Annotated in this window: 50 protein-coding genes, 3 rRNA genes and 1 riboswitch (1 of these 54 cut by a window edge); of the genes, 12 read left to right on the top strand and 41 right to left on the bottom strand. The window is 47.7% G+C overall.

Features of this window, described 5'->3' with window-relative positions:
• The 10 genes from ACM1ND_RS04185 to ACM1ND_RS04140 form a co-directional block, all read right to left on the bottom strand.
• Positions 1-825, bottom strand: the 5' portion of a protein-coding gene (locus tag ACM1ND_RS04185) for a ketoacyl-ACP synthase III (protein ID WP_418027091.1). 168 nt of this gene lie to the left of the window's left edge; the window shows 825 of its 993 coding nt (coding positions 1-825); it begins with the start codon at positions 823-825; its stop codon lies beyond the left edge, outside the window.
• Positions 826-1,039: 214 nt separating this feature from the next.
• A 5S ribosomal RNA gene (gene rrf, locus ACM1ND_RS04180) occupies positions 1,040-1,156 on the bottom strand.
• A gap of 145 nt (positions 1,157-1,301) precedes the next feature.
• Positions 1,302-4,227 (bottom strand): 23S ribosomal RNA (locus tag ACM1ND_RS04175).
• A gap of 353 nt (positions 4,228-4,580) precedes the next feature.
• Positions 4,581-6,136: ribosomal RNA gene (locus ACM1ND_RS04170) — 16S ribosomal RNA — on the bottom strand.
• Together the 16S, 23S and 5S rRNA genes form the textbook arrangement of a ribosomal RNA operon.
• A gap of 448 nt (positions 6,137-6,584) precedes the next feature.
• Complete coding sequence (locus tag ACM1ND_RS04165; protein WP_023987039.1) at positions 6,585-7,955, bottom strand: NCS2 family permease; 1,371 nt, start codon at positions 7,953-7,955, stop codon at positions 6,585-6,587.
• Between the two features lie 223 nt (positions 7,956-8,178).
• Positions 8,179-8,568, bottom strand: coding sequence for a nuclear transport factor 2 family protein (locus ACM1ND_RS04160; RefSeq protein WP_023987038.1), 390 nt, complete (start codon positions 8,566-8,568; stop codon positions 8,179-8,181).
• 40 nt (positions 8,569-8,608) lie between these two features.
• A complete protein-coding gene (locus tag ACM1ND_RS04155) occupies positions 8,609-9,547 on the bottom strand; it encodes an NADP-dependent oxidoreductase (protein ID WP_053324647.1) in 939 nt (312 codons plus the stop codon).
• 21 nt (positions 9,548-9,568) lie between these two features.
• Positions 9,569-10,039, bottom strand: a complete 471-nt coding sequence (locus ACM1ND_RS04150) for a MarR family winged helix-turn-helix transcriptional regulator (protein WP_023987036.1) — start codon at positions 10,037-10,039, stop codon at positions 9,569-9,571.
• 159 nt (positions 10,040-10,198) lie between these two features.
• The gene (locus ACM1ND_RS04145; protein WP_023987035.1) at positions 10,199-10,870 is read right to left on the bottom strand and encodes an SGNH/GDSL hydrolase family protein; all 672 of its coding nucleotides are present in this window, start codon (positions 10,868-10,870) and stop codon (positions 10,199-10,201) included.
• A gap of 19 nt (positions 10,871-10,889) precedes the next feature.
• Entirely contained in the window at positions 10,890-11,735 is an 846-nt protein-coding gene (locus ACM1ND_RS04140) for a LysR family transcriptional regulator (RefSeq protein WP_053324646.1), read from the bottom strand.
• 131 nt (positions 11,736-11,866) lie between these two features.
• On the opposite strand from ACM1ND_RS04140, the gene ACM1ND_RS04135 reads away from it, so the two are divergent.
• Complete coding sequence (locus tag ACM1ND_RS04135) at positions 11,867-12,997, top strand: Gfo/Idh/MocA family protein (RefSeq protein ID WP_053324645.1); 1,131 nt, start codon at positions 11,867-11,869, stop codon at positions 12,995-12,997.
• Between the two features lie 70 nt (positions 12,998-13,067).
• Here the strand turns inward: ACM1ND_RS04135 and ACM1ND_RS04130 are convergent, their stop codons facing one another.
• A complete protein-coding gene (locus ACM1ND_RS04130) occupies positions 13,068-13,685 on the bottom strand; it encodes a Type 1 glutamine amidotransferase-like domain-containing protein (RefSeq protein ID WP_053324644.1) in 618 nt (205 codons plus the stop codon).
• A gap of 473 nt (positions 13,686-14,158) precedes the next feature.
• The gene (gene guaA, locus ACM1ND_RS04125) at positions 14,159-15,697 is read right to left on the bottom strand and encodes a glutamine-hydrolyzing GMP synthase (RefSeq protein ID WP_023987031.1); all 1,539 of its coding nucleotides are present in this window, start codon (positions 15,695-15,697) and stop codon (positions 14,159-14,161) included.
• 145 nt (positions 15,698-15,842) lie between these two features.
• On the opposite strand from guaA, the gene ACM1ND_RS04120 reads away from it, so the two are divergent.
• Complete coding sequence (locus ACM1ND_RS04120) at positions 15,843-16,499, top strand: DedA family protein (protein ID WP_053324643.1); 657 nt, start codon at positions 15,843-15,845, stop codon at positions 16,497-16,499.
• An 81-nt stretch (positions 16,500-16,580) separates the two neighbouring features.
• On the opposite strand, the gene ACM1ND_RS04115 is transcribed toward ACM1ND_RS04120, so the two are convergent.
• Positions 16,581-16,748, bottom strand: coding sequence for a hypothetical protein (locus ACM1ND_RS04115; RefSeq protein WP_418027090.1), 168 nt, complete (start codon positions 16,746-16,748; stop codon positions 16,581-16,583).
• 208 nt (positions 16,749-16,956) lie between these two features.
• Here ACM1ND_RS04115 and ACM1ND_RS04110 point away from each other — a divergent pair, with 208 nt between their 5' ends.
• Positions 16,957-17,559 (top strand): spore germination protein, encoded by a 603-nt coding sequence (locus ACM1ND_RS04110; protein WP_280781338.1) that lies wholly within the window; start codon positions 16,957-16,959, stop codon positions 17,557-17,559.
• Here ACM1ND_RS04110 and bcp read toward each other — a convergent pair.
• The 4 genes from bcp to ACM1ND_RS04090 are packed head-to-tail and all read right to left on the bottom strand — an operon-like array spanning position 17,503 to position 20,642.
• The gene (gene bcp / locus ACM1ND_RS04105; protein ID WP_053324642.1) at positions 17,503-17,979 is read right to left on the bottom strand and encodes a thioredoxin-dependent thiol peroxidase; all 477 of its coding nucleotides are present in this window, start codon (positions 17,977-17,979) and stop codon (positions 17,503-17,505) included. The two genes, ACM1ND_RS04110 and bcp, sit on opposite strands and share 57 nt — an antisense overlap.
• A gap of 42 nt (positions 17,980-18,021) precedes the next feature.
• Entirely contained in the window at positions 18,022-18,810 is a 789-nt protein-coding gene (locus tag ACM1ND_RS04100) for an ABC transporter permease (RefSeq protein ID WP_080710685.1), read from the bottom strand.
• A 4-nt stretch (positions 18,811-18,814) separates the two neighbouring features.
• Entirely contained in the window at positions 18,815-19,609 is a 795-nt protein-coding gene (locus tag ACM1ND_RS04095) for an ABC transporter permease (RefSeq protein ID WP_418027089.1), read from the bottom strand.
• Positions 19,602-20,642 carry an ABC transporter ATP-binding protein gene (locus ACM1ND_RS04090; protein ID WP_075153730.1) on the bottom strand — a complete coding sequence of 347 codons (1,041 nt, stop codon included), beginning with the start codon at positions 20,640-20,642 and terminating at the stop codon, positions 19,602-19,604. Before ACM1ND_RS04090 ends, ACM1ND_RS04095 begins: the two co-directional genes overlap by 8 nt.
• 103 nt (positions 20,643-20,745) lie before the next feature.
• Between ACM1ND_RS04090 and ACM1ND_RS04085 the strand changes: the two genes are divergently transcribed.
• The 3 genes from ACM1ND_RS04085 (at position 20,746) to ACM1ND_RS04075 (ending at position 24,434) form a co-directional block, all read left to right on the top strand.
• Positions 20,746-21,867 (top strand): LCP family protein, encoded by a 1,122-nt coding sequence (locus tag ACM1ND_RS04085; protein ID WP_023987022.1) that lies wholly within the window; start codon positions 20,746-20,748, stop codon positions 21,865-21,867.
• Positions 21,868-21,950: 83 nt separating this feature from the next.
• A complete protein-coding gene (locus ACM1ND_RS04080; RefSeq protein ID WP_269465967.1) occupies positions 21,951-23,267 on the top strand; it encodes a glutamate-1-semialdehyde 2,1-aminomutase in 1,317 nt (438 codons plus the stop codon).
• 207 nt (positions 23,268-23,474) lie between these two features.
• On the top strand, positions 23,475-24,434 hold the full coding sequence (locus ACM1ND_RS04075; protein ID WP_071559300.1) for a DMT family transporter: 960 nt from the start codon (positions 23,475-23,477) through the stop codon (positions 24,432-24,434).
• Positions 24,435-24,528: 94 nt separating this feature from the next.
• Here the strand turns inward: ACM1ND_RS04075 and ACM1ND_RS04070 are convergent, their stop codons facing one another.
• The 14 genes from ACM1ND_RS04070 to ACM1ND_RS04005 all read right to left on the bottom strand — a co-directional run bounded on the left by ACM1ND_RS04070 (position 24,529) and on the right by ACM1ND_RS04005 (position 39,206).
• Positions 24,529-24,930 (bottom strand): sensory rhodopsin transducer, encoded by a 402-nt coding sequence (locus ACM1ND_RS04070; RefSeq protein WP_418027088.1) that lies wholly within the window; start codon positions 24,928-24,930, stop codon positions 24,529-24,531.
• A gap of 51 nt (positions 24,931-24,981) precedes the next feature.
• Entirely contained in the window at positions 24,982-26,016 is a 1,035-nt protein-coding gene (locus ACM1ND_RS04065; protein WP_068939430.1) for a glycoside hydrolase family 88 protein, read from the bottom strand.
• Between the two features lie 72 nt (positions 26,017-26,088).
• Positions 26,089-27,201 (bottom strand): rhamnogalacturonan acetylesterase, encoded by a 1,113-nt coding sequence (locus ACM1ND_RS04060; protein ID WP_418027993.1) that lies wholly within the window; start codon positions 27,199-27,201, stop codon positions 26,089-26,091.
• A gap of 112 nt (positions 27,202-27,313) precedes the next feature.
• On the bottom strand, positions 27,314-28,153 hold the full coding sequence (locus ACM1ND_RS04055) for a carbohydrate ABC transporter permease (protein WP_023987016.1): 840 nt from the start codon (positions 28,151-28,153) through the stop codon (positions 27,314-27,316).
• Between the two features lie 5 nt (positions 28,154-28,158).
• Positions 28,159-29,067, bottom strand: a complete 909-nt coding sequence (locus ACM1ND_RS04050) for a carbohydrate ABC transporter permease (protein WP_023987015.1) — start codon at positions 29,065-29,067, stop codon at positions 28,159-28,161.
• Positions 29,068-29,305: 238 nt separating this feature from the next.
• Positions 29,306-30,595 carry an ABC transporter substrate-binding protein gene (locus ACM1ND_RS04045; protein ID WP_028541002.1) on the bottom strand — a complete coding sequence of 430 codons (1,290 nt, stop codon included), beginning with the start codon at positions 30,593-30,595 and terminating at the stop codon, positions 29,306-29,308.
• Positions 30,596-30,770: 175 nt separating this feature from the next.
• A complete protein-coding gene (locus tag ACM1ND_RS04040; RefSeq protein WP_023987013.1) occupies positions 30,771-32,330 on the bottom strand; it encodes a response regulator transcription factor in 1,560 nt (519 codons plus the stop codon).
• Positions 32,308-34,038 (bottom strand): sensor histidine kinase, encoded by a 1,731-nt coding sequence (locus ACM1ND_RS04035; RefSeq protein ID WP_023987012.1) that lies wholly within the window; start codon positions 34,036-34,038, stop codon positions 32,308-32,310. The genes ACM1ND_RS04040 and ACM1ND_RS04035 overlap by 23 nt, the downstream gene beginning before the upstream one ends.
• 124 nt (positions 34,039-34,162) lie before the next feature.
• Entirely contained in the window at positions 34,163-34,405 is a 243-nt protein-coding gene (locus ACM1ND_RS04030; protein WP_076293115.1) for a hypothetical protein, read from the bottom strand.
• Between the two features lie 37 nt (positions 34,406-34,442).
• Positions 34,443-35,309: an inositol monophosphatase family protein gene (locus ACM1ND_RS04025; protein ID WP_418027991.1), complete on the bottom strand. Its 867-nt coding sequence runs from the start codon at positions 35,307-35,309 to the stop codon at positions 34,443-34,445.
• A gap of 174 nt (positions 35,310-35,483) precedes the next feature.
• A complete protein-coding gene (gene uvsE, locus ACM1ND_RS04020; protein WP_316243304.1) occupies positions 35,484-36,485 on the bottom strand; it encodes a UV DNA damage repair endonuclease UvsE in 1,002 nt (333 codons plus the stop codon).
• 138 nt (positions 36,486-36,623) lie between these two features.
• On the bottom strand, positions 36,624-36,947 hold the full coding sequence (locus ACM1ND_RS04015; protein WP_023987008.1) for a hypothetical protein: 324 nt from the start codon (positions 36,945-36,947) through the stop codon (positions 36,624-36,626).
• Positions 36,948-37,048: 101 nt separating this feature from the next.
• On the bottom strand, positions 37,049-38,137 hold the full coding sequence (locus ACM1ND_RS04010; protein WP_068939418.1) for a D-alanine--D-alanine ligase: 1,089 nt from the start codon (positions 38,135-38,137) through the stop codon (positions 37,049-37,051).
• Positions 38,138-38,210: 73 nt separating this feature from the next.
• Positions 38,211-39,206 (bottom strand): amidase domain-containing protein, encoded by a 996-nt coding sequence (locus ACM1ND_RS04005; RefSeq protein ID WP_023987006.1) that lies wholly within the window; start codon positions 39,204-39,206, stop codon positions 38,211-38,213.
• Positions 39,207-39,627: 421 nt separating this feature from the next.
• On the opposite strand from ACM1ND_RS04005, the gene acnA reads away from it, so the two are divergent.
• Positions 39,628-42,339: an aconitate hydratase AcnA gene (gene acnA / locus ACM1ND_RS04000; RefSeq protein WP_264454182.1), complete on the top strand. Its 2,712-nt coding sequence runs from the start codon at positions 39,628-39,630 to the stop codon at positions 42,337-42,339.
• 267 nt (positions 42,340-42,606) lie between these two features.
• Here the strand turns inward: acnA and ACM1ND_RS03995 are convergent, their stop codons facing one another.
• Positions 42,607-43,443, bottom strand: coding sequence for a YitT family protein (locus ACM1ND_RS03995; RefSeq protein WP_023987004.1), 837 nt, complete (start codon positions 43,441-43,443; stop codon positions 42,607-42,609).
• A gap of 506 nt (positions 43,444-43,949) precedes the next feature.
• Here ACM1ND_RS03995 and ACM1ND_RS03990 point away from each other — a divergent pair.
• Complete coding sequence (locus ACM1ND_RS03990) at positions 43,950-44,102, top strand: hypothetical protein (RefSeq protein ID WP_010348453.1); 153 nt, start codon at positions 43,950-43,952, stop codon at positions 44,100-44,102.
• A 121-nt stretch (positions 44,103-44,223) separates the two neighbouring features.
• On the opposite strand, the gene thiC is transcribed toward ACM1ND_RS03990, so the two are convergent.
• The gene (gene thiC / locus ACM1ND_RS03985; protein WP_316243302.1) at positions 44,224-46,068 is read right to left on the bottom strand and encodes a phosphomethylpyrimidine synthase ThiC; all 1,845 of its coding nucleotides are present in this window, start codon (positions 46,066-46,068) and stop codon (positions 44,224-44,226) included.
• Between the two features lie 187 nt (positions 46,069-46,255).
• A riboswitch (TPP riboswitch) is annotated at positions 46,256-46,368 on the bottom strand.
• A 155-nt stretch (positions 46,369-46,523) separates the two neighbouring features.
• Entirely contained in the window at positions 46,524-47,267 is a 744-nt protein-coding gene (locus ACM1ND_RS03980; RefSeq protein ID WP_316243301.1) for an IclR family transcriptional regulator, read from the bottom strand.
• Between the two features lie 298 nt (positions 47,268-47,565).
• On the opposite strand from ACM1ND_RS03980, the gene ACM1ND_RS03975 reads away from it, so the two are divergent.
• On the top strand, positions 47,566-48,603 hold the full coding sequence (locus ACM1ND_RS03975) for an alpha/beta hydrolase (RefSeq protein ID WP_023987001.1): 1,038 nt from the start codon (positions 47,566-47,568) through the stop codon (positions 48,601-48,603).
• 253 nt (positions 48,604-48,856) lie between these two features.
• Positions 48,857-50,236 (top strand): Fe-Mn family superoxide dismutase, encoded by a 1,380-nt coding sequence (locus ACM1ND_RS03970; RefSeq protein ID WP_418027087.1) that lies wholly within the window; start codon positions 48,857-48,859, stop codon positions 50,234-50,236.
• Positions 50,237-50,256: 20 nt separating this feature from the next.
• Here ACM1ND_RS03970 and ACM1ND_RS03965 read toward each other — a convergent pair whose 3' ends face one another.
• The 7 genes from ACM1ND_RS03965 to ACM1ND_RS03935 all read right to left on the bottom strand — a co-directional run bounded on the left by ACM1ND_RS03965 (position 50,257) and on the right by ACM1ND_RS03935 (position 55,791).
• On the bottom strand, positions 50,257-51,102 hold the full coding sequence (locus ACM1ND_RS03965; protein ID WP_341063440.1) for a lipoate--protein ligase family protein: 846 nt from the start codon (positions 51,100-51,102) through the stop codon (positions 50,257-50,259).
• A gap of 164 nt (positions 51,103-51,266) precedes the next feature.
• A complete protein-coding gene (folE, locus tag ACM1ND_RS03960; protein ID WP_013308743.1) occupies positions 51,267-51,860 on the bottom strand; it encodes a GTP cyclohydrolase I FolE in 594 nt (197 codons plus the stop codon).
• 54 nt (positions 51,861-51,914) lie between these two features.
• Positions 51,915-52,169 (bottom strand): YneF family protein, encoded by a 255-nt coding sequence (locus tag ACM1ND_RS03955; protein WP_013308742.1) that lies wholly within the window; start codon positions 52,167-52,169, stop codon positions 51,915-51,917.
• 105 nt (positions 52,170-52,274) lie between these two features.
• Positions 52,275-54,023, bottom strand: coding sequence for a tRNA epoxyqueuosine(34) reductase QueG (queG, locus tag ACM1ND_RS03950; RefSeq protein ID WP_418027086.1), 1,749 nt, complete (start codon positions 54,021-54,023; stop codon positions 52,275-52,277).
• A gap of 95 nt (positions 54,024-54,118) precedes the next feature.
• On the bottom strand, positions 54,119-54,556 hold the full coding sequence (rnhA, locus tag ACM1ND_RS03945; RefSeq protein WP_023986996.1) for a ribonuclease HI: 438 nt from the start codon (positions 54,554-54,556) through the stop codon (positions 54,119-54,121).
• Between the two features lie 93 nt (positions 54,557-54,649).
• Complete coding sequence (gene lepB, locus ACM1ND_RS03940) at positions 54,650-55,234, bottom strand: signal peptidase I (protein WP_023986995.1); 585 nt, start codon at positions 55,232-55,234, stop codon at positions 54,650-54,652.
• A gap of 131 nt (positions 55,235-55,365) precedes the next feature.
• Positions 55,366-55,791, bottom strand: coding sequence for a GNAT family N-acetyltransferase (locus tag ACM1ND_RS03935; protein WP_023986994.1), 426 nt, complete (start codon positions 55,789-55,791; stop codon positions 55,366-55,368).
• A gap of 521 nt (positions 55,792-56,312) precedes the next feature.
• Between ACM1ND_RS03935 and ACM1ND_RS03930 the strand changes: the two genes are divergently transcribed.
• Both ACM1ND_RS03930 and ACM1ND_RS03925 read left to right on the top strand, forming a co-directional pair.
• Complete coding sequence (locus ACM1ND_RS03930; protein ID WP_023986992.1) at positions 56,313-56,927, top strand: superoxide dismutase; 615 nt, start codon at positions 56,313-56,315, stop codon at positions 56,925-56,927.
• Positions 56,928-57,061: 134 nt separating this feature from the next.
• On the top strand, positions 57,062-57,553 hold the full coding sequence (locus tag ACM1ND_RS03925; protein WP_023986991.1) for a DinB family protein: 492 nt from the start codon (positions 57,062-57,064) through the stop codon (positions 57,551-57,553).
• The last annotated feature ends 118 nt before the right edge of the window (positions 57,554-57,671 follow it).

The raw sequence follows: 57,671 nt of genomic DNA, 5'->3' as shown, positions 1-57,671 counted from the left end.
GGTCAGCGTTTTTTCCAAAGGTACTGTACTTCTTTCACATATGGACTCGATCATTCTCAAATTAGCGCTATGAGGGACAAACCAGTCAAGATCCTCCCTCTTCATATTTGCCTTATCCAATAATCGTTCGATTCCCGTTGGAACAAAGCGAACAGCCCATTTATAAACCTCGCGTCCATTTTGAGCAATAAATCCATGGTCTTGCAGCTTCTCTCCATCCAAATGATCAGATAATCCCACACGGTAAAGATGTGCTCCCCCATGCCCATAAGTACCTATATCAGAAGTTAAAAATGATCCTTCATCCTCGTCATATTCAACAAGTGCAACTCCTGCACCGTCTCCAAAAAGTATACACGTCGTCCGATCCGTATAATCTGTAATTTTGGACAACGTTTCGGCTCCCACTACTAGCACCTTACGATGCAGACCACTCGTAATAAGGCCATTTGCCAAATGAAGTCCATAGGAAAAACCTGCACATGCTGCACTAATATCCATTGACCCCGTGTTCGGAATATCAAAATGAGCCTGAATACGTGAAGCCGTGCTTGGAAAGTAGTAATCAGGTGTACTAGTCGCTACAATGATCATCTCAACATCGTTTATATTTACGTCATACAGGTTAATCATACGTGTAATAGCTTGTATACATAAATCAGATACATATTGATCTTCAGCCGCAATTCGTCTTTCACGCATACCCGTTCTTTGTACAATCCACTCGTCACTAGTGTCCACAAGCTTCTCCAAATCGGCGTTTGTCAAAATGCGTTCAGGCACATAAGTGCCAAAGGCCGTAAGCTTAGCTTTTGAATTCAACAATCTGATCACTCTCCTTTGTAATCCTTATTCACATTATAACACCAGATACTAATACCTGGTACTAAATTATTTTAAAAACGTCTTCTTATTTACTAGTTAATATCCACTTATCCAGTTGAACTTATAACAAACTCACTTTAAATAAAATCCCTCTGCCTTTTAACGCAAAAAAGAGACCATGATCTTCTGAAGATCATGGTCTCTTTTGTTTGTTGCTTGGCGACGTCCTACTCTCCCAGGACCCTGCGGTCCAAGTACCATCGGCGCTGGAGGGCTTAACGGTCGTGTTCGGGATGGGTACGTGTGGAACCCCTCCGCTATCGCCACCAAACATGAATTTACATCGTAAATTCTTTTTCAGGAATCAGCATCGCCAAATGCTGTGTGTTCGCTTGTTTCATATAAGCCACTTGAGCTTATACAATACAAAACTTACACCCTGAAAACTGGATCCGAAACTCATTGCGTTTTATTTTTAGGATAAGCCCTCGACCGATTAGTATTGGTCAGCTCCATGCATTACTGCACTTCCACCCCCAACCTATCTACCTCGTCGTCTTCAAGGGGTCTTACATACTGGGAAATCTCATCTTGAGGGGGGCTTCACGCTTAGATGCTTTCAGCGCTTATCCCTTCCGTACATAGCTACCCAGCGGTGCTCCTGGCGGAACAACTGGTACACCAGCGGTACGTCCATCCCGGTCCTCTCGTACTAAGGACAGCTCCTCTCAAATTTCCTACGCCCACGACAGATAGGGACCGAACTGTCTCACGACGTTCTGAACCCAGCTCGCGTACCGCTTTAATGGGCGAACAGCCCAACCCTTGGGACCTACTTCAGCCCCAGGATGCGATGAGCCGACATCGAGGTGCCAAACCTCCCCGTCGATGTGGACTCTTGGGGGAGATAAGCCTGTTATCCCCAGGGTAGCTTTTATCCGTTGAGCGATGGCCCTTCCATGCGGTACCACCGGATCACTAAGCCCGACTTTCGTCCCTGCTCGACTTGTAGGTCTCGCAGTCAAGCTCCCTTCTGCCTTTGCACTCTTCGAATGATTTCCAACCATTCTGAGGGAACCTTGGGGCGCCTCCGTTACTCTTTAGGAGGCGACCGCCCCAGTCAAACTGCCCACCTGACACTGTCCTCGCACCGGATCACGGTACCAAGTTAGAACCTAGATACGATCAGGGTGGTATCCCAAGGATGCCTCCTCTCAAGCTGGCGCTCAAGGTTCAACGGCTCCCACCTATCCTGTACAGATCGTACCCAAATTCAATATCAAGCTGCAGTAAAGCTCCATGGGGTCTTTCCGTCTTGTCGCGGGTAACCTGCATCTTCACAGGTATTAAAATTTCACCGGATCTCTCGTTGAGACAGCGCCCAAGTCGTTACGCCATTCGTGCGGGTCAGAATTTACCTGACAAGGAATTTCGCTACCTTAGGACCGTTATAGTTACGGCCGCCGTTTACTGGGGCTTCGGTTCATAGCTTCGCCCGAAGGCTTACCACTCCCCTTAACCTTCCAGCACCGGGCAGGCGTCAGCCCGTATACTTCGCCTTGCGGCTTCGCACAGACCTGTGTTTTTGCTAAACAGTCGCTTGGGCCTTTTCACTGCGGCCCCCTCGGGCTATTCACCCTACCGAGGCACCCCTTCTCCCGAAGTTACGGGGTCATTTTGCCGAGTTCCTTAACGAGAGTTCTTCCGCGCGCCTTAGAATTCTCTTCTCGCCTACCTGTGTCGGTTTGCGGTACGGGCACCTTCTCCTGGCTAGAGGCTTTTCTTGGCAGTCTGAGATCATGACCTTCGCTACTATAATTTTCGCTCCCCATCACAGCCCAGCCTTAACGATGTGCGGATTTGCCTACACACCAGCCTCACTGCTTAGACGGACATCCATCAGTCCGCGTCACTACCCTACTGCGTCACCCCATTGCTCATAACGGATTACGGTGGTACAGGAATTTCGACCTGTTGTCCTTCGACTACGCCTATCGGCCTCGCCTTAGGTCCCGACTTACCCTGAGCGGACGAACCTTCCTCAGGAACCCTTAGGCTTTCGGCGGATCTGATTCTCACAGATCTTTTCGTTACTCATACCGGCATTCTCACTTGAATGCAGTCCAGCGCTCCTTACGGTACACCTTCAACCCGCATTCAACGCTCCCCTACCCCTGATGCAAGCATCAAGCCATAGCTTCGGTGGTGTGTTTAGCCCCGTTACATTTTCGGCGCAGAGTCACTCGACCAGTGAGCTATTACGCACTCTTTCAATGGTGGCTGCTTCTAAGCCAACATCCTGGTTGTCTGTGCAACTCCACATCCTTTCCCACTTAACACACACTTGGGGACCTTAGCTGATGGTCTGGGCTGTTTCCCTTTCGACAATGGATCTTAGCACTCACTGTCTGACTCCCGGAACTAAATCTATGGCATTCGGAGTTTGACTGAGCTTGGTAACCCTTGCGGGCCCCGCACCCAATCAGTGCTCTACCTCCACGATTCTTTTTTCCGAGGCTAGCCCTAAAGCTATTTCGGGGAGAACCAGCTATCTCCGGGTTCGATTGGAATTTCTCCGCTACCCCCACCTCATCCCCGCATTTTTCAACATGCGTGGGTTCGGGCCTCCAGTGCGTGTTACCGCACCTTCACCCTGGACAGGGGTAGATCACCCGGTTTCGGGTCTACGTCCACGTACTCATTCGCCCTATTCAGACTCGCTTTCGCTGCGGCTTCAGCTCTTCACCTTAACCTTGCACGGGAACGTAACTCGCCGGTTCATTCTACAAAAGGCACGCCATCACCCATAGATCGGGCTCTGACTTCTTGTAAGCACACGGTTTCAGGATCTATTTCACTCCCCTTCCGGGGTGCTTTTCACCTTTCCCTCACGGTACTGCTTCACTATCGGTCGCCAGGGAGTATTTAGCCTTGGCAGATGGTCCTGCCGGATTCATACGGGGTTTCACGTGCCCCGCACTACTCGGGATCCGTCTCGGAGAGAACAAGTTTTGAACTACAGGGCTTTTACCTTCTCTGGCGGGCCTTTCCAGACCTCTTCATCTAACCGGTTCCTTTGTAACTCCATGTGAGACGTCCCACAACCCCAAGGAGCAAGCTCCTTGGTTTGGGCTAATCCGCGTTCGCTCGCCGCTACTGACGGAATCACTATTGTTTTCTCTTCCTCAGGGTACTTAGATGTTTCAGTTCCCCTGGTCTGCCTCTATTCTGCCTATGTATTCAGCAGAAAGTGACTGTCGATGAAGACAGCCGGGTTTCCCCATTCGGACATCCCCGGATCAAAGCTTGCTTACAGCTCCCCGAGGCTTTATCGTTGTTCGCCACGTCCTTCGTCGGCTCCTGGCGCCTAGGCATCCTCCGTGTGCTCTTTGTAGCTTAACCTAGTATTTACATGGTAAATACGATTTGCTTTGAATTTCGGTTCAACACAAATGTGTGAATAAAATTCAAGGCTGCTACCTTTATTTCACTTGTTTACACAAGATCAGCTTAAAGGAATATTCTAAAACGCAATTTCGTTTCGGTATCCAGTTTTCAAGGTGCAATTCGCTTCATCGAAGCGAAAACCGATGAATATCTCGCTTCCACACGAATGTGTGAATGAAACATTCGTCGAAGTTTGAGAGTTTGAGCTCTCAAAACTGAGCAACGAGTGAGTAACAGGCCTAAACCTGAGTTTTGAAGCTTACGCTTCATATTTGAATGTTTCCATTGCAGGAAACGATTCTCCATAGAAAGGAGGTGATCCAGCCGCACCTTCCGATACGGCTACCTTGTTACGACTTCACCCCAATCATCTACCCCACCTTCGGCGGCTGGCTCCCTTGCGGGTTACCCCACCGACTTCGGGTGTTGTAAACTCTCGTGGTGTGACGGGCGGTGTGTACAAGACCCGGGAACGTATTCACCGCGGCATGCTGATCCGCGATTACTAGCAATTCCGACTTCATGTAGGCGAGTTGCAGCCTACAATCCGAACTGAGACCGGCTTTTCTAGGATTGGCTCCACCTCGCGATTTCGCTTCCCGTTGTACCGGCCATTGTAGTACGTGTGTAGCCCAGGTCATAAGGGGCATGATGATTTGACGTCATCCCCACCTTCCTCCGGTTTGTCACCGGCAGTCTGCTTAGAGTGCCCAGCTTGACCTGCTGGCAACTAAGCATAAGGGTTGCGCTCGTTGCGGGACTTAACCCAACATCTCACGACACGAGCTGACGACAACCATGCACCACCTGTCTCCTCTGTCCCGAAGGAAAGGCCTATCTCTAGACCGGTCAGAGGGATGTCAAGACCTGGTAAGGTTCTTCGCGTTGCTTCGAATTAAACCACATACTCCACTGCTTGTGCGGGTCCCCGTCAATTCCTTTGAGTTTCAGTCTTGCGACCGTACTCCCCAGGCGGAATGCTTAATGTGTTAACTTCGGCACCAAGGGTATCGAAACCCCTAACACCTAGCATTCATCGTTTACGGCGTGGACTACCAGGGTATCTAATCCTGTTTGCTCCCCACGCTTTCGCGCCTCAGCGTCAGTTACAGCCCAGAGAGTCGCCTTCGCCACTGGTGTTCCTCCACATATCTACGCATTTCACCGCTACACGTGGAATTCCACTCTCCTCTTCTGCACTCAAGCTCCCCAGTTTCCAGTGCGACCCGAAGTTGAGCCTCGGGATTAAACACCAGACTTAAAGAGCCGCCTGCGCGCGCTTTACGCCCAATAATTCCGGACAACGCTTGCCCCCTACGTATTACCGCGGCTGCTGGCACGTAGTTAGCCGGGGCTTTCTTCTCAGGTACCGTCACTCTTGTAGCAGTTACTCTACAAGACGTTCTTCCCTGGCAACAGAGCTTTACGATCCGAAAACCTTCATCACTCACGCGGCGTTGCTCCGTCAGGCTTTCGCCCATTGCGGAAGATTCCCTACTGCTGCCTCCCGTAGGAGTCTGGGCCGTGTCTCAGTCCCAGTGTGGCCGATCACCCTCTCAGGTCGGCTACGCATCGTCGCCTTGGTAGGCCTTTACCCCACCAACTAGCTAATGCGCCGCAGGCCCATCCACAAGTGACAGATTGCTCCGTCTTTCCTCCTTCTCCCATGCAGGAAAAGGATGTATCGGGTATTAGCTACCGTTTCCGGTAGTTATCCCTGTCTTGTGGGCAGGTTGCCTACGTGTTACTCACCCGTCCGCCGCTAGGTTGTTTAGAAGCAAGCTTCTAAACAACCCCGCTCGACTTGCATGTATTAGGCACGCCGCCAGCGTTCGTCCTGAGCCAGGATCAAACTCTCCATTAAAGACCAACCGAAGTTGGTTTATAGAAAGAGCGATAAGCTCATTTTGAAACTGACGAGATAAAATATCTCTAGTTTGATTTTGCGAACAAAATCGTTTTACTCACTCGTTGTTCAGTTTTCAAAGATCAAACATTCTTTTTCGTTGATTTAACTTGTCGCTTCATCAACTCTTATATCATATCATGTCCAAACCAACTTTGCAAGCATTTTTTTGAAATCTTTTTTTGTAACACTCGCTCGCAACATTGTATTTCTTGGCCGGAATTAGAATATACCATATGCATATCCCTATAGCAAGCATTTATTAGATAAGATTTCACAATGCTTTATTTATTATTCGTTTTCCTTCTATATAATAGCTTCTTTGTATCTATCTGCGTCTAACTACAAAAAAAGAACCTCTTCCCTTAAGCAACAGGAAAGAGATTCTGTGTTCTATATCTACTGATTATTCGGAGCCCATAAAGGCAAAGCGGATCACTACAATAATAGCAAGCACCCACATGAGCCAGTGAATTTTAACTTTATTGCTGGTAAACAGATTACTGAACACAGCCAGCACAACGTAAGACAGAATACCAGCAGAAATACCATTCGCGATTCCACCTGTGAAAGGCATTAGCACGATGGTCAAAAATGCTGGAAACGCCAACAGGAAGTTATCCCAGTCGATGTTGCGAACCTGACTCATCATTAGGACCCCAACGATAATCAGAGCTGGAGCAGTAGCGGCAGAAGGCACAACCAGAGCCAATGGTGCAATAAACAGGGCCAACAAGAACAGAACACCTGTCGTTACAGCAGTCAGTCCGGTTCGTCCGCCTTCTTCTACCCCTGCGGAGCTTTCTACGAATGCTGTAATCGTACTTGTACCCAATACTGCACCGGTACTTACGCCAACAGCATCCACCAGCATCGCTTTACCGATAATTTTCTCGCCTTTTTTCTTATCTTTCATTATACCCGCGCGTGTAGCTGTACCTACCAAGGTACCAAATGTATCAAACAACTCTACAAATGTGAAAATGAAAATGATATCAAACAGACCAATATGCAAAGCTGCTTTCAAGTCTAACTGACCTACAGCCAAATTACTGAAATCAGGAATCCAGTTGCCTGTTGTCAAGCTACTCAGATTTGTTACTCCCATCGGAATACCGATTAATGTAGTAGCTACGATTCCAATCAGCAATGCACCTTTGACCCGAACGACCATCAGTGCTGCGATAATAAGCAATCCGATTAGCGCCAGCAGTGCATCCTTTTGATGTACCAGACTTCCCAGAATCAAATTAAAAGCATGACCCGGAACCGGCTGACCAACATCTGTCCCTGGAACGATACTCACCATAACCAGATTACAAAGCTTGAAGCCGACAATCGTAATAAACAAGCCGATACCCACTGTGATGGCTGTCTTTAAATTTTCCGGAACTGCAACAAGCAGCATCTGTCTTACTCGTGTCACGGTTAAAATCAGAAAGACGATACCGGATATAAATACAGCGCCAAGTGCCGCTTGCCAAGTAATCATGCCATTGGAACTCAGGACTACAGTCATAAAATAAGCATTCAAGCCCATACCCGGCGCCATGCCGATCGGCACATTAACGAATAAACCCATCAGTATGGTAACCAAACCTGCACCTACCGCCGTCGCAAAAAAGACAGCTTCACTGGGCATACCTGCTCCAGTCGGACCTAAAAAAGTATTGTTGACCACCAGAATATAAGCCATGGTCATAAAAGTAGTAATCCCCGCAATAATCTCTGTGCGGACGTTCGTGCCATGTTCCTTTAATTTAAAGAAACGCTCCATGAGTCGTAATTCCTCCTACGCAAAGCATACTCGTATTGTTATCGTTCGTTTGAAGTAATATTCGCATTCATATGCGCTATATTATTACATTCGTTATTTTAGGCTCTCACCTACTGCTTGTCAACAGAAAAAGCGAATGTTACAAATTGAACACATATGTATTGTTCGGAAAAAAGAAAACCCGCAAGCTATTATGCAGCTGACGGGTTATGATTTAGAGGAATCAGAGATTTTTGTACTTATCAAAGGCATTCGCTGTGTCTGGTATATTTTCCAGATAAACGATCTTACCTTCCGCATCCAGCCGGGCCTTGTCCACTCCAGTAAGTGTATAAACTTCGCCTGTTGCTTTTTTACCACACACTGCCCATTTGGTTTGATAGGTATCAGGTTCTCTGGGTACAGGTTTCCAACCTTCATACATATGCTTGATTTCGAGCGATCCCTCAAAGAACATATTCAAGAAGCTTTTCCAACTGTCCATACCTTGTTTTCGATCACCATTCAATACAAACTCAATCTTCTCAGAAAAAAGGCTAATTAATCGTTCTCTACTCTTCTCGTCATCTTTTGCTAAATCATAGTAGTGAAAATATTCTTCTAAAATCTTCATCGTGTGCAATTCCTTTCGTGCTGTATATGTGTATGCGTCCTTATGAGAAGGTTATTGCAATTTTACCGACAGCGTGGTGAGTTTCGCTTAAAGCGTGTGCGTCATACAAACCTTTTTGTGAAAAAGGAAACGTAGCTCCTACTACCGATCTTACTTTCTTTTGCTCCAACAGATCGGCAATTTCCTGTAGTTGCTGTCCGTTGGGCTCCAGCCATATATTTTTGGCCGTTACGTTGTACTCCTTCACCAGCTCTTCGTCAAAATTGCTGACAATGGATATGATCCGTCCGGTATCCCTTTTCATTACCTTAAAGCTATTCTTCTGAACATCCCCACCCATCGTATCGAACACCACGTCCACATCAGATAAAACTTCCTCAAAACGAGTTGTACGATAGTCAATGATTTGGTCGGCTCCCAATGAAGCAAGCAATTCATGATTACGCTCACTGGCTGTAGTAATGACATAGGCTCCGGCCTGTTTGGCAAACTGGATAGCAAACATGCCTACGCCACCTGCACCTGCGTGGATTAATACTTTCTCCCCTTTGGTCAGTTGACCATGTGTAAAGAGCGCCTGCCAAGCAGTCAACCCCGCCAAAGGTACAGAAGCGGCTTCCTCCCAAGAAATTGTGGCAGGTTTACGTGCCAGCAGGTGATCATCCACCAAGGTATACTCGGCATAGGTACCGAACCGTGTGGTGTCCGGGCGTGCAAACACTTCATCTCCCACTTTCCAATCGGTGACCTCGCTGCCTACTTCCGAAATAGTGCCGGCTACATCCCAGCCTAAAATAATCGGGAACTCCCAATCCATCATTTGTTTTAAGTAACCTTCACGCAGCTTCCAGTCAATTGGATTGATGGAGGTAGCCGCCACTTTGACTACAACCTGATGAGCCTGTGGTGTAGGAGTAGCCACTTCTCTTTCTTTCAATTCATCCTTGCTTCCATACTGATCTATAACGATGGCTTTCATATTCATTTCCTCCTCGCACATTTACATATTCTTTACATTGCTAGACATACGCTGTAGCACATCTGTCAAAGCCACAATTTCCTCATCTGTAAACTTACATAGCAGCTTTTCCTGAAAGGCTTGTCTTTGCTCTGACAAAACTTGCAGCTCTTGAACCCCTAATTCGGTCAAACATATATAGGTCACACGCTTATCCTGCTCTTTTTTACTACGTAAAATCAGACCTTCCTCTTCCAGCCTTCTCAGATGTCGGGTTACTGCTGCACCATCCAGAACGAGCAGGTGTTGGAGTTCCAGCTGACTTAGTTCCTGACGATGATCAATATGATACAAAATTTCAACCTTGGTAAAGCTGGTTTTTAACTGTGCTTCAAAGGCGTTATTCATTTCTTTACACAAAAGATGCATGCGATAAAACAACTGGCTTTTTTCAGAGCAATGTTCGATGACAAACCCTCCTCCTAATACTTGACCTATCAATTGATATATCAAGTATTATACACCCCCTCTAAAAATAAACAAGCCCTGAGACAAGTCTATATATACAAATCCTACAATCACAAAAAAATGCTCAAGCTAAACGAATAAGCCTGAGCAATCTAGAATTTGTAGTTAGTAGGGTCATTCGATAAAACGATGAAATGGTCCAAATTACAGTGTATTCATAAATCCGATAATACGGGCCGCCATCCGCTCGTGGCCTGCCTGATTCGGGTGCAGGCCGTCAGGAACACCATTTTCCCCTGTAAAGTACATCTGTTTATGTACAGGCAATAGTGGTTGAATTCCGGCGATATTCCACAGATCGCAGCACGGGAAAGAATAAAGTGAGGCCACTTCTCTCACGGCCTGTGCATACGCGCTATAGACTTGACCAGTAATGGCATTAGGCAGATGCTCAGGAACCGTATCACTTGATCCGTGAGGCGGAGTCAAAAAGACGATCAGCTTGTCCGGGTAACGGTTAATTAGTCCTTCGGCAATATGCTTGAGCGCACCATAAAACGTACGCGTTTCTGTCGATGGCGTATCCAAGCTACCGAACGGTATTTCTCCCATCGAAAAATCGTTTCTTCCCCCCATAAAAAAGATCACGTCTGCATGAGGGTTCATTTTCTCATAACGCTCACACATCGGTTCAAAGCCGCCGCTGGCTACACTGCTGCCGGATATGCCGTGATTCTCAAAGGTTAGGAATCCCAGTGCGTCGCTCACAAGGTGGGGGTAAGGCTTTTCTCCATCACGCAATTCATATCCAAACGTAATGCTATCGCCCAGAAATACAGCATGGCTGCCTTGGTATTTGCCTTGATTGATTGTCATTCGATGTCTCTCCTATCTATTAGATCGTATTGTTGATTTCGATAAATTTATGTTCAATCGCTGTCATTTCGTGATTTGGCCGGGTTATTAAATATGTATCCATGTAGCCGAAGGTTGGGGGAGCGGGCAAATAGGATGTTACTTTAAATTGCCGCGCCAGCTTTTTGGACATGAGGGTGATTCCCATTCCCATCAAGGAAAATTGCACCATCGTATCAAACACACCGACCTCTACCACCTCGCCATGGGTCAATTGCATGTCCTGATACATCTTCCTTAAATACGTGAGGTACAGGCAACCATCCGACAATATGATAATAGACGCTCCTTGGAGTACCTGTTTGAGATCCGAGCCTTCATGTATGCCTTTCCCCACCAGCACCAGTTCTTCACGGCATAATTTTTGATAATGAATATACGGGTTGGCGGGATACCCTGTAACAAAAGCAATATCGAGTTCGCCGTCAAGGATCAATCGCTCCATTTCCGTCGTGGTTCCGGTTTTTAATGTAACCGAAGCCTGCGGATACAGCTCATATACCTTCGTGAGCGCCCTCGTTGTTTCGCCCGCCACGATGGACTGCATGGTACCGATGCGCAGCTTTTCCTCCTGCGGTCTCATTTTCATCTCCGTGTCTTGCCATAGCAACAACATTTGCTTGAACTGAGCATACAAGGTTTCTCCTGCGGGTGTCAGCTCCATACCACGGGGCTTTCGGTAAAATAACGCTGTGCCGTAATGGGCCTCCAGCTTCTTTATTTTGGCCGTCATATTCGATTGCAGGTGATTCAACTTTTGTGCTGCTTCTGTCAGGCTTCTCAGCTCTGCCACCGAAACAAATGCCTGCATATTTTCAATATCCATCCCTTCACCTCCCATCAAATAAAATGATACCTGTATCATAAACAAGCATTATTATTTATGAGTTAAGTGTATTATATTGGCCTTGGATGCTATTTTCCACCCTCATTTTAAAAATCAGGAGGTATGGCAACATGATCAAAAAGAAGATTCGTGTAGGTATCGTAGGAGGTTCGATGAATAATAAATGGGCCAGTCAAACGCATATTCCGGCTTTGCTCAAGCACTCGAACCTGGATATCACTGCCGTCGGTACCTCTCGTATGGAGAGTGCGCGACAAAGCGCAGAAGAAGTAGGTGCGGCACTAGCTTTTGATGATTCCAAAAAGCTCGCAGCTTCCGAGGATGTGGACATGGTCGTGGTGAGCGTAAAAGTTCCCCATCATTACGAGGCGGTGATGGCGGCAATTCAAGAGAGAAAGCATATTTTTTGTGAATGGCCCTTGGGGGCAAACACTGCGGAAGCTGCTGAAATGGCCAAAGCGGCGGAACTGGCAGGCATTCATCATACCGTCGGCTTGCAGGCACGGCAGGATCTTGAAGTGCAAACGATGAAAAAGCTCGTGGAGGGCGGAGAGATTGGTGAAATTATATCCTGTCATATGCAAGTAGCTACTCCCGGCAAAGGAGGACAAGTAAATCAGGACACTGCTTATCTGCTGAATAGAGCCAATGGGGCTAATCTGCTCACGATTAATGGCGGGCATTCCCTGGATGCGCTGCAATACATCGTTGGCGAACTCCGCGAGCTATCGGCCATCACATCATCCCGTTATCACGAAGCCACTATTCAGGAAACGGGTGAAGTCATTTCCAAGGATACAGCCGATCAGATTCTGATTCACGGAATATTGGAAAAAGGAGCACCGGTATCCGTTCACATTCAAGGTGGAGTGAATTCTAAGTTTGAGATAGAGATTCAAGGGAAAAAGGGTATTTTGCGTTTGTCACAGAATCCTTCGCTTGGGCATGTTCAATTCGGGAATCTAACGCTCGAAAAACTTGTGTACGATCCAAGCAGTACGCAGAGTCATGGTCCTAATGGCGCTTTTGAACAAATACGTATAACTAGAGAGCCTAATATAAGCCTAGATTTCCCAAAAGAAGGGGTAACCCTGAATGTAGCCAAGGCTCATTATGTTTTTGCCGAGGATATTTTGACACACACCCGTCTAGCTCCCGAGTTCAACCATGCCTTAAAGCTGCATCAGCTACTGGACCGCATTGAGGAATCAGCTGCAACTGGGAAAAGGATCGTATGGTAAGGTAGAATTATAAAAAAGAACCTTTAACACCACGATAGATGTGGAGTTAAAGGTTCTTGATCTTTTAAAATCATGCATTCTCGACCTTTATACTGTCATTTTCAACCAAAATAACTTCCGCGTTGCTGATTGGATATAAATTTAATTGGCTGCCAAATTCCTCAATGATGCTCTCCACCGCTTTTTTAAACGGGATGTTCGTATGGTGGGGGACTGGATAGAATTCAATTATCCCGAGCGCAATAAAGGAATCCAAAGCAGGCGCCTCCTCCACATTGTCCATAAGTCGGGCATATTCGATATTCGGTGATAAAATCATCGAACCTGCCGATTCGCCTATATATAACTTCCCTGCATTAACTTCATCAGCAATGATTTTGTCAGCCCCGGTTCTTCTCAACTCTTGAAGTAAATAAAATGTGTTGCCTCCGGTAATATAAATATAGTCATTTTCTCTAATTTTACTCTCTATTTCGTTCAATGTTGCTGTGCCGATTTCGATTTCATCCACGACTAATCCTAAATTCTCTAATGCTTTTTTCCCTGAATCCACATAAAACTTAACTTTCTCTGGAATACTTGCGGTTGGGATGAAGGTGACTTTTTTTCCTTCTAAGTTTTCACCAGCGAAATGGACTAAGCATGGTGCAACATCCTTAAATGAGGACGACAGAAATAATTTTTTCATTTCTTTATTCTCCTTAGAACAGCGTTTAATAAAACGAGATATGCAACACTTTAATCTAGGTACATTATAAAATATATTAGTAGCAAAACATGACACCATTAGAGCATGACATGAAAAAGAAGTGAACGTTTAATTTCATACTTGATTTAAGCTATTTATAGCTTGAATCTAATAAAACCATATAAAAAAGGAGACATTACCATTGAATAATATCTCCTTTTTTCAGCTTCATATTCCGTTTTGCAACAATAAATGACTTCATATCTCCGCCGCATGAGGCAATGCTGTTCGCCTTTAGCTAACCCCCGTCGATTGAGGTTGCCGTACAGTAAACTTTCCCGAGCAAAGGTTCGACCTGGCACCCGTAAAAAAGACTCCAACCGCATAGCGATATTTCGCCGATACGGAGGAGTCCTGATGTTGTATAGGTAAATCTTAAAGGATTGATGGTTACGGCGCGGGAGTCTCCGCGTTTATTCCCACTCAATCGTTGCTGGTGGTTTGGAGGTGATATCATACACGATGCGATTCACGTTATCCACTTCGTTTACGATACGTACCGAAATTTTCTCCAGCACATCCCAAGGGATACGTGCCCAGTCGGCAGTCATACCGTCGATAGAGGTTACTGCACGAATACCTACAGTGTAAGAATACGTACGAGCATCGCCCATAACGCCAACACTCTTCATATTCGGCAAAGCGGTGAAGTATTGCCAGATTTCCCGGTCCAGACCGGCTTTAGCAATCTCCTCGCGCAAAATGTAATCCGACTCACGAACAATGGTTAGCTTGTCCTCTGTCACTTCACCCAGCACGCGAATGGCAAGACCCGGACCTGGGAACGGCTGACGCCATACAATCTCAGGTGGCAGTCCGCATTCTTCGCCGACTTTACGCACTTCGTCCTTGAACAGGGCATTCAACGGCTCGATCAGCTTGAACTTCATGTTCTCCGGCAAACCACCCACATTATGATGGGATTTAATGGTCTGTGCCGTTGCTGTTCCGCTCTCTACAATATCCGTATACAGTGTACCTTGTGCCAGGAAAGTAAAATCGTCGAATTGAGAAGATTCTTCCTCGAACACATAGATAAACTCGTTACCGATGATTTTACGTTTTTGTTCCGGATCATCAACTCCTGCCAGCTTGGACAAGAAGCGCTCACGTGCGTCAATTTTGACAACTTTCATATCAAATTTACCAACGAACGTCTCCATTACACTTTCGGCTTCACCTTTGCGCAGCAATCCATGGTCAATGAACATACACGTCAGTTGGTCACCGATCGCTTTGTGAATGAGCATCGCTACAACAGAAGAATCCACGCCACCGCTTAAGGCACACAATACTTTCTTGTCGCCAACCTGTTGACGAATCTCACGAATTTGATCTTCAATGAACGATTCCATGGTCCAGTTGCCTTCACAACCACACACTTCATAAAGGAAGTTGCTGATCATCTCGTTACCTTGAACGGAATGACGTACCTCTGGATGGAATTGCACCGCATACAGATTCCGCTCCAGGTTACTCATCGCGGCAATCGGCGCACTCTCTGTTCCTGCATCTAGTGTAAATCCGGTTGGCAGATCTGTAACGTGATCCCCATGGCTCATCCATACGGTTTGACGAGAATCCAGTCCTTTAGCCAAGCGAGCATCCTGATTGAATTGCACGTCTGCTTTGCCATACTCACGCTTGCCCGCACGTTCTACCTTACCATCCAGTTGGTGAGCCATCAGTTGCATGCCATAACAAATACCAAAGATAGGAATGCCAAGATCATAAATTGCCCGATCCACCTGAGGAGCATTGTCTGTATATACGCTGGAAGGTCCGCCTGAGAAAACAATCCCTTTTGGCGCCAGCTCTCTCAGCTTCTCCGCAGGCGTATTGTATGGAAGGAGCTCGCTATATACACCGAGATCCCGAATTCTTCTTGCGATTAACTGGTTGTATTGTCCTCCAAAATCGAGAACTACAACGATTTCATTAGGCTTATTCATTACCGTGCCTCCCTCAATTGTTCGTTTCATTATACGCAACGATAAAACAAGACGTCAAGAAATCAACCGGAGTTGAGTGGGCATGAAAAGATTGTTAAAATGAATTGATTCTAAAATACTCAATCTGTTCGTAGGAGTGTAAACGATGGATGTGCTGAAGTGGATCGCGCAATTGTTCGAAGAATACGGCTACGGCGTCCTTTTTTTCGGCTTGCTGCTTGAGTTTATTGCTTTACCTTTTCCCGGGGAAACCACAATGGCTTATGCGGGATATCTCTCCTATGCCGGCACCCTGGATTTCAGTAAACTGGTGCTGCTAGCTTTCTTGGGCACAACCATCGGTATGACTATTACCTACTTTATCGGAAAGTGGGCTGGGCTCCCCTTTATTCAGAAATATGGTAAATGGGTTTTGTTATCGCCGGACAAGCTTCAGAAAACACAAAAATGGTTTCAACGATATGGATACTGGCTTATTTTCCTTGGATATTTCATTCCCGGTGTCAGGCATTTTACCGGTTATTTTGCCGGAATTATTGCTCTTTCTTTCCGTAAGTTTGTCTTGTATGCTTACAGCGGCGCTTTATTCTGGGTCATCCTCTTTCTAAGCATCGGCAAGCTGTTTGGTCCCCAATGGGATGTCATTTTCCATTTGGTAGAGCTGTATGCACTGCGAATTGCGGGAGTCGTTGGGTTCATGATCCTGCTGTATATTATTTACCGGTGGAGAAACTTCCTGTTTAGCTCGCTACGCAAATCCGAAAAATCAGTGAAAACCAGCAACAAGGATGACACGGAGTAGTCAAACTCCTGCTGCCTTACGACTACGGGTCCTTGCATAATACATCGAAATCACGATAGATATCACAACAAACCCTGCGCCTCAAGCCAAACCCAACGTACACGGCTCCATCATTTCAATCGCCACCCCTGCTCCAAACATAGACAGTCCGATGATACCTTGACTCCACGCCGTCAGCATGCCCAGCATGACCACAATGGACCCTGTAAATACAATGGGTTCTCCCGCATTAATAATGTATCCAGACAAATGCCCCCCTACCCCGCTAGCAACCAGACCCGCGCCCAAAGCGGCTTAAAACACTCCAATTCCGGCATCGTCCAGCCTGAAATCCTGCACTGCATATAATTAGTTGTTTATCTAATTTATAAAAATCACTCTATAAACCGTCAAGGCATAAATTCATATATTCAGAGCGTACTAAGCCAAGAAACTCCAATATCGGAGGATTTTACGTATGCCAAATCAGAATAAAAGTTGTCCAGTTACTCATGTGTCCTCTAACTTGAGGGATAATGTAAACCATATTGAAAGCTCCTTTGGAAACAGCGGAGATTTAATCATTAAAGAGCTTTTATGGATGCAAAAATGGCCAGCGGCTTTGTTTTATATCAATGGTCTGATTAACACTCAATTACTCCATGATTCCGTTCTGCGTTCATTAATGCGGGAAAACGAACATCATGTACCAGAGGGCGCGGAACCATTCGACTATTTAAAGGATCAAGCATTGATTGCTGGTAACTCAGGTAGTTTGGAGGAAATGGATATTACTGGTGTTTACTGTAGGCTTTTAGTCGCGTTAGTGAGATGCTGTTATCTGTATATGTATTCATTTTCTGTGGTAACGGCTTGTTCATTCCGCTTATATTATGGGGTATTTACCTTTGCCAGCAAAAGTGGAAGCATCGGCAAAACACATCTGGAAATTAACAAAAACCTTTTGAAACCCATGCGCCTGAAAGCACGATCCGGTTTCAAAAGGTTTTCTTTGGTTCTTCACTTACGCCATATCCTGAATGTATGCCAGCGCAGCATCAATATGTCCTTTTACTCTTAAACCACGCCATTCATGAACTAAAATTCCATTTTCATCAATAAGGAACGTAGACCGAACAATACCCATGTACTGCTTGCCGTACATCTGTTTTTGCTGCCATACACCATACGTCTCAGCCACGTGATGCTCTTCATCAGATAACAACTGAAAAGGGAGTCCGTACTTTGCAATAAACTTGTCATGCTGTTTGAGTGGATCAGGGCTTATCCCCAGAATCACCGTGTTCAAGTCTTCAAACTCCGCATGTTTATCCCGAAAATCACAAGCCTGGGTCGAGCAACTAGAGGTCAAATCCTTGGGATAGAAATACAACAATACCCTACTGCCTCGATAATCAGACAGCTTGACACGCTTTCCCTCACTCCCAGGCAATTCAAAATCCGGTGCCTCTTGCCCAATAACGGTAAATGTCGTGGACATCTCATCATCTCCTATCTTGTGGGGGTTCTTATGTGATCCGCCCTATGAGCCTGCGCCCCTGTAACGGCGAATCCCCCAGTTCCATGCCAGTAAGCCCAAGGTCAGAAAGACAATCCCCATCACAGGAGTTAAGAGCGCCATATGGCGCATGTCCTCTCGGTGAAGGAACAGGGAGGCTGGATATACGCCAACAAAAGCAAAAGGCAGTATCCAAGTCAGCACAACCTGAATGGCACGGTTATAGATCGTTACTGGATAACGTCCGTAGCCCTGAATATTGTACATGAGCGGGATAATTCCTGTAGGCGCATCCGAAAAGAATGAAAGAGAAGTCAATATGGTGTATATGCCCGTATAGATCGCCACGGCACTTAGGCTCAAAACGATCAGCGCTGGTACGAACCACCACTCCATAGCCAAATCCATCTGAGCCCCGCTAATCCCCATAATAATCAGGCCGATCACTGAGCCCACCAGCGCAGGCGGATCCACATTTTCAAGGAAAATCTGGAACAGATTATACGCGGGACGGGTCATTACCCGGTCGAGTTCACCTTTCACAATGTAACGCTCGCTAAAGTTCCAAAGGTTGACAAAACAACTGAATAGTCCGTATGGAACCATGAAAAATCCATAAACGAACACGACTTCATTTTCACTCCAGCCGCCCAAACTGTCTGTATGCATAAAAATAACCAGGATAAAAATAAGATTCGTGGCCTGAAACAGCAGGTCTGAAATCACTTCTACCCAAAAGTCGGCCCGATAGGTGAGCCGTGACTTCATGTAATTTTTTAAATATTCGCTAATGAGACCCAAATAGTACATCATCGGCTTACCCTCCCTGCACGAACAGACGTCTGCGCGCCAGTCGCCAAATGATGATCATCGGCACGAGCAGAACGACCAGCCAAATGATTTGGATACCCAGTACATTCCAGATGCCAACGCCTTTTACACGTCCCGTAAATACAGAGCCCGGCAAATAGGTAATCGCCTGAAACGGCATCCATTGGGCGATCGTCCCCAGCCAGCCTGGAAACAAACTGATTGGCAAAATCAACCCAGAAAACAGATCTACAACTACGCGCTTCATACGCATCATGCCCTCATTATTTTCGATAAAAAAGGCCGTTAACCCCGTAATAATATTGATCTGAGTGTTGATCATAAAGCTAAAAAACAGCATGACCAGAAAACCAACCCAGGCTACCGGATCCGTGGGAAGCTTTACCGGAAATAGCAGCATCGCAATCGCCATGCCTGGAATCATAAACAGCAGAAAACGGAACATTCCCTCGCCGAGTCCTTGCATAAATTTAACAAGTACATAGTTATAAGGTCGGATCATCTGAATTGCAATGCTTCCATCACGTATATCCGTCGAGATTTCACGATCCAGATTGTTAAAATAAAAGGCTCTCGCCATCCACGATACTGCTACATACGTCGTCATCTGAGCAGCGGTAAAACCTCCAATGCTACCCGCATCGCCATATATCGCTTTGTATGTGAAATAATATACGCCAATATTCATGCAATAAATAAGGATTCCTGAATAATAGTTCACACGATACGCAAGCATCGTGAGAAATCGGATACGAATAAAATCGGTGTATACGCTAAGCATGAACTTTGGCCTCCACTATCGGATTGCCCTGGCGTTCAGCCGAACCAGACTGATAGATACTGCGGACGATATCATCCGTGTTGGTTTCAATGATTTTGATATCCGTAATATCCGTGCGACCGACTACGCAAGCGAGAACATCCGATACATTAATATGAAGAGGAATCCATACCTTGGCAGCCAAATCGTTATCCGCCGTCCAAGCCAGTGGCATATCAGCAGTCCATGCCTGTAATTGCTCCAGTTGGGTCGGTGTGCCGAACTGAAACCGTACTTCTCGACCTGTACCCCAACGTGCCTTCAGATCCTCCAGACCACCATCATAGATGATATTCCCATCATCCAGCATAATGACGCGCGAGCACAGCGCTTCAATATCCTGCAAATCATGGGTTGTCAGCAAAATAGTCGTACCATAATCCCGGTTCATGTCCTTTAGAAACTCGCGGATTTCGGACTTTACCATAATATCGAGGCCAATGGTCGGCTCGTCCAGAAAAACAATGGACGGATTGTGCAGCAAGGCTGCTACTAACTCACAGCGCATCCGTTGCCCGAGACTAAGCTTGCGTACCGGGCGGCTTAGCAGATCCTGCAATTGCAGTCTCTCTACCAGCTCATCCAGCCTACGTTTGAAGTCCGTGGCCGGAACCTGATATACTTTCCGCAGTAGTTGAAAAGACTCGATCACACCGATGTCCCACCAAAGCTGGCTGCGCTGACCGAAAACAACACCAATGTTGCCTACAAATTTCTCGCGTTCCTCATAGGGGACATAACCGCCCACCTTGAGATGTCCCGATGTCGGCACGAGAATGCCTGTCAGCATCTTAATCGTGGTGGACTTTCCGGCGCCGTTCTCACCGATATAACCGCATATTTCTCCTTGCGGAATACGGAAGGATATATCTTTGACCGCGGCTACCTCGTTGTATTCGCGGGCGAATAAATCAAGGAAGGCACCTTTTAAGCCCTCGCGATTTTTTTGAACCTTAAATGTTTTGCGCAGATCCTGCACATCAATTGCCAGCATGTTATACCTCTCAATCAGGATTTGTAAAATCCATAGTTAAATTGATTGTGCTCCAAAAAGAAATTATAATGTAATGAACTGAAAAGCGAAAGGGAGAGCATCCATGACAAGCAGAACCAAAAGGACGATATGGTCGGTTCTAGCCGTGGTAATCGTCGCGATTGTCGGCTTTGCCGTGTACTATTTTACATCCATTTATAATCAGCTGGATAATCTGCATAAAGAGGGCGCTAACTCCCCCTTCAAAAATGTAAAGCAGGTCGATCAGGTTCGTACGCCAGAACCGCCCAAGTGGGAAGGTACCGATATGGTTAACATTTTGCTGATGGGTGTCGATGGGCGCGGTATCCAGAAAGGGGAAGTTCCCCGATCAGACAGTATGATGGTCGTATCGCTGGACCCCGTTAAGAAAAAAATCCACCTGTTCTCTATTTTGCGTGATACGTACGTGGATATTCCCGGCTATGGAAAAAATCGAATTAACACCGCCATTACTCACGGACCCAACACAGCCATGAAGACGGCTGGCGATCTGTTAGGCATCCCGGTGCAATATTATGTGTACACGGATTTCCAGGGCTTTATCAAACTGGTGGATGCCGTAGGCGGGATTGATTTTGAAGTGGAAAAGGATATGCATTATACAAGTAATGCGGATAAACATCAGTACGATATTGATTTGAAAAAGGGCATGCAGCATCTAGATGGCAACACGGCACTTCAATATGTGCGGTTCCGCCACGATGCAATGTCCGACTTCTCCCGATCAGGACGGCAACGCGCATTTTTGGAGGCAATAGCCCAGAAAATGCAGACCACGACTTCCATCGCTAACTTGCCAAATATTTTAGAGCAGGTTAACCCGTTCATTGACACGAATCTCAGTGTTAACGATATGTGGAAGCTGGCAAATGTGGGGTACCAAAGCAACTTTGCAGGCAGCGAACAGGTTCCACCGATGAAGATGCTCGGAGAAGAGAATGTGGGCGGCGCGGCAGTTCTTACTGTCCGCGATCCGGAAGAACTGAAAACGTATGTGCAGGATATATTTAATAATCCACCCGCACAAACACAGGAACAAAATAAGGATCAGAATGAAACGAAACAGCCAGACAGTGCATCGTCTACCAAGAAGGATAAAGCTTCTTTTACAGGGGGCAGTAAAACCAGTAATGAGGATGCTTCCACACAATCAACAACAAAGACAGGACAAAAAGAGCTATAATGATGTATGCAGGGGCAGCCGTGAACGCTGCCCTTTGGCGTGTGTATACCCTATTTTAATGAACGGAAAGGAAGTTTTTGATGATGAAACGGGAAAACTCCGAAGCACTATATAAAGAAGCCCTGGAGCATATTGTCGGGGGCGTTAACAGCCCTTCACGCTCCTTTAAAGCTGTGGGCGGCGGCGCTCCAGTATTCATGAAACGCGCTAAAGGTGCTCATTTCTGGGATGAGGATGATAATCGGTATATCGACTATTTGGCGGCTTATGGCCCTATTATTACTGGACATGCCCATCCCCATATTACTAAGGCTATCAGCGAAGCGGCCGCGAACGGCGTATTATACGGAACCTCAACGGTATTGGAAATCAAACTGGCCAAGATGCTGAAGGAAGCAATTCCTTCTATGGACAAGGTCCGGTTTGTGAATTCTGGCACAGAAGCGGTTATGACAACGATTCGTGTTGCACGGGCCTATACTGGGCGGAACAAGATCATCAAATTTGCCGGCTGCTACCACGGTCACTCGGATCTGGTACTTGTTGCCGCAGGCTCCGGCCCTTCCACGCTAGGCATACCTGACAGTGCAGGCATTACGACCAACATTGCGAGCGAGGTTATTACCGTACCATTCAATGATCTCGACGCGTTACGCCAAGCCTTGGAGCGTTGGAGCGACGATGTGGCGGCAGTCATGGTCGAGCCCATTGTCGGTAATTTCGGCATGGTCATGCCGCAACCCGGTTATTTGGAAGGGTTGTGCTCCATGGCGCGTGCGAACGGCTCACTCGTCATTTATGACGAGGTCATTACCGCATTCCGATTCCACTTCGGTTCCACCCAAACGTATGCAGGTTTGGACAACCATGATGCGATTCAGCCAGATTTGACCGCGCTGGGCAAAATCATGGGCGGTGGTCTGCCGATTGGTGCCTACGGCGGCAGCAAGCACATCATGGAGCAGGTTGCCCCACTCGGCCCAGCTTATCAGGCGGGTACGATGGCGGGCAACCCAGCGTCCATCTCGTCAGGCATCGCCTGCCTTGAAGTCCTTCAAGGGGAAGGCGTGTATGAAGAGATGGAACGTCTGGCTGTGAGGCTGACGGACGGTATCCAGTCCTCTGCCGAACGCTACGGCGTGCCATTGACGATCAACCGAATTCGTGGAGCGTTCTCGACGCATTTCTGTGATCATCCGATCACGAATTACGCGCAGGCGCAGGATACGGATAGCGAAGCGTTTGCATCCTTCTTCCGTCATATGCTGGATCGCGGTATTCATCTGGCACCATCCAAGTACGAAGCCTGGTTTCTCACAACAGCGCATACGGACGAAGATGTAGATGCTACGCTGGAAGCGGCGGACGATTCGTTCCGGGCGATGTCACAAGGTAAGTAAAACAAGCAGTAAGTGATAGAATATGAATAGGATAAGAGCTGGAAGTAGTCTTAGGGATGGGAATCCGACCTCTGGGACTTCGTTCCGGCTTTTTTTCATTTCACAACTGTACCCGTACAGTTGCAGATTTTATGGATTGTATCAGGTTATGCCATCCGGGTATATTGAGAGAACCACAGGTTAAGGTCATTATTACGGAGGTTTATTATGAACAGTCGTTCTAGAAATGGAGCCGCCTATCTGGCAGCTCTCAGCTATGCAGCTATACTTGGATTTTCATTTTTATTTGTAAAATTGACAGTCACAGAGGCGAGCCCGCTGGATGTGATCGCCCACCGCTTTGCGCTGTCTTTTATCGCTTTGACCATTCCCGTGTTGCTCGGTTGGATCAAGATCAACATCAAGATGCGTGACATTCTGCGCATTTTACCACTGGCGCTGCTCTCGCCATTAGTGTATTTTCCACTGCAAGCCTTCGGGCTGATGAGCACTTCTTCATCGGAAGGTGGAATTATCCAAGCAACCGTTCCCATCTTTACGCTGCTGTTAGCTTCCTATTTTATTAAAGAGCGTACAACGGTAGTCCAGAAGATTTCCTTACTGCTCTCTGTCTTTGGCGTGGTTTTTATATTTGTGATGAAAAGCGGAGCACCGCTAGCATCCAATAGCTATGGGGGTATTCTTCTGCTCGTGCTCTCTGCGATATGCCTATCCGGCTATAACGTACTGGCACGACCATTAACACAAAAGTACAACCCAATGGAATTGACCTACGTTACCTCTATTTTGGGATGTATCGTTTTTAACGTGGTGGCACTGGGATATCATGCCATAGACGGCTCCATGAGCGCCTATACCGCTCCACTGGTGAAGCCTGGTTATTGGATGGCACTGATTTATCTAGGCATTCTGTCTACCCTCGTCACCTCGCTGTTATCGAGCTTTGCCTTGAAGTGGATCGAAGCCTCCAAAATGAGTGTGATCGGCAATTTATCCACCCTCATTTCCATGATTGCCGGTGCTTACATTTTGAAGGAGCAGCTCGCCTACTATCACATTATTGGGGCTGTGATGATCATTATCGGCGTGTTGGGTACCAATTTCGGAGGACGAAAAAACTTCACGCCAATCAAAACAACTTCGGCAAAATCACAAAAAACGGGCTAAAAATAGACACTCATTTGCCTGCAAAAAAAGAAATCTCCAGGCTGCGCAATTCCAGCGGAGAGATTTCTTTTTTCATTTCTTAGTCTTCGTCGCATTAGATAGGGTACGCCATGACACTCATTAACGCCAATTCCGGCTGTGTCGTGTCCAATCTGCTATATTGTACGATTATGGGCACATCGCTAGTGACCGTAATTGCGTAAGGAATACCTACCGGAATCTGCTCGCCGGATTTCTCCAACGAGGCTGTTCGGATATGACGGGTTCGTCTTCCTTCCACCACCTCGATCAATCCCTCCAATGGCTCGCGGTCTTCAAAATAGATGTCTATACTCAGATTTGCCACACGGCTCCCACAATTCAGCACGCATATGCTCTCATGACTGAGCAGCTCTCCCCGGCTTTCCGGTGGAATATACCCATCGGGGATGACCCAGAATAGGCTGCCTCGCGGCTGATTAGCCACCTTTTTATGAGAAAGTTCAGCATTTCCCATACTATTGGCCTCCTTTATCCATAATACTTTTTGGCGCTTATGCCCCTTCTTCTAGCCATACGGATTCTCCTTGGTACGCAACAGTTGAGCCAGAAAAGCAAGCGCCAATCCCTGACCCCATCCCTGAATGCGTTTGTATGGAACGTTTCGATAGCCGTCAATATCGTTCATCACAGCAGTTCCCGCGGATACACCCGTTACTGTGCCGTCGTCCTTAATGCGGGAAAGAATACCTTCGATCGCCTTTTGGGTGTATTTGTTAAACAATCTTCCTTGCATAAGCAAGGCGGTCGCAATTCCTGCCGAGCCCGAGGTTTCCAGATAAGAGGTATCATCGTTCAGCACCGTATGCCACAGCCCTTCTGGGGATTGCAGCCGCACCAGTGCATTGAGCTGGTCACGCAGCGAGCCGTCGATGATCATATAAGATGGATGCTGCACCTCCACAAGTTTCAGCGCTTTTGCCATCGTGAGGGCTGCCCATGAATTGCCGCGCGCCCAATATATTCCTGACATCCGGCTTTGATTCGCATGATCCCATCCGTGATAATACAGATTCGTATCCGGGTCCTGCAAAAATTCTTCATGCCCGTGATATTGACGAATTCCATCCTCCCAATACTCCTTGTTGCCTAACAGATGACCGATGCGCAGCAAATAATAACCGGCCATAAACATCGTATCCACCCATGCTTGCTGCGGAAATACATCATGAAGTGAATTCACCGTATGCTGGAAAATGCCGTCGGCAAACCGCTCCGCTTTTTTGGCCAAAAATTCTGCCATCTCGATGGAAATATCAAGATATCTTTGCTCACCTGTGGCCTGATAAAGCGTCAACAAACAGTGCCCGACAGAAACGCCGTTCACCGAGAGAGACGGAAGCCCATCCTCGATATTTTCGTCAACCCATTCTTTCAGCTTGGTCAGATACTTTTCGTTCCCTGTCGCTTCATACGCTTCGCATACTCCGTAAAAGGCTACTCCGCCCGGCCAATCCCAGCTGTAGTGCATTTGAAAGGTGCGTTCTACTACCCGGTCGATCACCTGCTTAACTTGTTCTTCATCAAAAATCAATGCAGGCATTTCCACGTCTCCCCCTTTGGTATGTTTCACGTGAGTTACCTCCTTGACGCCCGTACATGAAAAGGTCGTCCTTCAACGTAAATACATGCGCAGCGGTTGCAAATCCAGTTCCTTCACAGCATCCACCACCATGTCTGCAATACGAACCGCGCCATTCTCATGAAAATGCGTGTTATCCTCTAAGCCGCCGGAAAAGTTCATGTATTCACCAGGCAGCAACCACATAAAAAGCTCTTTACTCTCTTCGGGACCCAGCTGCTCATATAACTCCTGCGTACGGGCAGACAAATCAATCAGCGGTACATTCGCTTCTTCCGCCAGCTCACGAACCGCTGTTACATAGTCACCATGTGTGTCAGATAGCGTACCATCCTCGCTAAAATAGCGACGATGTACGGGCGTGACCAGTACCGGGGTTGCCCCATGGCTTCTTGCGCCGTCGATATAGAGGCGAAGATGCTCCTTGTAGGTTGTAAAAGGCTCTGTAGCCCGCTCCGGATCAGGCTTCTGATCATTATGACCGAACTGGATGAACAGGAAATCTCCTGCCTTTATTTCGCCCAAAATGACACCCAGCCGTCCTTCGTCCACGAAGCTTTTGGAGCTTCGTCCCGATACGGCATGATTATCCACGCAGACATCATGCTTGAACAGGGCGGGCAAAGCCTGACCCCAGCCTGTATACGGATAGCCGGATGCGTCCTGATCCGTAACCGTGGAATCTCCGGCTAGGAATAGCCGGAGATTCTGTGGAGCTGGCGCAATCTCCAGCGCATTGAGCCGTGGCGCGGTGCCTGACACGGTGAGGCGTAGTTTGCCACCCCGTACAGGCACCGCAAACAGCGCTTCGGTGAACTGGCCCGGCAGCGTGTGTACTGGGGGAAGCATGTGCTTGCCTTCACCAGCCTTGAGTCGCGTGAGCGTTTCCGCCTGCGAATCGCCGACCAGTATAGTGACGAGATACAGCCCGTCTGGCACATCTGCAACAAATGCAGCGTTCAGTGGAATACAAAAGCTGCTTCGCAGCCGCGTACGTGCATCCTTGGCTGCACTCTGCCTTTTTCGACCGTACACATGCTCCGTAGTCTCAAAGCCATAGCCCTGTTCAGTTGTATATAAGCAATCCGGAGACACTCCCTTGTAGCCATCCGCAGGCTCCCCCGGACCAAAATCAAACTTCCACAATTTACTCACCTCTCAGCCATCGCCCTCAAATCCCGTCCATTCAATCGCACAAACCCGGATGCCTTCCATTTCCACTCGTAAGCTTCATAACTCACGCTATGGATTTTGGATCTTACCCCTTCAAACCACTCGTACTCATTCCTTCTACAATTTGCTTCTGGAATGCGAAGAATACAGCGATAACTGGAAGCAGGCTTAGGATAGACATCGCGAACATTCCTCCCCAGTTGGAAGCCGACTCGCTGTCGAGGAACATCTTGAGTGCAATAGATACGGTATATTTCTCTGGCGAATTCAGATACAGTACCGGACCAAGCAAATCCTCCCACTTCCAGTAGAAAGAGAAGATTGCCGCTGTAGCCAACGACGATTTAAGTAAGGGTAAAATAATTCTGAAATACAGCCGGAACTTGCCGCATCCGTCAATCGTCGCCGCCTCATCCAACTCTGCTGGAATCGTCCGTATAAACTGCACCATTAGAAAGATGAAGAACGGCATCCCGAAGAAGGAGGGTACCACTAACGGTAAGATCGTATTGATCCAACCGAGCTTGGTGAAAATAATATATTGCGGTACCAGTACCACATCCCCTGGTAGCATAAGCGTCACCATCATCAAAGCAAACCACAAGTTACGCCCTTTGAATTTCAAGCGTGCGAAGCCAAATGCGATCAATGAGGAGGAAAGCACAGCTCCAATCGTTGAAATCACCACGATCGTGAGCGAGTTCAGAATGTACGTGCCAAAGTTGTAGCCAGTCGTCCCTTTCCAACCTGTTACATAGTTTTGCCAGATCCATTCTGTAGGGAAAAGCGAGGATGCCGTGACGAATATCGTCCGACTTTCTTTAAACGAGCTGAACAGCATCCAAAAAACGGGATACAGCATCAGGAGCGCCAGTGCAGCAACCAGTATGTGATAAATTGGCCATTTGACCGTTTTCCATGCCATCAGTATCAGCGCCCCTTTTCCGTTTCATAAAATACCCAGTATCTGGAGGTTATAAATAAAATCGCTGTCAGTATCCCAATCATAATGAGCATGACCCAAGCCATGGCTGCCGCATATCCCATGTTGCTGAACATAAACGCCTGCCGGAACAGATACAGTGAATGCAGCATCGTTCCATCCATCGGGCCTCCTTCGCCCTTAGAAATAACATAAGCCGGGACGAAGGTCATAAAGGCGCTGATCGTCTGCATAATCAGATTAAATAGAATAATGGGGCTAAGCAACGGCAGCGTAATACTGAAAAATTTTCGTACTGGCTTAGCGCCATCTACACTGGACGCCTCGTACAATTCAACAGGAATGTTCTTCAAACCTGCCAGAAAAATTAGCATGGAGGAGCCAAATTGCCATACGGACAGGGTGATCAGCATCGTAAGCGAAGCATCCGGATCACCAAACCATTTCACCGGGGTCGCCCCTAGAGTCGAAAGCAGGCTGTTCACTATGCCGTTATTACTGAAAATGTTCCGCCACATAATCGATACCGCAACGCTACCTCCGATAATGGATGGCAGATAGTACATCGTCCGATAGGTGCCGACCATGCGCGATTTGGTATTCAAAATCATAGCCACAAACAGCGCGAAAATCAGTCGCAACGGTACACCGACCAATACATACGTAAACGTGACCCTGATCGAATTCCAGTATTTCGGGTCGCCTGTGAACATCTTTTCGAAGTTACCCAGACCAATCCATTTGGGCGGGGTGAACAGGTTGTAGGTGGTAAAGGACAGATACAGCGAAATAAACATTGGAATTAACGTAAACGCCAGAAAGCCCACAATAAAAGGGCTGATAAACGCATATCCGGTCATATTGGCTTTCAAGCTCTGATGATTTCGCAAGCTCATCAAGCCTCCCTTCTGTTGCATTTAAAGAATTAGTAAAACTTTATGATGTCAATAATTCGTTGTTATGAGAATAATATCGTGATGTCTGCAAAGGGTGCTTATGCAGTTGCTTCGTCGAATCAACCGTGCGCAATCATGTTTTGGACTACGCACGGTTAACTTAACGAAATGTTCCTTCGATCCTATCGATTCTTATGCTAAAACGTTGTCAGATATCCTAAAGGTCTCATTACGCTTATTATTGCTTGTTATTCGCAAGGATGGTATTCGCATCAGCCCGGAATTTGGTCGCTGCGTCTTCAGCCGTCATCTGTCCGAAATTGACCTGCTCAATATAATCGGTCAGAGTCGCAATCACTTCCGGCGATCCGACTGGTGGCGGCGGGCTCATTGGAGAAGCCTTCGGCTCCATGGAAGCTACAAATTCAAACACCTGCTTCGTAGGCTCGCTCAACTCTGGTGCAACAGCTTCCTTGATTTTGGCGGAAATCGGCACGCCCCGTTCGCCTTTAATCAATTTATTCGCTTCTACATCGTTCATCCAGAAATCAATAAACTTAGCGGCTTCATCCTTCACCTGTGAACGGGAAGCAACCGTCCAGTACATCGTAGGCTGCATATATACGCCTTTTTCCATATTCGGCCCAAACATCGGAGCCAGTGCCATTGGGCGGTTAACGACCTGCTGTAAGCCCACATACTGATTGGACCACTGCCAAATACCGATGCCTGTTCCTTTTACGATATCGGATTCCTCAAGAATCCCCTTGGTCTGGTTCATGATTTCAGGAGGCGGGGTCGCTCCCTTCTTAATCAGATCAGCCAATCCGCTGAAGAAGTCAACAAACAGCTTATCGTCGTCATACCCCAATCCTGTTCCTTCCGCATTGTAGAGAGTCTTTCCTTGAGTACGCAAATAGTAGTGGAAGAAAATATCGGCAGCCATCGAGCTGTCAAAGTATACTTTATTGGAACCAGCCTTTAAAGCCATCTCTTTGTATTGATCCCATGTCCAGTTGTCAGGAATTTTGTCTATACCCGCTTTTTTGAGCAACGCCGGATCATACTGGAAACCCAGAACATTAACACCGGTTGGGATACCATATTGCTTTCCAGCAATTACGCCGGTTTTGAGTACATTTTCTGTCACATCAGCAACCTGAATTTTTTGATTCAAGTAGGGCGCGAGATCCTCCAGTTGACCATTTTTTGCATATTGGCTAATGTACGAAATGTCCATTTGCACGATATCCGGCAACTGATTAGCCGCAGCCTGCGGAGCGAGTTTTTTCCAATAGTCATCGAAAGAGGCATATTCCACATCAATCGTTACATTTGGATTTTTCTGCTTATACAAATCAACGACCTTTTGCGTGTATTCATGACGCGTATCCGATCCCCACCAAGCGATACGTAACTTTACTTTCCCGTCTGCACTTGTGCCCGAATTGCCGCCGCCCGCTCCGCTACATGCCGTCGTCAAAACGAGCAGCATAGCTATGATCAGAAACCATCCCTTTTTGCCCACCTATCTCTCCCCTTTTCGCTGTTCTAGAAAGGAGCCAAATTACGAGTGACAACGCACTTTCGCAATTTTGATAGCGTTTACATTAGCTCCTGTTGTTATTTTCCCAAAAGCCGAGAAACATTGGAATACACAAATCAGGTTTCCTGGGTTTAAAAAACAGTGGGACTCCATACGCTCATCCCCGTTCATGTGATTTAATGTACTCGGAAGGCGTCATACCCGCCCACTTTTTGAACACCTGGCTAAAATATTGTGCGTTCCCACCGAAGCCGAACCATTCCGCCAGCTCAAACACCTTCACGTCTCCCGTCTCCCGAATATGCTCAGCTGCACGTTCGATCCGATAACGATTGACGTAGTGTGAGAAGTTTTCGCCCGTCACCTTTTTGAATATCTTCCCTAAGTAGTCGGAATTCATATACAGCATTTGACCTGCCACTCCGTTCAGCGACAGATCCGATTTTCTGTAGTTTTGCTCAATAATAGTGATCATTTTATCAACGGTGGAAGATTGGCGATACACATTACTTTTATAATAGATTGCGGTCATTCGTTCGGCAGCTTCTTGTACAAAAGATTTGAGACATGCCAGCGTTTTTTGCTCTGCCAGCACCACCATTCGGCTCGTAAACGCCGCACGCTCTTCTTCGGGGCATATACGGATCATAGCGGCATAGAGCTGAAGCACATAGGAGCGGGTCACGGAAATTTCCAGCTTCATACGGGACAGAATACCGAACAACCGATCCACTTCCTGTGCAACCTCCACCGTATTTCCAGCCTTGATCAGCAGACCGAACTTCTCCTCGTCCAGCTCCAAATCTGCCATCTCCCGGGTATCCTCAGCCGCTAAATCCTCCTTCGTAATCAGACTGCCTTCCCCGGTGTAAAACCGGTGATTCATACAATGCAGTGTCTCCCGATACATCCCCCGTGAATGCTGCATACTATCCGACTCACTAACTGCGACCGTTACCTCCAGCTTGTAAAAGCGATGAAATGTCGCACGTACCGCTTCAATCTGTTTCATAAACCGTGACGTGTCATCCTCACTTTCCAGCACGATGAGCAATTGCCCCTGCATGGTCGTACTGAGCAAGACATCATCCATCAAATCTGCCGCTATATTTTGCAATGCAAACAAATGCTCCGGCTCATGTGATTCCTCCACCCGCAGCAGCAGCATTCGAACCTGCTTATCTTGCAATTCAAGTCCGAATAACCGCTCATAAAATGCGATATCGCGGCTACCGTAAGTTTTATAGGAAATAAACTCCTTCAAAAAGTGTTCCTTCACATGAGGCAGCATACGCTGAAAATCTAGCTTCATCCGGTTTACAAACTGCTTGCGTTCTTCCTGCTCCTCCCGCTCCTGCCCCAACTCGGTCAGAGCCTCATGAATTTGCCGCTCATTGCATGGCTTCAACAAGTAGTGCTTCACCCCGTATTGCATGGCCCGACAGGCATAGTCGAAATCTTTGTAACCAGACAACAGAATGAAACGAACGTCTGGAAAGTGCTCCGTCGTTTTGGCAACCAGTCCGATGCCGTCTAGTCCAGGCATAGAGATGTCGCTAATCACAAAGTCAGGCGGGCTGGCCTGAATCTGATCATAAGCCTCAATCCCGTTACGTGCCGTACCCACCAATCTCGTTCCCGCTTTACCCCAATCAACCACCTGCGATATGCCTTCCAAAATCATACGCTCATCATCAACCAGTAGCACCTTGTACACGACCCTGATCCCCTTTCACATATGGAATACAGACATGAATCGACGTTCCTGTTCCTGACTCGCTATGCAGCTCTATCCCCCAAGGTGTACCAAATGTCAGGTTAATCCGTTCTTGAATATTCGTAAGTCCAATGCCCTGCCCACGAGTCGTGACCTGCCCGCTCCGCAGTTTTTCCAAGAAATCCGGCGTCATTCCTGGTCCGTCATCTTCAACTCGCAGAAATAGAGCCCCCTCGCTTTCTCTCGCAATAATAGCAATCCGACAGGGTTCAATTCGCGGCTCCAACGCATAATGGATGGCATTCTCCACCAAAGGCTGAAGCGTTAGCTTCGGAATTTGCGCATCCATCAGTTCTTCCGGGACATCCAGATGGAAAACGAGACGTTCATCAAAACGTGTTGTTTGGATCGTTACATAGCTCCTTACAATATCCAGTTCTTTTCGAAGCGGAATCAGCTGCTCTTCAAAACTGACCGCACTACGCAATAGAAAAGCAAGTGCTTCCACCATCTCTGAAATCCGATCCTGCTTATTGGCCTTGGCGAGCCAGTTCACGGATTCCAGCGTGTTGTATAAAAAATGTGGATTAATCTGTGCTTGTAGTGCCTTTAGCTCTGTTTCCCTCAGTAATAGCTGCTTGGCAACATTTTCATTAATGAGCTCACGAATGCGGCGAATCATTTTCTTATATGTCCGATGTAGCAAGCCTACCTCGTCCTGTGTGGAAAGGGGGACCGCGCCAAGTGCTTCTTCCTCCAAACGGTCGAGATCGCCTTTTTCTATTTTACGCATGTTCTGGATTAATTGAACGATCGGTTTGGTAATGCTGCCTGACAACCTAGCTCCCAGTGCCAATGCAATAAGAAGCATAATGACAAAAATAGCGCTTACAACTTCTTTAATGATCGTAATGCTGCGAAACATATCATCGAAGGGGGTCATATGCAAATACGTCCAACCCGTATAAGAGGATTTGATTTGAGCAGCGAAAAAGGTTCCTCCTGAGTAGGTCGCAATCCCATAAGGCTGCTTTCGGCCAAGCTCGGCCTGAATATCACTCTCACTCAATAGTGGTGTTTCGGGATAAATCATCCGCCTTCCATCTGTAATCATCAGTTGTCCGTCACGGCCGGAGGTCTGCACACGATCCGCTACAATCCGGTCAATTCGCACACGAATCGCAAGCGTTCCGAGCCCATTCAGCGTAAAATTGGAATCGGTAAAGGATTTGAACTGCCGAGCTGCCAGCAAGGAGGAATGGCCTGCCGCATACCATGCATTGGAACCGTCATGTTCGTCTGCCAGCTCCGACAGGGTGGATCGAAGTTCTTGGGGAATACCTTCGCGGTTGCCCGCACTCATGACCTGTCCCTCTTTATCGATCACTATCATAGAATAGACATAGGTCTCAGAGCCGGCAAAGGCGACGAGCCTATTCGTTATTTTTTTACGCAGCACCATTTTGGCATAAGGTGACGTTTCCTTTTCCAATTGCAGCAAATAACGTTGAAGCTGCTCGTCCGTTGTTACCTTGAAAGTAACTTTTTCCACATCCTTCAACTCATTTTCTATACCGATTGAAGAAATATTGAGTACTTCGGATGTTTTTTTGTACATTTGATTATCATAAATATGAAATACGTACTTAAGTATGACTGCAACTACTGCAAAATTAACCAGCATAAGCACCGTAATCAGTAGTACCATTTTATGATGAATTCCAGCATTTTTGTAAGCGCTTTTAAAGTAGGTAATCAGTGAATGTCGCCTCCTTTATAACATACAAAATACCCCATGCCTTGGTCATTCGGCAAGAGGTATTTGTATTTGCTTAGCGTTGATCGGTTGGTTTCGATTTGTCCGCCTTGCTCATATATTCGTCGTATCGGTCATCAAGTTCACGTGCCATACTCCGGTATTTACGCGTCTCCTCAACAATGGGATCGATATGAGTCTGAACCCGCACCTCATATTTAGGGCTGAGCCGTTCCCGCTTTTTGGCCTCATTCTCACGAATTTCGCCTTCCGTCAGCAGTTCACTGAGCTGGCGTTCCAATTCTTCGGATTGGCTCATCGCGATTTCCTCCTTCAGGATGATGGTCTACGTAGAATTATAACCCGGTTGCGTCTGCTTCTTTCAGCACTTGAATAAGTTGAGAATGAATAGCTGTATTCGTAGCTGCAATATGCCGTACACTCAGGTCATAAGGTCTGCCCAATGTATCGGTGATGGTACCGCCTGATTCCTGTACCAGCAAAGCGCCCGCTGCTACATCCCACGCATTCAAACCAATTTCGCAATAAGCCGACAGCCGTCCTGACGCTACATAAGCCAGATGCAATGCTGCCGATCCCAGCGCCCGAATGCCACGTACTTGAGGTGTAAGAACCTGCGTAATTTTCATATTTAGCGGTTGTGCATACGTACGGTCCGGTGGGAAGCCGATGCAGACCAGACTATCTCCCAGTGTTTCTTCTCTCGAGGCTTGCATGCGATTGCCATGTACATACGCGCCTTTTCCTTTTTCCGCTACAAACATTTCATCACGGGACGGATCATAAATGACCCCGACAATCACCTCTCCACGATGGGCCAAGGCAATAGACACACTGTAATACGGCAGACTGTGTACAAAATTGGTAGTGCCATCTACCGGATCAATAATCCATAAATATTCCTCTTCACGGGCAGCCTCTAATGCGCGGGCCGAAGCTTCGGCTCCCGGCTCTACACTCTCTTCACCCAAAATAACATGATCGGGAAAATGGGTCAGAATCAGTCTGCGAATCATCTGCTCTGCACCTTTATCTACCTCGGTCACTAGATCCGTAGGAGACTGTTTAGTATTCAAATGTTCAACAGTTCCCAGTCTGCTCTTAATCCATTCCCCGGCTTTGGATGCCGCGTTAATAGCCACGGCAGTATAGCTTTTTCCTGATACGATATAGGGAACCTTTTCGTTTTCATGTTCGTTCAACGTGTTCACTCTACTTTCTATATCATTGTTACGTGGTTTATGAAGCTGCCCTACAGCACAGTCTCTTAACCATCTCTGTTTCATTACAAGTTTGCTAGTTTACACATTCTAGTATACACAATAAACTGCATAAAGTTTCTCTAAATGGGAGCTTTATCCGCGAAATGCTACTTTCTAAGGCATAATTTCTACGGAAGCCCCATCCAGCACTTTTACCCCATTGTCTTCCTGAAGGCGCAGTTCATTCATCAATCCGAATAACGCTTCATCCTTAAGCTTGGCTTCAAGCATGACATCAATTCGATCCGTATATCCGGCAATATTGCGCAAAAAGGTAAGCAACGGCTCCACTAGAACACCCTCCGCATGGCCCCGGGGATCTTTTTCACTTTTGGGACTGGACGCATGAATTTTGGGCGGCAATGGATAATCAGCAGAAGATCCGGCTTGGGCCAATTCCCCTTTCCAAGTATCCAAAATATCCGGCCATAGCTCCCACGGCTTTTCCCCCTCATTATTCACCCATTGATGATGAATATCGAGAACCATCGGCAACCCCGTCAATTTGCAAGCCTCCAGCGTTTCCACCGCATTGAACGTTTTATCATCATTTTCCAGCGTTAACCGTTCTCTTAACGAAAGATCCAGCGCACTAACCTGCTCTACAAAACGCTGGCCTGAGGTCACCTTATCTCCGTATGCACCACCAATATGAATGTTGTTCTTGGCTTCGGCACCGAGCCCCATGGCCTCCAGCATCGCTTTGTGGTACTTCAGATCATTAATGGAGCTCTGCAACACCTCAGGACGGGGAGTGCTTAACACTGTAAAATGATCGGGGTGAAACGATACCCTCATCCTATTCGCCTTGACATAGTTCCCTACCTCTGCAAAATCAGCAGCAAGCGCCTGAAACGGGTCCCAATCCCGCAGATCCTGATGGGTCGCGAGCGGAATCAGCTTAGATGAGAAACGATAGACCTGGATATCACTCGCGCGATTATGGCGCAGCAGCCTCAAAGTATTATGGAGATTTTCGGCTGCTATCCGTTCTAGCTTGCGGATCGCAGCTTCTCGGTCTCCAATCTTGGTAAAGCTGCTCATTGTCATGGTTTTAGAGGGGGATGCATTTTGCACGGTAACCGACATGGCTACATAACCGAACCTTACGATCATAGGGTGTCTTCCTTTCAGCAGTCGCAGTAGATGGTAAGGTCGCTTTCGTTCTGTGACCTAAAACCCTTTTCTACTGATCATACCCGGAAAAGCACCTGCTGATTCGGTGTTATCGCACAAATTGCAAGAAGGAAACAGCTAGGATTGCTGCTGTGCTCCAAAAAACATTTCATCCGCCAATGCGGTCTGAATTCTTGCTTCCTCTTCATTCAGCTTACGAATGAGAATCATTTCAACTTCGGTCACTTCATCGCCCTGGAAATTAATTTCGGCGATACAGCCCACAATCTGCACGATGGCTACTGCCACGTTATCCACGCTGTAAGCGATGACCTTCTGGCCTGTCGGAAACACGCGCAGCCCGGATTTAACCATTTTGCCACGTCCGTATTCCAGGAGTTCGTAAAGTTCTTGTTCGCTCTTGAATTTGCACACTGAGTTAAATTCAGTTTGAAAGCCCATGTGTAGCCGCCACCTTTCATGATTAAGGGTTTAGTGTTGTGCTCAAAGATATGCCATTTATATGAACAAAAAGGAGAGTGATCAGCTCCCCTTTGTTTCGTTTATGAGTTCTCGTAGTGCAGTGCCGACCTGCGCTCATAACGCTCCAGTGCAAGGGCAATCATGCGGTCCAGCAGACTTGCATAGGATACGCCTGTTTCTCTCCACAGTAATGGATACATACTGAACGGTGTAAAACCAGGCATTGTATTCACTTCATTAATAAGGATATGTCCGTCCGAGCGTCTGACGAAGAAATCGGCACGGGAAATCCCGCAGCCTTCTAGAGCGCGAAATGCTTGCAATGCGGCTTCACGAATACGATCTGCCACTTCCTCATCCAACGGTGCCGGAATAAGCATTTCCGATTGGCCATCCGTATATTTGGCAGCGTAATCGTAATAATCACTCGCCGATACAATTTCACCCGGTACTGAGGCAATCGGCTCATCATTGCCAAGTACGCTGACCTCAATCTCACGGGCATCGACATACTCCTCAACAATCACCTTCAGGTCAAATTGCAAAGCCAGATCTACAGCCTTTTCCAGTTCTTCTCGGTTGCTGGCTTTGGAAATACCGACACTTGATCCCAGATTGGCTGGTTTGACAAAGCAAGGATAACCTAGCTCGGTTTCCATGTTACGTACCAGATCATGACTGGTTTGGGCCCACTGTGTACTATTAAAATAACAGTATTTCACTTGCGGCAATCCTGCATGCTCAAACAGCTTCTTCATGACGCCTTTATCCATACCTGCTGCCGAAGCCAGCACTCCCGCACCGACATAAGGCATATCCGCCATTTCGAACAGACCCTGAATCGTTCCGTCCTCGCCAAAGGTACCGTGCAGCAACGGAAACAGCACATCCAGCGTCTGCTCTCCGTACAGCTTGCCGAACAATGTATCTAATGCCGCCTTGGTGCCACCCTCTGCGCGTTCCAGCTTCAATTGCTCTACAGAAGCCAGAGGAGCGCTTAATAGCGCCCCTCTACGCCAATCGCCAGCCTTCGTAATATAAAAAGGAATAATCTCGTATTTCTCATAGTTAAAAGCGTTCATTACCGCATACGCCGTTTGCAGCGAAACCTCATGTTCACCCGATTTGCCACCGTACACCAGCCCTACGGTCAATTTTTGATTTGCCATGCCTATCCTCCGCTTTCCTGCTTTCGTCATTGTGACTGATTTGCATCACTGTACCTGTTATCCATCATCTCATTTAAAAATAGTCGGCGATGTGATAAAAGCGATATACCGTGTTGTCGGTCCACGCATACGAATTTTTATAGTCCCAATAACGATGTCTGGAGCTTACCGTATGTGCATTGACTAGCGGCATGCCGCCCGCATCAAAGGCCGTGACCACCGTGCTGTGCTGGAAGGTTCCGTCACCATCCCAATCGTAAAAAATGACGTCCCCCAGCATGAGCTGCTCTGGGCGACTCACTTGCTCAGCAGTCAACCCCCATGAACTGGAGCCCAAATACCGCTCCAGACTGTTGGAAACTGCCCAACTGTAGCTCCACAGCTCACGTCCGGCAACCCGTCCTTTATACCACCAGCCCGATTCTCTTTTACCAGTATAGTGGATCGGTGCTCCCCCTGCAAAGAGGCATTGCGAGATATAATTGGTGCAATCCACATCAAAACCTTCAAACTCCGGATTGAAGCTATCCCACCACTGATCTGCATAGGCCGCTGCTTCTTCGCGGCGATATCGGCTGGGACGTGCTGATGAACCGAAGCCCAGCACACCGCGATTCAGCAGCGGCAGATTTCCTCCTTGATTAAACGAAGCCTGTTCAAAAGGAACCTCTCCCCCCGCTGGCTTCCTTTCTGCCGGATCGCGCTCAATTCTCGCTACCTGCCAGGCTTCACCCTCGCGTGTGAACGTCAGACGCTCCCGTTCAATCCGATCCTCCCGGTGAGTCATCCCGCCCTTCTCATAAAAGAGTCGGACATGCAGTTGTACATCTACCACAGCCTCATCCGGGGTATCCTGCACCATTCGTAGCGGCTTGGCGCGTGTCTCGCTGCGTAGGGGAACAGCATCCCGTTCGTTGTACCACTGCTCCAATCTGGCAGCACGTGCTGCTCGTTCCATCCGCTGACCCACCTCCAGATACTCATCCGGCTGCGGTACACCATTCACTTCACTGCGATTGTATTGATTCACGTAAGCAAAAAGGGCCTGTTTCCATTCCCGCTCCCCCATCCCAATCCCTCCATATTCGTCCCGCTATCCTTTTCCGGGGATAACCGGAATGATGTATAACTTCCTTTCTTCCCTCTCTGGTCTGATATGCTCTCTATACTATAAGTATGAATCTCTAAAGCTTGGTATGAACATCGAAACGCGAGGGAGCGGAACGTTTTATTTTCCAATCTGCAACGCATCTTTTAGGCCAAAAAAACTTTACGGAACTGCCTGAAAACGGTATACTTAATCCAAAAGCAATCATTTTGAAATCATGTTTCATCTAATGAAACAAATTACATTGATCGCAACCTCTAACACGTAATGAACCACTGAAGATGTAATTGAGAACGCAACCAATTTAAACCAACTGTGCAAGACGTCGAAAAAACGACATCCCTATTTTCCCCCAAGCATCCACTTCAAGGAGGTAATACTTATGTCAGGAAAAGATCAATTCTCCATTGCCCGTAGTCTCGAAGTTAACGGTAAGCCTTATCGCTACTATAGTCTTAAGGCACTGGAGGAACAAGGAAAGAGCGGTATTGCCAAGCTGCCTTTCTCCATTAAAGTGTTGCTGGAAGCTGCGGTTCGCCAATTTGACGGACGCGCCATTACAGAAGAACATGTGCAACAGCTGACAGGATGGGCTGAGGATCGTGACACCAACAAGGAGATTCCGTTCATTCCTGCACGCATCGTGCTACAGGATTTTACCGGCGTCCCGGTGGTTGTCGATTTGGCAGCTATGCGTGATACGGTGAAAAAAGCGGGCGGTGATCCGAAACAAATCAATCCGCTCGTTCCTGTCGATCTCGTTATCGACCACTCGGTCATGGTCGATGCTTTCGGTACCAGTGACGCGCTGGATTACAATATTAATGTAGAGTTTGAACGCAACGAGGAGCGGTACCGTTTTCTGCGTTGGGCGCAAACGGCGTTCAACAACTTCCGCGCCGTTCCGCCATCCACCGGTATCGTCCATCAGGTCAATCTGGAGTATCTCGCCTCCGTGGCCGCCACCAAAACCATTGACGGCGAAACGGTCGTCTTCCCGGATTCCCTCGTGGGAACAGACTCCCATACCACAATGATTAACGGCCTTGGTGTTGTTGGCTGGGGTGTCGGCGGGATTGAGGCAGAGGCGGGTATGCTGGGGCAACCGCTGTATTTTGTCACTCCCGATGTGATTGGCTTCAAGCTGACAGGCAGTCTGACGGAAGGCTCTACCGCCACCGATCTCGCGCTCACTGTAACGCAAATGCTGCGTAAAAAAGGCGTAGTCGGCAAATTCGTAGAATTTTACGGGCCTGGTCTGGCTAACATCAGCTTGGCTGACCGTGCGACCGTTGCCAACATGGCACCGGAATACGGCGCAACGATTGGCTTCTTCCCGGTCGATGCAGAAACGCTGGCCTACCTGCGCAGCACCGGACGTTCCGATGAGCAAGTAAGCCTCGTAGAGGAATATTACAAAGCCCAAGGCATGTTCCGCACATCCGATACACCGGACCCTGTGTTCAGCGATACGATTGAGCTGGATCTGGCTTCGGTTGTACCGAGTCTCGCCGGACCCAAACGTCCGCAGGACCGTGTTGAGCTTAGCCGCATGAAAGAAACCTTTGAAGGCATTATCCGTACCCCGGTGGACAAAGGCGGCTATGGACTGAGCGATGAAAAAATCGCACAGAAGATTCCGCTGACCCATCCGGACGGCTCCACCAGCGAGTTGGGTACAGGAGCAGTCGTTATTGCAGCTATCACAAGCTGCACGAATACCTCCAATCCAAGCGTTATGCTCGGTGCGGGCTTGCTGGCCAAAAAAGCAGTGCAGCGCGGGCTCAAAACTCCAGGCTATGTTAAAACAAGCTTGACACCAGGCTCCCTCGTCGTGACGGAATACCTGCAAAAAGCCGGATTAATCGGACCGCTCGAAGCCCTCGGCTTCCATGTAGCAGGCTACGGCTGCGCAACCTGTATCGGTAACTCCGGCCCACTTCCTGACGAAGTGAGTCAAGCCATCACTGACAATGATTTGACGGTTGGCGCAGTTATTTCCGGCAACCGGAACTTTGAAGGTCGTGTGCATGCGCAAGTAAAAGCCAACTATCTCGGCTCACCGCCACTGGTTGTCGCTTATGCGCTGGCAGGCACAGTGAACATTGATTTGGTGAATGATCCGCTCGGTTACGATCAGGACAATCAGCCTGTCTACCTGAAAGATATCTGGCCAACCTCCGAGGAGATCAAGGAAGCCATCAGCCTGTCTCTCAGCCCGGATATGTTCCGTCGTAAATATGAGAATGTATTTACTGCTAACGAAAAATGGAACTCCATTCCGGTTCCTGAAGGCGAACTATATGAATGGGATGAAAAATCAACTTATATTCAAAATCCACCATTCTTTGAAAAACTTCAGGATGGCGTGCAGGATATCAAGGAAATCCGTAATGCCCGTGTGCTTGCCCTGTTGAATGATTCGGTCACAACGGACCATATCTCACCAGCAGGCAACATTGCCCCTTCCAGCCCGGCAGGACTGTACTTGAAGGAGCATGGCGTGGAACGCAAGGACTTTAACTCCTACGGCTCCCGTCGCGGTAACCACGAGGTCATGATGCGCGGTACATTCGCCAACATCCGTATCCGCAACAATGTGGCTCCAGGTACTGAAGGCGGCGTGACCAAATACTTGCCAACGGATGAGGAAATGTCCATCTATGATGCATCCATGAAATATCAGGCAGCCGATCAGAACCTGATCGTCATTGCTGGTAAGGAATACGGCACAGGCAGCTCCCGTGACTGGGCGGCCAAAGGTACGCTTTTGCTGGGCGTTAAGGCTGTCATTGCCGAAAGCTTCGAGCGGATTCACCGCAGTAACCTGGTCGGCATGGGTGTGCTGCCTCTGCAATTCCAGGAAGGCTATGGCTGGTCCAGCCTGGGTCTGAACGGTCGTGAAACGTTTGACATTCTTGGCATCGACAATGACGTGAAGCCTGGTCAAGAGCTTACGGTTGTGGCTAAACGCGAGGATGGCACGAAGTTCGAATTCCCAGTAATTGCCCGTTTGGACAGCACTGTCGATATCGACTACTACCACAACGGTGGTATTCTGCAAACCGTATTGCGTCAAATGATCGAAAGCTAAGTTTATGAACTTCATATGTGAAGAACCCCCGTTTTGCAGATAAAGCTGCAATCGGGGGTATTTTTTTATTTATATAAACCGAACTTAAGAGTTACCTATAGCGCCACTGCGCAGACGGATGGTGCTTCGCTTGTACAGCACCATTCCGCCTACTCCGTTTTGATGTTCATTTTTCAAGTTCATCTTATTTATATAAAACAAAAAAAGTCGATCCCTCAGGACCGACTTCTAGCCACGTTCTCTTATAACCTTACCTTCGCACGCGAGTTACTTCGAAATATCCAAAAAGCCCTCTCCGAACACATCCCGCACGTCATGAATGGTGATAAATGCTGCTGTGTCGATGGCTTTCACTATCTTTTTAAGCGCTGATACCTCTTGTTTACTAATGACGATATACAGCACTTCTTTGGGATTTTTAGTGTAATATCCGTGGCCTGACAGGACGGTAACTCCACGATCCATTTTCGTAATAACCATCTCGGCAATTTTATCTTGGTGCTCCGAAATGATCATGACTGCTTTTTTCGGGTTCAGTCCTTCGATCATGAAGTCCATCACCTTCGTACCAACGTACAAAATAACTATAGTTAGCATCAATTTTTCTGGACCAATAATAAAATAGGAAGAGAACGCGACAATCAAATCAAAAAACAGCAGGCCATAGCTGATATTCCAATCCAGATACTTGTTGGCAATTCGGGCTAAAATGACCGTTCCCGCCGTAGTGCCACCTACCCGTACAATTAAGCCAATGCCGACCCCCACCAAAACTCCGGCAAATACAGCATTAATCGTCGGCTCATGCGAATCAATCCGCCAGTTAACCGTTAAATGTAGAAACAGCGAGTTAAAAGCGACCGCAATTATAGTGTACAGGGTCGTTCTCTTGTCCAAAAATTTATATCCGACAATCAACAGCAAGCCATTGATCACCAGATTGACGATCGAGGGAGACCACTGAAACAGGTAGTACAAAATGATCGTAACCCCTGTAACGCCCCCCTCACCAAACTCATTCGGGATCACAAACAGATTAACAGCTAGCGCGAAAAAAAACGCACCCAGAATAATAAATGCGATATCTGCAATACTTTTTTTCATATATGCTCTAATCCTTTCTCTAACATTTCAAAGGATGAATCGCCAGATGGATTGGCTGACTCTTGTTGCCAAAATACGCTGACAACCAGTTCATGGTATCTACTACCAAACATAAAGTCAATACAACTTTGACACTTTAATTCGCCACCAGACTGCCTCAATCCTGACTTGGATTCCGCAAAATTCTCCTTTTACAAGGTTATTCGACAAAATAACACAATCCCGACTACTAAACTAAGAAAACGGGCCTCTAGCCCTTGTTTTAGACCTAGGCACATTTTCCTCTAAAACGACCATCCTCCTAATCGACATTTTGGACACATATGACCATCTTCCTGTTTTATGTCAAAAGCGTTTTACTTTGAAAAAATGTGGGTATAATGATTGAAACATTACCAAGCAACCTACATAGCATCACGACATCAAGTACATACAAATAGTCCTATACAGACGTCCTAAGCAACTCAATCTGAATTTGACAATATGGAATTGGAGGAATGACCTACATGAATACAATGAACTTAACCGTCCACACCCTGATGCCCTTTCACCACCAATACCAACGTGCCAACGCGGTGAGTATGCAGAAGAAAGAAGATAGCTCGGAGAAGAAGCTCAGCTTTCAGGACATTTTGAATGAAAAAATGGGTAAAAAATAAGGCGCCGTTTATCCGGTTGCAAGATCCCGCTTTACATAAGCTAAAAAGCCGTAGTTCCCTACATCGACTGTAGAGAACCACGGCTTTTTTAATTCATTTTTCCTAAACTCACACGTTCGTTTTACTGACCTCCATCCCGATACTGCTCTGCCTTCTCACGCATCCCGGCAGCTACTGCTTCTTGAGTGTTCAGCCCCTTATCCGCTGCATAAGCGCGAATGTCCTGCGTAATGCGCATACTACAAAATTTGGGACCACACATCGAGCAGAAATGTGCTTCCTTGGCGCCCTCTGCCGGTAGCGTTTCATCATGGTAGGACAAGGCCCGCTCGGGATCAAGCGACAGATTGAACTGGTCCCGCCACCGGAACTCAAAGCGTGCCTTGGACAAAGCATCATCCCGCTGCTGTGCCCGTGGATGACCCTTCGCCAGATCGGCAGCATGTGCCGCAATTTTGTAGGTAATGACACCCTCGCGGACATCATCCTTATTCGGCAGACCCAAATGCTCCTTAGGCGTAACATAACACAGCATGGACGTCCCAAACCAACCGATCATCGCCGCCCCGATGGCTGAGGTAATATGATCATATCCGGGGGCAATATCCGTCGTGAGCGGCCCCAAGGTATAGAAAGGAGCTTCCTTACAAATCTCCATTTGTAAATCCACATTCTCTTTGATTTTATGCATAGGGACATGTCCTGGCCCTTCAATCATGACCTGAACATCATGCTTCCAGGCGATCTGCGTTAGCTCGCCCAACGTTTCCAGCTCTGCAAACTGTGCTTCATCATTCGCATCATAGATGCTACCCGGACGTAGACCATCCCCGAGAGAAAAGGCCACATCATAGGCTTTCATAATTTCGCAGATTTCTTCAAAATGCGTATACAAAAAATTCTCCTGATGGTGCGCAAGGCACCAGGCTGCCATGATCGACCCACCACGGGATACGATTCCCGTCATTCTATTCGCCGTCATCGGTATATACCGCAGCAATACACCCGCATGAATTGTAAAATAGTCCACTCCCTGCTCCGCCTGCTCAATCAGCGTATCGCGATACAGCTCCCACGTCAGCGCTTCTGCTTCGCCGTTCACCTTTTCAAGTGCCTGATACAGCGGTACAGTCCCAATCGGTACAGGAGAATTCCGAATGATCCATTCACGTGTTGTATGGATATTACGGCCTGTGGACAGGTCCATAACTGTATCCGAGCCCCAACGCACAGCCCAGGTCATTTTTTCCACTTCCTCCTCGATGGAGGAGGTAACCGCAGAATTACCAATGTTCGCATTGATCTTCACGTGAAAATGACGCCCAATGACCATTGGCTCACTTTCCGGGTGATTGATATTCGAAGGCAAAATGGCTCGTCCAGCAGCCAACTCCTGCCGTACAAACTCAGGCTCCACCCCTTCGCGGATCGCCGCAAATTCCATTTCAGGCGTAATGATCCCTTGCCGCGCATAATGCATTTGCGTCACTGTACGACCTTGCGAAGCACGAAGCAGACGGTTGGTCACGCCGGGGAATTCAACTGTCTCCCGTTTGGAGCCAGGTTTCAGTCCATTATCCTCCGGTTTGACGGCGCGTCCCTCGTAAGCCTCCACATCGCCCCGTTCCAGGGCCCAAGCTCGCCGTAATGGAGGCAGGCCCTGACGGATATCGACCTGATAGGCTTCGTCGGTCATGGGACCGCTCGTATCGTACACACGCAATGGCTCATGATGCTCCGTGCCCTGCGGCGTATGTGTAGGATGAAGAGCAATTTCCCGCTCTGGCACGGCAATGTCCGGCCGTGAGCCTTGAATATATACCTTACGGCTCCCTGGAAAGGGCGTTACCCCTCTGGCTTGCTCCCCGTTTGTCTTCTCTACCTCAACTTCTTTTGTTCCTACCAATCTTACTTCTGTTGATTTCAATTCTGTTCCTTTTGTTCCTTCTACTTCTGTCGGCTTCATTGTCCATTCCTCCCGTTTCGATGAAATGACACACCGATCCGGAACCATTCCCAGGGTGGCGCTGATCTATGCAAAAAAGCCGGTTCCCTAGGGAACCGGCTAATCTAACGAGGCAGCTATCCAGACAGTACGCATGTGGAATAATCCTATTCCAATGCGCCACTGTAGACAGCAGCCGCGTATACATTTCAATGGCCGATTACTTCCCTACGCTGGTATGATCCAGATCAGGTGCAAAGGGTCCGGAATCTTGCACGATTCCATCTCAGCCCGGCATTACAGGCTCCCCCAGTAACTGTGATACTTCTATTCATATGAGGCGGCTATAACAGATATCCCGCCATCCTTACCAGACTACTTTAAATTTATGGCTTTGGCAACCCTTCTAGGTTCCCTTTACCAAGGAGACGCTCCCCATCAAATCACTTTGCTTGCTTTAACTGTGTTCATTCTTGTTACGGAAGCATAAATCCCATTTCCTTCGCCGCTTCAATCAAAATCGGAGCAAAGTCATGCAGCGTCTCGGGTGCAAGCCGACTGACCGGACCGGATACAGATAAAGCCGCAGTGACCTGTCCCTTCCGGTTTACAATTGGGGCAGCCACAGCAGCAGCCCCTGGCTCCCGTTCTTCATAGCTGGTCGCATAGCCCTTCTCGCGAATGTCCTGCAGCTGGGCTTTATAGACCTCCGGGTCTACTGAGGACGGCCATTCATCCCCGCTTAGCAGGGCTTCCAGCTCCTGCGGCGGCATAAAGGCTGCCAGGACTTTGCTGGAGGCCCCTACAGCCAGCGGCATACGCGCACCTACAGGCGCAACCCTGCGGATCGCCTGATTGCTCTGCACGGCTTGTATGCGAATACGCATGCTGCCGTCCCGTAAGTACAAGCTGACCGTCTCGCCCAGACGATCACGTAGTCCTTCCATTGCAGGCTGTAACAACACCGCCGGCTCGTCGCTTTGGGACAAGTGCGTGGATAGCTCCCAAATGCGGAAGCCAAGTCGATATTTTTCCGTTTCGGCATTCCGAACGACAAAGCCCCGATCCTCCAACGTAGTCAGCAGCCGATGAACCGTGCTTTTATGTAGACCAATTTTGGAGGCAATCTCCGTCAGGCCAAGATCCGAATCTGCGGTAAAACACAGCAGTATATCAAGTGCACGCTCTACAGCGCGAACGGTTAATTTACGGTCTTCCATCGTGAACCGCTCCTCTTGTATCCATATTCGTTTCACACTATGAAACATGGTTACATAAATTATATAGAATAGTCGCGGCTACTGTAAACCGATGTTTTTGTGACAACCATATTACAGAACGAGAACAAACATCGACAATTCTTTGCATCATTTTTACTTTTCCGGTTCAGGCGTTGACTTTGGATAATCCCCATCATACGATAATAGGTATCTATACGGATCTACACTACTATTTTCAAGTGGAATTATACCTAAATTCTATGAAACGAAGATTAATTTTATATAAGGAGGCTCTTACATGATTTCGACATCCCAGCGCAACGCTCAGCTACAGACCGCTGTTCAGGAGCCGTCCACCCCACTCTTTAATCCCCGTCTGCTGCGGTTCAAGCACGTTGTGATTGCTCTGCTGCTGTCGGTCGTCTTTTTTCTGTTGTTTTGTTTTATTGCCTTGCATGCTTACATCGCATGGGTACTTACGAATCCCACCGTTGCACCACTGTACTCTAATCCGATGCAGGCCAAAAGCATGCCTTATGAGGAAGTCAGCTTCCCTGCCAAGGATGGTAGCCGCATGGTACAAGGCTGGTATATCCCGGCGGATCAATCGCGGAAAACGATTATTTTCAGTCATGGCTATGGGGCTAACCGCGAAGAAAGCTGGATTCCCATGTATGATCTGGCGCATTATGCCCACAGTTTGAACTTTAATGTGGTCATGTTCGATTATGGATTCGCGTCACAAAACAGCAAAGCAGTCGCAACCGGAGGCAAAGCAGAATCCCAACAGCTCCTCGGAGCAATTCAGCTTGCGAAGCAACGCGGCTCGTCGGAGATTATCGTATGGGGCTTCTCCATGGGGGCAGGAACCGCTCTTCAGGCGGGCTTGCAAACCAAGGATGTGGACGCAATGATTTTGGACAGCACCTTCCTGCTGGAGCCAGATACGCTGTACCATAACATTCACAATCAAATTAATCTGCCAAGACATCCGTCTTTGGAAATTCTGGAGTTGCTGTTTCCAGTCTTGAACGGAACCAGCTTGCATCAAATTCCATATCAGGAAGTTAAAAAGGAAAACTATCCGTTCCCGATCATGTTTGTGCATGGTACACAGGATGAAAAAGCTCCTTATCCTATTGCGGAAAAGCTCGCTGCCAATCAAACCAACCCGCTTTCCAGTGTATGGATTGTTAAAAACGGGATACATGAGCTTATTTTCAGAGAGCACCCTCGTGAATATTTGCGACGGGTATCGACGTTTCTAAGCAGTGTACAGGAGCTGGAGGACAAGAAAACCATCGCTGATGCCCACAAACAAACGACTACGAAGTAAATTTTTCGAAGAACTGTATTCTATTCTTCGCCTGGAAGAAGCCTGCCTATGGACACTTAACCCGTGCCGTAGCTGGGCTTCTTTTTCGTTTTCCATGGGTATTCATTGTTTTACGTAACAGATGTGACCGGATTAAGGGAGTTCATAGACATATTCCTGATGAGACAGCGAATATACTGGGTACGTATGCATCCAGGGCAGATCTGCCAGATCCGCCGGATAGCCATAGTAGGATACGGGAGGTAAAAAAACGATGCTGAGTACTTATGGGTCTTTCCTGCCCTTACGTGTGCTGGAGGAAATTCGGCATTGGAAGCAGCAGGAAAGTTGGCATGTGGAAGTGATTAAATCCGCTACCGAGGGATTGGAGCCAACTTATGTACGGTTGCTGGATGATTGGCGGACTGTATTCGAACAGACGGAACGCACCGCCATAGAGTTGCTGGAAGAGCAACGGAGCGCACTCGATCCGGCAGATCAGGCGTGGCATCAGGAATGGAAACAGATGTCGGCTGCTCCACAAGCACATACACACGAATTCACTGAACATTCAAAACAGTCAAGGGGATTAGACGCATCATCATCTGTAAAGATGCCATTGTCAGAGTCAGCCTTAAACTCTCAGCCTGACTCACAAGAATTAAATCGTCGACTGGACGATTTGCTGCAAACCGCAAACCGTCAGTCACAGGAGTATGTACGACAGCTCGGTCTGCTGAGCGAGCACAGTCATGCATTGCGTCAGCAGCCAAAATCTGCCGGAGTTGTATTACACGCGGCACATGAAAGCCAATATTTCCTAATCTCGACAACCCCCTTTCAAGAACCTGGCTCCATCGCAAGGGCTGCTAGGTTGTATCATGTAGCGGCAGAGGGTGAGATTTACCCAGAGGAAGCGTTTCGAGAACGGCAGGCAGGCATAAGGGGAGAAGGCGCATGGACGACTAAAAGCGCCAAGTCCAGCCAGGCACAACCTTCGGCAACGGAAAAAACCTCAATCGGCCGCTCGGTTCCTATTGGGGGACATCGGCTACCGCCGCTCCCTTACCCCTATAATGCGCTTGAACCGTATATTGATGAGAAAACGATGCGTATTCACCATGATAAGCATCATTTGAGCTATGTGAATGACCTGAATAAAGCGGAAAAGAAGCTGGAAGAAGCCCGAAAAACAGGTGATTTTGACCTCGTAAAACATTGGGAACGAGAACTGGCATTCAACGGCGCAGGCCATTATCTGCATACTCTTTTTTGGACGATCATGAGTCCTAAAGGTGGCGGAAACCCAAGCGGACCGCTGGCTGAACAGATTAAAAAGGATTTTGGCAGCTACGATGCATTCAAAAAGCAATTCAGTTCGGCAGCCGAAAAGGTCGAGGGTGGCGGCTGGGCTATCCTGGTATGGAGTCCACGCGCGGGACGGCTTGAAATTTTGCAGGCCGAAAAGCACCAGAATCTGACTCAATGGGAGTCCATTCCGCTGCTGGCGATAGATGTATGGGAACATGCATATTACTTAAAGCATCAAAATGAGCGTAACAAATACATTGAGGATTGGTGGCATGTCGTTAACTGGCCTGAAGTGGAAGCGCGCTACGATCAAGCCTCCAAACTGAGATGGCAACCCTTCTAAGCTTCTAAGCTAAAGAAAAACTACACCTGCAAATCGTATCGCTCTCTGAGCGCTGCCATTTGTTCGGTCAATCCTTCCGGTTGTACCACCCAGCCATCGGCAGGTAAAATGGCTGTCCGGCTCTCAACGACACGGCGCAGAGATGCCGTGTACGCCTCAACAGATGGCACTCCAGCCAGCTCTGCCAGGCTACCCATCGTTGCTGGATTCACCCGGGGGTAATCCTGCTGCTGCACGCCTGCCGATGTGTCCCCGGCTGCCTCTGTATAGAAATGCTGCACCGCCTGTGCACGCTCTGCACCGCTGCCCTCAATCATCACGAAGGCTGTGATGATATACGCCTTGGCTTGGCGCCGCTGTGCAATGCCGCAAAACTTGCGGCCCCGGACGCTGACATCGTAATCCCCGGGACAGAAGGACCCGAGGATTTCTCCGGTCTGCGCCTCGCCAGACCACGGAACCAGCGCATCGGCAATTAGCGCTGCCATGAGCCGAAAATCCTCATGCAGGCTGATGGCCCGCTGTGGATTCGGCAGGATCAAGGACAGGTTCAGTACCCCTCTGTCCAGCATGACGGCTGCTCCACCCGAGGGGCGTACGCATACCGAGGTTCCCGCGTTGCGCACTCGTTCCATCGCCTGTGGGGCGTAGGGAAGCCTGCGGTCCCGGTGACCGATCACAAGCGCTGACGGATGCCGCCATAGATGCAAAATGGGTGTAGCTCCTTTCCCTACTTGCCGACAAGCCAGCTCCTCCCAAGCCAGCGGAGACAAAACATTCTCCTGAGTGGCCGCGAGTGGCGTTTCAAACCACTGTAACTCAGGCAAAGCTGTTGTTTTTTCCGTTGATCTATGTACATTCTCCATACGTTATCCCCTATCTATAAAAATAACTGTTATCCATAGCAAATCGTAATTTTAAGGCAGCTATCCCGTCGTCTCTATTTCTGATGTTAACAAAAAAAGGTGGCTACGCCTATGCGTAAACCACCCTTTTTTTGTTCATCACATAAACGTCTTGCGATGTTCGATCAATCCTTGAGCAGCGACAAAAACTCTGCGCGCTGCGCTGCATCATCACGAAACGTACCGCGTACCGCAGACGTTACCGTTTTGCTACCAGGCTTTTTGACACCTCTTGCACACATGCACAAGTGCTCACCTTCCACGACCACCATAACCCCGTGAGCGGAGACCGCTTCATTTAAAATATCAGCGATCTGTGATGTAATACGCTCCTGTACCTGCAATCGGCGGGTCACTGCCTCTACCAGACGTGCAAGCTTGCTCAGTCCTACAATTTTGCCGCTGGGTACATAGCCGATATGCACTTTTCCGAAGAAAGGAGCCATATGGTGTTCACACTGGCTGTAATAGACGATGTCCTTTACGATCACAAGCTCCTCGTGATTCTCGTCAAATGTCACACCCAACGCATCCCGGGGATCAACCTCATAACCCGCAAATATTTCCTCATACATGCGCGCAACGCGTGCCGGTGTTTCCAACAACCCTTCACGCTTGGGGTCCTCACCGATCAGTTGTAAAATCTGCTCCACATGGTACTCGATTTTATCCCGGTTATCCGCAGCTTTGCGGTTAATATAATCTTTTACGCCAGCCACAGTAATCCTCCTCTATGCAGCAACCTCATGCGGCATCCGTGCTCACGTTGCTCATTATTTCCGACGGCCCTGATTTTTACGCGGACCAGGCTGATTTTTGGAGAACTGTTGGTTCTTCATCATCTGCTGGGCTTTTTGCATTTGTTTCCCATTCAGGTTGTAACCCATCTGTTTGGCCATTTTTTGCAGCGTTTCGGGGTCGTTTTGCATCTTTTCAAGCTGTTTACGAAGATAATAAGCACCGATGAAAAATCCCCCAACCAAACCAGCAATCAGGGTAATAATCGGAATGACAATATTCCACACCACGAAGTCGTCACCTCTGTATATTTATATGAAACATCTTGAATTGCACGAACCTATCATAGCAAAACATGGGACAGCTAGCAAATCACTTTTTGCAAACATATGTCCTTATTGTTTCTCCAAATCCAGCAGCTTCGTCTTGACTGGTAAGCCTCCAGCATAACCGACCAAACTTCCGTTTGCACCCGATACCCGGTGACATGGAAACAGAATGGGTAACGGATTTTTGTTATTGGCTCCACCCACAGCACGTACCGCCTTGGCTCGTCCGATCGATTCTGCAATATCTTTGTAGGACACACTTTGTCCGTACGGAATATTTTGTAATGCACGCCATACCTGCTCTTGAAAAGGAGTGCCCCTCAAATCATAGGCTATACTGAATTCCCGTCGTTCTCCCGCAAAATATTCACGCAGTTGGTCCGCGGCTTCGCGCAGTTTTTCCGGCTCCTGCACATAGACATATTCCCCAATCCATGTTCGGGCCCATTGCTGAAGCAGTGCTTCCTTTGCATGAAAAACGCCATAGTCTATTCGGCACAGCCCCCGATCCGTAGCGCACAGCGTCAACGTGCCCACAGGTGTCTCCATCTCATCATAATAAATGGTGGTTGAACCCTGTGAATCTCCGGCCGTTACTTCTGATTTTGGTAATTCAGACGCCTTTTGCTGTTCTGCCTGCTCTTGTTCCTCTAGTTTGGAATGCGCTTGCGCGATCATTTCGCGTACTTGCTCATGTTGTTCCTTCTCTGATGCTTGCTTGATCGCTGTCATAGCGTTCTCCCCTCCTATTCGACTCAAAGCCCACGCCGCCGTGCCTCGTAGCTCGGGACGCGGATCATCCAATAAAACCTCCGTTAACTTGGGCACCGCGCTGATATCCTTGAAATTGCCCAGTCCAATGACCGCATTGCGTTGAATGGGCTTCTTCCCCCGCCAAGCCGCCGCACTTTGACCGAATCGGTCTTTAAATTCACGGTTGCTCAAATCCAATAACGGCAGCAGCAACGGCTTCACAATTTCAGGATCGGGTGTAAGCTCGGGATGGTGATCCCAGTTGAGACCCCGATTTTTGGGGCATACCATTTGGCAGGTATCACATCCGTACAGCCGATTCCCTATCTTCCGCATAAACTCCTCATCCAGAAAGCCCTTCGTTTGCGTCAAAAAGGACACACACCGCTGGGCATTCAGCTGTCCAGGACCCACAAGCGCGCCCGTAGGACAGGCATCCAAACATTTGGTACACTCGCCGCAACCATCCGTTACCGGTTCATCTGGCTGGAAAGGAATGTTCGTCAACAGCTCACCTAGATAAATCCATGATCCCAGCGTCGGTGAAATCATCATCGTATTTTTGCCGCTAAAGCCAATCCCTGCGCGTTCCGCAACGGCTCGATCCGACAATTCTCCGGTATCCACCATGTTTTTCAATATGGCATCAGGTACCCGCTCACTTATAAAAGCCTCAAGCTTTTCCATTGCTTCGCGTAGTACCAGATGATAATCTTTCCCCCAGGCTGAACGTGCCAAAATACCACGGTACTTCCCCTTGTCCGACTTCGGCGGGTCCTTCATTTTAGAAGGGTACGCCACCGCAATAGCAATCAGAGATGCAGGCTGTGAGCCATACAGCTCCGGGTAGATCCGCTTATCAATATCTGGCTCCTCAAAGCCGGATTCATAGCCTTTCGCACGATGCTCTTCCAATATAGCTTTCAGAGACAGAAAGGGGTCGGCGGATGCGAACCCGATGGAGTCGATACCCAGCCCTGGAGCTGCCTCAATAATTTCCTGCTTGAGCGAAGCCCAAGTCGAAGCGGTTCCGGCAGCCGCCTGAGTCAATCCGCGTTGCATCCGATACTCACCTCTCTTCCACTTTTCATCATTACAGATATGAGGATTTGCAAAATTCTCATATCTCAAATTTCAACAGAAAACAGCAGCAGATGCTACCGTAAATTTTTAACAGCACTGGTCGCCAGAAAATCACAGCGATTATTCAGTTCATTGTCACTGTGCCCTTTAACCTTCACATATTCAACCTCATGCTTACCCATCAGTTCCCACAGTTCTTCCCATAGTTCCTTGTTCTCCACTGGCTGATTTTTACTGTTGCGCCAGCCATTACGAAGCCAATTCTTAATCCAGCCCTGTTTAAAGCAATTGACGACATAGGCAGAGTCACTGTGTACTTTCACATGGCAAGGCTCCTTGAGCAGCTTCAGTGCTTCAATCACGGACTTGATCTCCATACGGTTGTTTGTCGTCATTTTCTCGGCACCCGACAGCTCCTTACGATGTTCCCCATACAGCAAAACAATCCCCCAGCCCCCAGGACCGGGATTTCCCGAACAAGCACCGTCGGTATATACCATCACTTCTTTCATCATCCTCTTCCTTTCCTAATCGGTAACCGCCTGCTCCGTCATGGTCCTGATCGGTTCGGACGTGTTCCGCATTAATTTCAGACTTTAGTTGCTCTATAGCCATTTCCACTCAGATATCGGCCAAAATATAAATTCTGCACGTCCCAGTAAATCTTCAGATTTAATGCTTCCAAAATAGCGGCTATCCTTGCTCGCTGCAATATGGCGATTATCTCCCATGACAAAAAAGTGCTCCGGCTCCACCGTAAAAGGACCATAATCACCATCCTCCACGTCAGAGTTGGTGTAAGGTTCATTTAGCAGTTCACCGTTCACATACAAATGATTATGTTCAACTCGGATTACATCTCCGGGAATACCTATGACTCTTTTCACTAAAAATCTTGGACTCGACAGCTTGGAATCGGGATCTTTTAAAATCACAATGTCCCCCCTGCCCGGATCATGAAAATTATAAACCAGCTTGTTGACGAACAAATGCTGGCTTTCCATTAGCGTCGGCTGCATCGAATGTCCTCTGACCGTGGACAAGTTAAATACAAACAGGTTCAGAAGCAGCAAGACGACCATGGCAATCAGAAGGGTGACTAACCAATCGCGTATGTAACCAGAGTGACCTGCTGGTTTGGACGTTTCCGGCGAGGGAAGCGGGCCTGGCGAAGGAGCCAAAGCGTCCATGATTAAACCTCCTTAACCCTGTTATAAATAGAAAAGCATATCCCGTACCCGATTGCAACGGTTACTCAGATATGCTCTAAATGTAAATATTATACTTAATGTTATTCAATTCTCTTTATTTCGATTCCCGATTAATGAGGCGCCAAAATACTCAGCTTCTGAAAAGCCTGTAAAATCTGGCTTGCTCCATAGCCCATCGCTTCGTACAAAGGCATGGCCGCACTGTTATGCTTGTCCCCTGCTACCCAAATACGGCTAACCTTACGTTGCTGAAAACGCTGCTCCATGGATTCCACAAGCGATTTGCCGATTCCCATCCGACGACGATCCGGGTGAATAGCGATACGATAGTAACAACCATCATTCTGATCGATCGTGCCGATCAAAGCACCAACGATCTCACCCTCTTCTTCTGCAACGATGATCAAACCGGAATCCCACGAAAGCTGACGGGCAAACGCACTCACCGTCTCTTTGTAGCACTCCTCTGACAAGGCAATTTGCATGAGTTCCGTTACTGAGTTCACATCACTTAATTGAAAGGAACGAACGTGCATAAGTAATATCTCCCTTTTCGTAAGCATAATAAAAAAATTGAGACAGCACCGTCATTTTTACATAAATCCTTAAATTTCTTATCATGGTGTTAATCACAAGGCATTATGATAAAAATGCATACGATCTGCTATATATGAAATGAAGAACAGGAAAAGGGTGTATGCCCTCAAGTTCGTCATGTCATAGACATGACAGATTATAGCAGACGACAAAAAAGCCGAAATTTCTGCTTCCTTGACCATTAAACCATACTTTTTGATGGAATACATCCCTTTTTCTCATGTAAGCGCTGTATATAAAGCGTTTACATTTCAATGTTCACAATTTACCTCTTATTACCTAGGTATTATGTATTCCAATCGGGTTTTTGGACATGCTAGCTACCAGGCCGTATTGCCCAGTTTGCTATTTTACAAACAAAAATGTTGATTAAATAGGCTGAATGCGGTTTAATATAACTGTCGAGGGTATTATTACATAGGAACACTTACCCAACCATATAACCAGGAGGGATTTTACTATGGCATTTCAATTACCAGAACTTCCTTACGCAAAAGACGCACTGGAACCGCACATTGATGCACTGACAGTAGAAATTCACCATGATCGTCACCATAACACATATGTAACGAACTTAAACGCAGCTCTGGAGAGCGCTCCTGAACTGCAAAGCAAAAGCCTGGAGGATCTGATCTCCAATCTGGACAGCGTTCCTGAAAGCATCCGCACTGCGGTTCGCAACAACGGTGGTGGACACCACAACCACAGCCTGTTCTGGGAAGTTATCGGTCCTAACGGCGGTGGACAACCGACAGGTGCTATTGCTGAAGCAATCAGCAACGAGCTGGGCGGCTACGACAAATTTAAAGAAGACTTCACTAAAGCAGCTACAACACGTTTTGGTAGCGGCTGGGCTTGGTTGGTTGTCGGCAAAGACGGCAAACTGGCGATCACTAGCACTCCAAACCAGGATAGCCCGCTGTCCGAAGGTCTGACTCCGGTACTTGGACTGGACGTTTGGGAGCATGCTTACTACCTGAAATATCAAAACAAACGCCCAGACTACATTGCAGCATTCTACAATGTAATCAACTGGGATGAAGTAAACAAACGTTACGCGGCTGCAAAGAAATAAGCCAGTAACAACATCTCTATCCTATAATAAAGGGCTGTCTCAAAAGTAGATTTTCTACGAATGAGACAGCCCTTTTGGCATTCCATGGTAAACTGGTGGAGATGATTCTCAAATACAGCTCTGGAGGTTGATGGATGCAGACTTTTTTTCGTTACAACTGGATGATTCGGGAACAATGGTACCGCTGGTGTGAAGAGGTGTCGCAGGAGGAATTACTGAAACAACGCGTCGGCGGAGTCGGCGGCATTCTAAAGACACTCTTTCATATCGTTGATGTGGAGTGGAGCTGGATTCAAACGATTCAGGGCAAACCCGACTTTCAGGAGGACTTCTCTCTGTATGATACGCTCGACAAAGTCCGTGAGCTGGATGCAAAGTTTCGACTCGATGTCGAGCCGTTCGTGCTCGCCTGGCATGATGGTCTGGAACGGAAAAGGTTTGAAGATCACCTCCCGGACGGCAGGATTGTAATTGATGCCTGGGGCGAGGTGATGCGTCATGTCATCGCCCACCAAATCCACCATATTGGGCAGTTGTCCATATGGTCTCGGGAGCTAGGCAAGCCTCCGGTTTCGGCCAATGTAATCGGCAAAGGGCTGATTGAAAGCGATGGTGGCATCGATTAGCTTTAACGAACATACAAGTATATTCATGTGACTCAGAGCCGTCCTCGGTCATTTTAACGACTGAGGACGGCTCTTTTACTTTTTCATCTATACTCTCTTGTCCATTCCACGCATATTC

It is taken from the genome of Paenibacillus sp. JJ1722, from assembly GCF_048282685.1.
Classification (GTDB): Bacteria; Bacillota; Bacilli; order Paenibacillales; family Paenibacillaceae; genus Paenibacillus; species Paenibacillus polymyxa_B.
This window is presented reverse-complemented; position numbering and strand designations above follow the sequence as displayed.

Excerpts from the sequence above, each read along its gene's own strand:
- ACM1ND_RS04165 (WP_023987039.1), bottom strand. The coding sequence starts at position 7,955 with ATGGAGCGTTTCTTTAAATTAAAGGAACATGGCACGAACGTCCGCACA.
- ACM1ND_RS04160 (WP_023987038.1), bottom strand. The coding sequence starts at position 8,568 with ATGAAGATTTTAGAAGAATATTTTCACTACTATGATTTAGCAAAAGAT.
- ACM1ND_RS04155 (WP_053324647.1), bottom strand. The coding sequence starts at position 9,547 with ATGAAAGCCATCGTTATAGATCAGTATGGAAGCAAGGATGAATTGAAA.
- ACM1ND_RS04145 (WP_023987035.1), bottom strand. The coding sequence starts at position 10,870 with ATGACAATCAATCAAGGCAAATACCAAGGCAGCCATGCTGTATTTCTG.
- ACM1ND_RS04140 (WP_053324646.1), bottom strand. The coding sequence starts at position 11,735 with ATGGATATTGAAAATATGCAGGCATTTGTTTCGGTGGCAGAGCTGAGA.
- ACM1ND_RS04135 (WP_053324645.1), top strand. The coding sequence starts at position 11,867 with ATGATCAAAAAGAAGATTCGTGTAGGTATCGTAGGAGGTTCGATGAAT.
- ACM1ND_RS04130 (WP_053324644.1), bottom strand. The coding sequence starts at position 13,685 with ATGAAAAAATTATTTCTGTCGTCCTCATTTAAGGATGTTGCACCATGC.
- guaA (WP_023987031.1), bottom strand. The coding sequence starts at position 15,697 with ATGAATAAGCCTAATGAAATCGTTGTAGTTCTCGATTTTGGAGGACAA.
- ACM1ND_RS04120 (WP_053324643.1), top strand. The coding sequence starts at position 15,843 with ATGGATGTGCTGAAGTGGATCGCGCAATTGTTCGAAGAATACGGCTAC.
- ACM1ND_RS04110 (WP_280781338.1), top strand. The coding sequence starts at position 16,957 with ATGCCAAATCAGAATAAAAGTTGTCCAGTTACTCATGTGTCCTCTAAC.
- bcp (WP_053324642.1), bottom strand. The coding sequence starts at position 17,979 with ATGTCCACGACATTTACCGTTATTGGGCAAGAGGCACCGGATTTTGAA.
- ACM1ND_RS04100 (WP_080710685.1), bottom strand. The coding sequence starts at position 18,810 with ATGATGTACTATTTGGGTCTCATTAGCGAATATTTAAAAAATTACATG.
- ACM1ND_RS04095 (WP_418027089.1), bottom strand. The coding sequence starts at position 19,609 with ATGCTTAGCGTATACACCGATTTTATTCGTATCCGATTTCTCACGATG.
- ACM1ND_RS04090 (WP_075153730.1), bottom strand. The coding sequence starts at position 20,642 with ATGCTGGCAATTGATGTGCAGGATCTGCGCAAAACATTTAAGGTTCAA.
- ACM1ND_RS04085 (WP_023987022.1), top strand. The coding sequence starts at position 20,746 with ATGACAAGCAGAACCAAAAGGACGATATGGTCGGTTCTAGCCGTGGTA.
- ACM1ND_RS04080 (WP_269465967.1), top strand. The coding sequence starts at position 21,951 with ATGAAACGGGAAAACTCCGAAGCACTATATAAAGAAGCCCTGGAGCAT.
- ACM1ND_RS04075 (WP_071559300.1), top strand. The coding sequence starts at position 23,475 with ATGAACAGTCGTTCTAGAAATGGAGCCGCCTATCTGGCAGCTCTCAGC.
- ACM1ND_RS04070 (WP_418027088.1), bottom strand. The coding sequence starts at position 24,930 with ATGGGAAATGCTGAACTTTCTCATAAAAAGGTGGCTAATCAGCCGCGA.
- ACM1ND_RS04065 (WP_068939430.1), bottom strand. The coding sequence starts at position 26,016 with ATGCCTGCATTGATTTTTGATGAAGAACAAGTTAAGCAGGTGATCGAC.
- ACM1ND_RS04055 (WP_023987016.1), bottom strand. The coding sequence starts at position 28,153 with ATGGCATGGAAAACGGTCAAATGGCCAATTTATCACATACTGGTTGCT.
- ACM1ND_RS04050 (WP_023987015.1), bottom strand. The coding sequence starts at position 29,067 with ATGAGCTTGCGAAATCATCAGAGCTTGAAAGCCAATATGACCGGATAT.
- ACM1ND_RS04035 (WP_023987012.1), bottom strand. The coding sequence starts at position 34,038 with ATGGTACTACTGATTACGGTGCTTATGCTGGTTAATTTTGCAGTAGTT.
- ACM1ND_RS04030 (WP_076293115.1), bottom strand. The coding sequence starts at position 34,405 with ATGAGCCAATCCGAAGAATTGGAACGCCAGCTCAGTGAACTGCTGACG.
- uvsE (WP_316243304.1), bottom strand. The coding sequence starts at position 36,485 with ATGATCGTAAGGTTCGGTTATGTAGCCATGTCGGTTACCGTGCAAAAT.
- ACM1ND_RS04015 (WP_023987008.1), bottom strand. The coding sequence starts at position 36,947 with ATGGGCTTTCAAACTGAATTTAACTCAGTGTGCAAATTCAAGAGCGAA.
- ACM1ND_RS04010 (WP_068939418.1), bottom strand. The coding sequence starts at position 38,137 with ATGGCAAATCAAAAATTGACCGTAGGGCTGGTGTACGGTGGCAAATCG.
- ACM1ND_RS04005 (WP_023987006.1), bottom strand. The coding sequence starts at position 39,206 with ATGGGGGAGCGGGAATGGAAACAGGCCCTTTTTGCTTACGTGAATCAA.
- acnA (WP_264454182.1), top strand. The coding sequence starts at position 39,628 with ATGTCAGGAAAAGATCAATTCTCCATTGCCCGTAGTCTCGAAGTTAAC.
- ACM1ND_RS03995 (WP_023987004.1), bottom strand. The coding sequence starts at position 43,443 with ATGAAAAAAAGTATTGCAGATATCGCATTTATTATTCTGGGTGCGTTT.
- ACM1ND_RS03990 (WP_010348453.1), top strand. The coding sequence starts at position 43,950 with ATGAATACAATGAACTTAACCGTCCACACCCTGATGCCCTTTCACCAC.
- thiC (WP_316243302.1), bottom strand. The coding sequence starts at position 46,068 with ATGAAGCCGACAGAAGTAGAAGGAACAAAAGGAACAGAATTGAAATCA.
- ACM1ND_RS03980 (WP_316243301.1), bottom strand. The coding sequence starts at position 47,267 with ATGGAAGACCGTAAATTAACCGTTCGCGCTGTAGAGCGTGCACTTGAT.
- ACM1ND_RS03975 (WP_023987001.1), top strand. The coding sequence starts at position 47,566 with ATGATTTCGACATCCCAGCGCAACGCTCAGCTACAGACCGCTGTTCAG.
- ACM1ND_RS03970 (WP_418027087.1), top strand. The coding sequence starts at position 48,857 with ATGCTGAGTACTTATGGGTCTTTCCTGCCCTTACGTGTGCTGGAGGAA.
- ACM1ND_RS03965 (WP_341063440.1), bottom strand. The coding sequence starts at position 51,102 with ATGGAGAATGTACATAGATCAACGGAAAAAACAACAGCTTTGCCTGAG.
- queG (WP_418027086.1), bottom strand. The coding sequence starts at position 54,023 with ATGCAACGCGGATTGACTCAGGCGGCTGCCGGAACCGCTTCGACTTGG.
- rnhA (WP_023986996.1), bottom strand. The coding sequence starts at position 54,556 with ATGAAAGAAGTGATGGTATATACCGACGGTGCTTGTTCGGGAAATCCC.
- lepB (WP_023986995.1), bottom strand. The coding sequence starts at position 55,234 with ATGGACGCTTTGGCTCCTTCGCCAGGCCCGCTTCCCTCGCCGGAAACG.
- ACM1ND_RS03935 (WP_023986994.1), bottom strand. The coding sequence starts at position 55,791 with ATGCACGTTCGTTCCTTTCAATTAAGTGATGTGAACTCAGTAACGGAA.
- ACM1ND_RS03930 (WP_023986992.1), top strand. The coding sequence starts at position 56,313 with ATGGCATTTCAATTACCAGAACTTCCTTACGCAAAAGACGCACTGGAA.
- ACM1ND_RS03925 (WP_023986991.1), top strand. The coding sequence starts at position 57,062 with ATGCAGACTTTTTTTCGTTACAACTGGATGATTCGGGAACAATGGTAC.